Here is a 56,831-nt window from a genome sequence, read left to right as displayed (position 1 = left end):
TGGAACAAGGCACAACACTCAACGCAATATCCCCGCGTCTCATACTCCTACCGCCTACCGCATTAGAGAACGATGTGCCGAATATCGGTTTCATGGGTAAGGAAACACTGTTCGCCAAGTATTATCCAGAGACAACCACACAACCCACGGCATACCCGACCAGCCTTTTAGCCCAAGATTACAAGAAACTGATTTCGGTCGGCTATCACGCCGCCATATCCGGAGAGCCGTGGTATGACATAATCGGCACAGGCGCGCTTCTTGGTTTTGGGCGACCCGAGCTTATATACGAACGGATCATCCTCCCATTCAGGACGAAATCCGGGTATCGTCGCCTGTTCTGCTTGACGATTGAACGCGACGTTGCTCAACAACGCGCTCTGCCAGATCGCAAGCATCATGTCCTGAATTTCCCACAAAAATTAGATTTGGGTCAAGTGTCGCAGGAAGCCCTCCGGACCATCTGACACCTTCGAAATGGCATCTGGAGAAACCGCAATCACGCCAGAAGCCGTTCCGAAAATTACTCCCCTGTACCCATCCATAGAGGAAATTCGGGCTCCATTCCTCCAAAGCATCGATTTGCACCATCTGCGTAATCATGCCGCCGAGTTTCTGGCTACGCCAATCTTCATGGATCCAACACCCCCCCATGTAGACAACCCGACCTCGGATCGCCTGCCCTAGTCGCGGCTGACTATCAGCAAGTGAAACCTGCGTCCCATCAGCACGTGGATAGCAGCGATAGAAATACTTGCGCCAAAAATCAGTCAGGCACATACCACCTAAATCATCAAGCCGCGCCGCGATCCGACCAACACAGTTACCGTTCGCGTCGGACAGAGACAGCCAGAAGGCTTGCGCAGGCGTGTAGGTATTCAAGGACGGCGAGAAATGCCCCTCAAGGAGCGGCGCTCCTGCAGCAAGCGATCTTGCATCAATGAGGTCGAAATCGGAGCCACGCTCTAATGTCAGACCCAAATCTTTGAAACCATGGTGCAAAATCGACCAAGCTTCCATGAGATCCGTTTTTGCAATTTCGTAGGGCGACATCCACTGTTCCAAAACTCTCTCCATGTAATACCCATAACGGCAATAAAAGTACCAATTTAGAATTATTGTGCTGCAACAGCGATCACAGATTCGTATAATCGAAACCGTCCAAATCAAGTGTGCGTTGATAATATCCGAGTTAATTCTCTGATAAGTCAGACCTTTAGCACAATGTTACTTTACACCAGAGAGTCAAACAGTAGGAAGCCCATCAACGCCTCGATATATACTGCCGTTACGTCAGGCGGAGAACTTACAGATGCCAGGGCTCTACTTGAAATAACGCAGAACTTTTCAGAAACAGGGGATGATAGAGATTGGATCGCATGGCGTCATCAGATGGCGAGCATTTTGAAAAGAAACTCTGAAAACATCTACGCCGCCCAATCAACTCTTGTGGACGCTAAAAAAGGACGGAACAAGAACAGGGCACGCCGTGAGACTTCTTAAAAAGTCTGACGTTCCCGTTTACTCAAGGCATAGCAACAGCCCAAAAAGGCAAGTTGTTCAAGTCTGTCTAAGGAGAGAAAATGGTGGGTGAGTGGGGGCTCGAACCCCAGACCCGCTGATTAAGAGTCAGCTGCTCTACCAACTGAGCTACACACCCACTGACGCAGCCAGTGGCGCGTCGATTTCGGGTGTATATAGGCGGTTCCCCGATGGCGCAATCCCCCTCAAGTGTTTTTTATCGCAAGGCGGTTTCCAAAGCGGGACCCAAACAGCGCCCATGGCCGTAACGCGCCATCCAGGGTGAAACGGCCCCCTAAACAGCCCTGGGGAAAACCGGCCCCACAGAGCGCGCGAAATTATCAGAAAGCAGAGGAGAGGTTTGTGAAACAAATGCAATTTTGCGCTTGACCCCCTCCCCGCGGCTGACTAGGGTGCGATGCATCACGTGGAGGTCACGACCTCTCGCGATCCCAGTGGGGAAATGCTTCAGACTTGTACCGATGCATGAACCATTGAGGTTAAGAACGACAGCATTGAGACAGGACTTAAAGCTCTCCTGTGATTATGAGAGTTTTAAATTGGAAGGCAGACGATCACATGACGTCTCTAATTCTAGTAGTGGGAACGCGCGCCGCCGGAACGAGTTAGCTCGTTCGGAACAGGTTGGCGCGCATCTCAGGTCCCTCGGGGCCTTTTTTTATGCCCTCCCCGTTTCGATCCGCCAGACCAGCAGCAACGCAGGCCCTTCCATCCTGCCTCAATGCGATAAATGACACGACGACAAAGACGAGCCAAGCCCATGAACCAAAGGTCAGGGCCAATGCAAGGAAAGCGAGAATGACACGGGAGATGACCGGCGCCGAAATGGTGATCCAGGCACTGAAAGACCAGGGAGTTGAAACTGTTTTCGGCTATCCGGGCGGTGCAGTGCTTCCCATTTATGACGAGATCATTCAGCAGGAAGGCCTTGAGCACATTCTGGTGCGACACGAACAGGGCGCAGGCCATGCAGCTGAAGGCTATGCCCGCTCAACTGGCAAGCCGGGCGTTGTTCTGGTCACCTCAGGTCCGGGCGCGACCAACATGGTCACCGCGCTGACAGATGCCATGCTGGACAGCATTCCGCTTGTCTGCCTCACCGGCCAGGTGCCAACTCATCTCATCGGCAGCGATGCCTTTCAGGAATGTGACACGGTCGGCATCACCCGTCCTTGCACCAAGCACAACTGGCTTGTGCGCGATGTCAACGATCTCGCCCGCATTCTGCATGAAGCCTTTTATGTCGCGACATCTGGCCGTCCGGGACCGGTCGTTGTTGACATTCCAAAGGACGTCCAGTTTGCCACCGGCACCTATCAGGGTCCAAAGGCCAACCTGTCGACCAGCCACAAAAGCTATCGTCCGCAGATCAAGGGCGACGCGCAGGCAATCCGCATTGCAGCCGACCTGATGTCGAAGGCCAAAAAGCCTGTGCTTTATACAGGCGGCGGCGTCATCAACTCCGGCCCGAACGCCTGCCAGCTGCTGCGCGAACTGGTTCAGCTCACCGGCTTCCCGATCACATCGACGCTGATGGGCCTGGGGGCTTATCCGGCCTCCGGCGACAACTGGCTCGGCATGCTCGGCATGCACGGCACCTATGAAGCCAATATGACCATGCATGACTGCGATGTTATGGTCTGCGTTGGTGCCCGCTTTGATGACCGGATCACCGGCCGTCTTGATGCCTTTGCCCCCAATGCCACAAAGATCCACATCGACATTGACCCATCCTCGATCAACAAGACCGTCAAGGTTGACCTGCCAATCATCGGCGATGTTGGTCATGTGCTGGAAGATCTGGTCCGGATCTGGCGGACCTCGTCCTTGCAGGCCGACCCTGCCGCGATGAAATCCTGGTGGGCCGAGATCAACAAGTGGCGTGCCCGCAATTCGCTCGCCTATCGGCCAAACGAAAACGTCATCATGCCGCAATATGCGATCCAGCGCCTGTATGAGCTGACGAAGGACCGGGAGACTTACATCTCCACAGAAGTCGGCCAGCACCAGATGTGGGCTGCGCAGTTCTATGGCTTTGAAGAGCCGAACCGCTGGCTCACCTCCGGTGGCCTGGGCACCATGGGTTACGGCCTGCCAGCTGCCATCGGCGCACAGGCAGCGCACCGCGATGCCCTGTGCATCGACATTGCCGGCGATGCCTCGATCCTGATGAACATTCAGGAAATGTCCACCGCGGTTCAGCATGGCCTGCCGGTCAAGGTCTTCATCCTGAACAACCAATATATGGGCATGGTCCGCCAGTGGCAGCAGCTGCTGCATGGCAACCGCCTGTCACACACCTACACCGACAGCCTGCCGGACTTTGTCAAATTGGCAGATGCTTATGGCGGGGTCGGCTTCCGGGTGGAAAAACCGGCAGACCTGGATGGGGCCATCGAAGAGATGATTGCCATCGACAAGCCGGTGCTGTTCGATTGCCGCGTGGCCAATCTTGCCAACTGCTTCCCAATGATTCCCTCGGGCAAGGCACACAATGAAATGCTGCTTCCGGACGAGGCAACCGACGAAGCTGTGGCCAACGCCATCAGCTCCGAAGGCAAGGCTCTGGTTTAAGGACAGATCGACATGAACGCTCAAAACACCACACCGGCCCTATCGGCCTATTTCATGGCAGTCGTCAGCGACAAGAACGAGACCCACACGCTGTCCGTCATCGTTGACAATGAACCGGGCGTGCTGGCCCGGGTCATTGGCCTGTTTTCAGGTCGCGGCTACAACATCGACAGCCTGACTGTGTCGGAAACCGAACACGAGAACCACCTGTCCCGGATCACCATCGTCACCACCGGCACGCCCATGGTGATCGAGCAGATCCGCCATCAGCTGGATCGTCTCGTCCCGGTTCACCGGGTGACAGATCTGACCGTGGAAGCGCGCCTTGCCAATCAGGACAAGCCGCTGGAGCGCGAGCTGGCCATGGTCAAGGTTGCTGGTACGGGTGACAAACGCCTGGAAGCCCTTCGCCTTGGCGATGCCTTCCGCGCAACGGTGATCGATGCCACGACAGACCACTTCGTCTTCGAGATCACCGGACGGTCCTCCAAGATCGAACAATTCATCGCGATCATGAAACCGCTCGGCCTCGTCGAAGTCTCCCGCACCGGCGTCGCCGCCGTTCAACGCGGCGCTGAAGGGCTTTAACCGGCACGACCTCGCAAACAAGCTGCCGTCCCGGGCTCGCCCCGGGACCAGCTACTTGCCATATGATCCCGGATCAGGTCCGGGGCGACACAGACCAATGCTCAACGTCCCATCAGCTTGCCGCGATGACCGTGGCCAAATTCTTGATGGTCAGCCTTACCGAAAATCTGCTTGTGATTGGACAAAGCTGATTTCGGCCCCGGTGATCCGGCTTATCACGCCACCCGTGTTCACAGCACGATAGATGGATCTTGGCGGACGCGCAGCTTCGTCAACGCTGCGATGGACCCAGTGTCTAACTTCCATCGCTTTTAACGACTGTGACAAGGCGCGATCTGTGATCGTCTTTAAATTGCGCTTGATATCATTGAAGTGGCTTGGCTTTTGAAGGGACGTCAGCACCGGTAGTGTCCATGACCTGCGAAGCAAGTCCTGGTCATCATCTGCAGAAACACGCTGAACTTTGTCTGCGATTGCCGCGGCTTCCATTCCTAGCTGGGTCAGCCGAAACTCTGGTCGCAGCGGATGGCCGTAACCGGGATTTCTTTCCAACAGGTCTATCTTGATGAGATGGTCCATGCTTTGGGCGAAAGCAGTCCTGCTCGCGCCTGTCGCTGCAAGCAATGTCGCCTGCCGTCCTGGAACACCCGCGTGCAAGCTGGACAATATGGGCAAGGCCCAAGCCCTTGACGTGATGTTGACAAATGAACCAATGTACATAAAGTATATCTAGTATATTTTTAACCGAAAGGAAATACCATGGCGCTCATTTCGTTGGATGAAACGATCAACATCTCGTTTTCGGTCAAAGATCGCCACGCAAGCGCCAAGTGGTTCGAAAGCATGCTTGGGTTCGAGACCCTCTATCATGCGGACGAAGCAGGCTGGACGGAACTCCAAACGAACACCGCTGGTGTCACAATTGGCCTTGGCGAACACACCAAGCCCTCCCCTGGCAACTGTGTTCCCGTTTTCGGGATCGCTGATCTGGACACCGCTCGGCAGAAACTGGAACAGGCAAAGGTACAATTTGACGGCGAGACAGACGTGGTCGAAGGCATGGTCAAGACGGCAACGTTTTACGATCCTGATGGCAACGCCCTTATGCTCGCAGAAGACCTGACGGGAGGGGCGTGACAATGCCTGCCTCGTGCAGTGTTCCCAGCCCCAGTCAGCCCGAAGCTGCGATTGAGGCCTGCCGCGAGAGATCTTGGCGGGTTTTTTGATGGCCTCGCTCGTTATTCCGGACGCAGCAAAGCAAAAGGCCGGGACATCTGCAGTGACATCCCGACCTTCTTCATGTCGCCCCGTCTTGCTGCCCACCCTGTAAGGGCGAGCATTCGCCAGGGAGGGCGTTCAATCAGGCAGCTCGGATTTTCACCAAAAACGCATTGACTGCAGATTGAAGCGTGTCCGCGTCCTGCGCCAACGCTTGGGAGGATCCAAACACTTGGGAAGCAGCATCGTCAGAGTCTTCGGCATTGGTTTTCACGACCGCCAAGCGTTCTGTCACCAGCGCCGTGCCATTTGCGGCCTCGTGAACACTGCGAGCGATCTCCGACGTGGCTGCCTTCTGCTGCTCGACGGCACTGGCAACGGCCGTTGTGAGGCTATGCATCTCTGAAATCGAACCGCTGATTTCGCCGGTTCTGGACACGACATTGTCCGTTACGTTTCTAAGCTCGTTAATCTGGTTTGAAATCTCATTTGTCGCTTTCGATGTCTGATCGGCCAATTGCTTGACTTCTGCAGCCACGACCGCAAACCCTTTGCCAGCCTCTCCGGCCCGTGCAGCCTCGATTGTTGCATTCAAGGCCAAGAGATTTGTTTGTTCTGCAATGCCTGTGATCAGCTCAATCACATCTCCGATCCGCTGGGCAACTGTCGCCAGACCCTGAACATCCTTGTCCGTTTCCTTGACTTGATCGACGACAGTGGTCACGCGGCTTGACGCATCGGAAATGCGATCGCCGATCTCCGACGCACTGGCTGACAATTCTTCAGTGGCCCCGGCAACGGTTTGAACATTCGCTGAGGTTTGCTCGGCAGCCGAGGTAAGATCAATGGCCTGACGATTGGTTTGTTGCGCATTCTCGGCCATGGTGGAAGAGGACACCTTGAGACCGTCCACAGCTCCGGACAGTGAGCCAACCAATTGGCCAACCTGCGCCTCTAAATCATTGGCAAGGCTGGACATCATCTGTCGTTTCTCACCCTCTGCACGGGCTTCCTGCTCTTTCATTTCTGCTTGCAGGATCTCACGCTCATTCATGCCCTCTTTGAAAATCTGAACCGCGTCTGCAATCTCACCGATTTCGGTCTTCAGTCCTCTCATGGGGATATCTACAGACACATCCCCGCCTGCCAGGGAACGCATTGGCCTGACGATTTTTTCAATGCTCAGGCGAATGTCAGTGGTGAGGAAGATCATGACGCCAATGACAATAGCAAACACACCGGCGCTTGTTGCGGTAAGAGTGATTGCTGCGGACTGGGCGGCCTCGTTTGAGGCGCGGCTGTTGGCATCGGAGTCTGCGTTGACCATCTCGACAATGCTGGCCACGGCGTCATTGGCCTTGTCAATCGACGGCGTCATGATCTGACGGTCTTGCTGGAAGGCCTCCGGCTTGTTGCCGGCCCTTGAATCCGCCACAACCGCTTGAACCTTTGTTTCAAACTCGGCCCAGGATGACTCAAAATCGTTGAACTTGGCCTTGAGTTCGTCATTGTAAAGATACGGCTTCAACAACGACGCCGTTTCTTTCACTTTATCGATTTTCTTGTTGAGCCAGAATTCTTCGTGGTCGTATTCCTCAACGGTGCTGAAGAGCTGATGATACAGCGCGCTCACCCGCACATCGATCATATCCCCACGCAATGTCCCGGCAAAACGCACGGCAGGAAGACTTTCCCCGGCAACGGTTTTGTTATCGGCAGCAAGATCATTGATGGAGCGGATGGACAGGCTGCTCAACCCCGCCATGAAGGCCAGTATCAGTAAAAAACACAATACCAACTTGAATTTTATTGAATAATTGGCGAGACGCTGCATGAGAGAGCTTTCTGATTCTAGGGAAACCAGAAGTATTTCAGCGCATTAACATTAAAAAAATTTAAATAAAAACGCGTATTTCAATCCTCTTTTCTCGGTGTGAGCTGCCCTATGTGAAGGCTGCAAGCCTGTGAAAGGAGCGAACGCCATCCGGCCGAAACCACTTGCCGCAAATCCCCTCTCTCCCCTTGCCGCCACCAGCCTCGCAGCGTATACGACACCGGCGTGAAAGCGCCCGCATCGGCGCTTTCCCCCCCAGTTCGACATGACAAAAGGCAAAGTGCCATGAACCACGGTCTCTCCCGGCCGAAGAACCAGATCCGCTGGCTGCTGCTGGAAGGCATTTCGCCGACCGCACGCGCGGTTCTGGAAAAGAACGGCTACAACAACGTCGAAGTTCTCAGCACCGCACTCGACAAGGACGCCTTGATCGAGAAAATCAAGGGCGTGCACATCATCGGCATTCGCTCGCGCACCCAGGTGACCGAGGAAATCCTGGCGGCTGCCAACACGCTGGTCGCCGTTGGCTGTTTCTCTGTCGGCACCAATCAGGTGGATCTGGAAGCAGCCTCTAAGCGCGGCATTCCGGTGTTCAACGCACCGTTTTCCAACACACGTTCCGTTGCAGAACTGACCATCGCCGAAATCGTCATGTTGATGCGCGGGGTCTTCACCAAGTCCGTCGCCGCTCACGATGGCAAGTGGCTGAAGTCCGCCGCCGGTTCCCATGAAGTGCGCGGCAAGACCCTTGGCATCGTCGGCTATGGCAACATCGGCACACAGCTGGCCAACCTTGGCGAGACCATGGGCATGCGGGTCATCTTCCATGACCTGACCGACAAGCTGCAGCACGGCAATGTCCTGCCGACCGAAAGCCTGGATGAACTTCTGGGCCAGTCTGATGTGGTCTCCCTGCATGTGCCGGACACAGCAGGCACGCGCAACATGATCACCGCCAGCGAAATCGCCAAGATGAAGCCGGGCGCATTCCTGATCAACAATGCCCGCGGCAAGGTCGTCGACATTGAAGCTCTGGCGGCAGCGCTCAAATCCAAACATCTGGCCGGCGCTGCCATTGATGTTTTCCCGGTTGAGCCAAAGTCCAACAAGGATGAGTTCATCAGCCCTTTGCGCGGCCTCGACAATGTCATTTTGACGCCCCACGTGGGCGGCTCGACGGAAGAAGCGCAGGAGCGCATCGGCGAGGAAGTCTCCAAGCGGCTGGTTGAATATTCTGACGTCGGCTCGACGCTCGGCGCGGTCAACTTTGCCGAAGTGCAGCTGCCAAAGGGCACATCCGTGACCCGCTTCATCCAGGTGCACCACAATGCGCCCGGTGCCATGCGGACCCTGAACGATCTCTTCGCCCGCCACGACCTCAACATCTGCTCCCAGTATCTGCAGTCCTTCAAGGACATCGGCTATGTGGTGGTGGACGTCGACACTGTGGTCGAAAACACCCAGGAGATCCTGGAAGAAATCCGCGCCCTGCCCAACACCATCCGGGCCCGTTTGCTGAACCGCGCCTAACGCGGAAACGCGCTGACACGCCGTCCCGGCCTTGCGCCGGGACCTGCGCTGCACAAAACGTGGCCCCGGATCAGGTCCGGGCAGCGGGAGTTGGTCAGGATGACAAAGAGGTGGCACGGACGTCGCTGATGAACGTTTACGGGCGGACAGCCAGGCCTGATCAGCACGGCTACAAACCTCCGGAGCGGCTTCTCCATTGTCCCTAGAGACAATTTCCCGTTTGACTCCAAGGCTTTTCCGGCCAATTTATCTAGGATAGATGCTGATCACAGCGTCCCAGCTTCTCCATTCCGGATCGATCCCATGACTGCCTCGCGCCTCTCCGTCAACGTCAATGCCATCGCCATGCTGCGCAACCGGCGCGATCTGCCATGGCCGAGTGTGACGGGCCTGGCGGCCATGGCCATGGATGCAGGGGCAAAAGGCATCACGGTCCATCCGCGCCCGGACGAGAGACACATCCGCAAGACCGATGTCTTCGATCTGGCCGAGCTTCTGGAAGAGCGTTACGCCAACAAGGAACTTTGCCTGGAAGGCTACCCGTCGCCGGATTTTCTCAAGCTGGTGGAAGAGGCCCGCCCGGATCAGGTGCTGTTCGTGCCCGATGATCCGGAGCAGACCACCTCCGACCATGGTTGGCAGTTCGACAAGGACACCTCCCTGCTGTCAGAGGCCATTGCCGCCTCAAAGGACTGGGCCGTCACCGTCTCCCTGTTCTGCGATCCGGACCCGGCAGCCCCCGAACACGCCGCAAAACTTGGCGCAGAACGGATCGAGATCTACACCGGCCCTTATGGCGCGTGCCATGACGATCCGGCTTTGGCAGCCCAGGAACTCGACAAGGTCGTTGCCACCGCAGAAGCTGCTCGATCCCACGGATTGGGCGTCAATGCCGGTCATGATCTGACGGTCGACAACATCCCGGCCCTGCTGGCCCGCGCGCCGTTCATTCGCGAAATGTCCATCGGCCACGGCTTCACCGCCGACGCGCTGATCCATGGCTTTGCCGACACTGTGAAACGGTTCCGGCAGGCGATGGGCGAGGTTTGAAACACATGCCTCTGTCGCAACAGATTGAGTTCCTCCTGCATGCAGACAAACTCAAGACAGTGGTTCGCAACAACAAGCTGGTCAGCGGTGAGCGCTTTGAGAGTTCGGCCGAACACAGCTGGCACGTGACGCTGCAAACACTGGTGCTTGGCGGCCATGCACCAAAGGATGTTCGGCTCGATCATGTCCTGAAGCTTTTGACGGTCCATGACCTGGTGGAAATTGAGGCCGGTGATCATTGGGTGACTGAGGACAATGCCGCTCAGGTTGCCGAAAAGGAAGCCCTCGCTGCCGAAACCATCTTCGCAATGCTGCCTCCATCTCAACGCGATGAATTCAAGTCACTGTGGTGGGAATTCGAGGAAAGTGCGACGGCGGAAGCCAAATTTGCCAACGCAATGGACGCCCTGCACCCGATCCTGATTGTTTTCAGCCCGAACGCCAGTGGTTTCTGCCATACAGCACTCAGCGCAGAATTCATTCGAAAAAAGAAACGACCTAAACTCGAACCCTACCCGGACTTATGGGCTTATGCCCAAACGCTCTTGGAAGACGCCGTTAAAAAAGGTAATCTCATTCCTTGAATGCTTCGCTTCTGAAACATTATATTCCCGACCAATAACTGGCCAATTCCATGACATTCGAAACCTGGCTCCTCTTCGTTGCCGTGTCCCTTGTTCCTGCTGTCAGCCCCGGTCCCGGTGTGATGCTGGCGATCAGCAACACGCTGCGCTTTGGGCGCAATGCGACGCTGGCCTCCGCTGCGGGCAATGCCGCCGGGCTGGTGGTCATCGGTTTCGCGGTCGCCTTCGGCTTTGGCGCCTTGATGGCAACATCGGCCTTGGCGTTCACCGTGTTGAAAATCATCGGCGCGGCCTATCTGATCTATATCGGCTTCAAGATCTGGCGGGATAAATCGAGCTTCAACACTCTGGACGCCGGAGACAGCGCCCGCAAAAGCTACAGCGCGCTGTTTCTGCAGGCGTTCTTTGTGTCTGTCACCAATCCGAAAGCCATTTTGGTCATCACGGCCCTGTTCCCGCAGTTCATGGCTCGCAGCGGGGTCCACCTGGACCAGACGTTGATCCTCTCCCTCACCTACGCGGCTCTTTGCTATGCCAATCACGCCGCCATCGCCTTTGCGGGAAACTCCCTGCGCCGCTTCCTGACCTCGCCGAACCGACTGACATTTGTCCGCCGCGTGACCGGAGGTCTTTTCATGGGTTTCGGCGCAGCGCTGGCAGCCTCCAGCAGGTAGCCATCTTACAAGGAAGCCCGCTCCGATGACCTGCACCATCCTTGCCCTGTGCGGCAGCTTGCGGGCGTCTTCGTCCAACCGGGCACTGCTGGAAACAGCGATGTCCCTGCAACCTGCTGGCCTTAAGATCGAGCTGTATGATGGACAGGCAGCCCTGCCACACTTCAATCCGGATCTGGAAACCGCCGGCGTCTTGCCCAACCCGGTTTTGCCATCTGAGGTCATCGATCTGAGACAACGTGTGCGACAGGCTGACGGCCTTCTGATTGCCTGCCCCGAATATGTTCATTGCCTGCCGGGCAGCTTCAAGAACCTGCTGGATTGGCTGGTTGGATGTCCGGACTTTCCCGGAAAACCCGTCGCGCTGTTTCAGGCAACAGAGCGCCACGAATATGTCCCGGCCATGCTGCGGGACGTGCTGACGACAATGTCCGCAGAGATCCTTGACGTGGCCTGCTTCATGCTGCCAGCGACAACCAATCAGATAGACCAGACATGGATTGAAAAGCAGCCTGCCCTTTGCGACGAGATGGGCCGCAAACTTGAAGCCTTCGCCCACAGAATTGCCCCGAAAGCACCATGAGGCAATGCTTCAGGGTTGGCAGTCTTTGCAGGGCCAGGGCTGAGGCGATGGCTCGCACTTAACACCCCTTTGCTTCACGCCTTCCGCACCAACTTCGGATAAGCTTCCTGGGGGATCAGCGGCAAGACTGTGTTGCCAATCAAATAGGGTGCAAGCTCACTGACAGGCATCGGCCTGCCGTAGAAGAAGCCCTGAATATGATCGCACTCCAACGCGTTGAACGCATCAGCCTGTTCTGCCGTTTCAATGCCTTCTGCAGTCACCTTCATATTCAGCTTGTGGCCCAGCATGACGATCGTATCGAGGACTTCACGGGATTTGCAGCCCTTTTCACAAAGGGCACTCACAAATGACCGGTCAATTTTCAACTTGTCGAAATTGTACTTCCACAAATAGCCAAGACTGGAATATCCGGTGCCAAAGTCATCCATGGCCAGAGAGATGCCAAGCACACGCAAGGCGGCGAGCTGATCTGTGACAGGATCCTCATAATCGATCAGAAGGCTTTCTGTGATTTCCAGCTCAAGGCGTTTTGCATCAAAGTCATGGGTCTCAAGCAAGTCGATGATCCGGCCGACAAGCGTTCCGCTTTCAAACTGGCGCGCAGACAGGTTCACCGAAACAAAAATATGCTCTGGCCAGTCAGCGGCAATCCGGATCGCTTCCTTCAAAACCCAGTCCCCAATCACATTGATTTCACCGCATTCTTCTGCCACCGGAATGAACTCGGTAGGCGATATTGAGACCCCATTGGCATCGGTCAGCCGCAAGAGCGCCTCGAATCCCTCGACCCGCCGGCTCTTCGGCTCAATCAAGGGCTGGAAATGAAGCTCGAACCGGTTCTGAGCAAGTCCCAGAAGAACGCTTTCCTCCACATGCCTGCGGCGCAAGATCTTTGTCTCAAGAACAGGTGTGTAAAAAATCGCCGTGTTACGGCCCACCAGCTTCGCCTGATACAGGGCAACATCGGCCTTCTGCATACGTTCGCTCAAGCTCATGCGCTTGATATCATCGGCATGGACCCCAAGGCTGATATGTCCGGTAATCGCAATTCCATCCAGCTGAACTGGCTCGCTGACGCTGGCCCGCAGGGACTGGATCAGGTCTACCAGCTCATCCTGAGTGCGATTGAACAGCAAAAGAACAAATTCATCACCGCCAATTCGCGCTGCCAGATCTCTTTCGGACAAAACACCGGAAATTGAATTACCGACATGGCGAAGGAACTCGTCGCCAATCTTATGGCCAAAAGTGTCGTTCACAGTCTTGAATTTATCAACATCGATAAAGACGACAGTCGTTTTGGAAAGATTGAGGGTTCCCTTTTTTCGCCGCTCGTCAACGTGATGAAAGAACGTTGCCCGATTGTTGAGCCCGGTCAATTGATCAAACGTCGACAGAACCCTGACATGTTCACGGCTCTGCATTTGCTGTCTCATCTTGATGATATAGCCAACAAAGGGCACGCTGAAGGTCAAGAGCAGGATTGCACCAAGGCCTGAAGACGCCTGCAACACATTATTCCAAATAAGAGCGGCAGTAGGCGTCTCATCCAGATAAACCTCAACGACGCCGATCGTGGCGCCAACTTCGTTTAACACCGGAACATAGGCTTCGACATAGAGCTCCGGGCGATTGCTATTCTGGCTGCCATCCCGGACATCAATCATGGATTTGCCAAAAGCCAAAACCGCATGGGCGTGACCATTGTGATCCGTCGTGGCGCCACTTTCAAAAGGGATGCCAAGTTCGTCGGAAATCAGAACAAGTTTTGCATTGGCATCAAACAGCTTGAACCGGAACACGTCACCGACATGAGCAGCTGTCTCAATCATCATTTTTTGAGAATTTGTCGGCTTGCCACGCATGATCAATTCGGACAGCCCAGGCATTGTCTCCGTAAAATAATTCGCCCAGTTCTGCGCCTTTCGTTCAGCGTCACTGACAATCAGCGAATTAACGGTCGTGCTCATTCCCCACTGCGCCATGAAAGACATCGCGCCGACAAACAAGAGCATCCAAACGAATGCAAGAAAATTCCTAAACATGCGCGCCCCCAATAAGCAGTAGCAACATGTTATGATGTTAAAAAAATAATATTCCGATAAAATAAACTATAGAAGTCCCCCGAATAAGAACAAATACATTAATCAAGTTACCATATGATATATTTTACAATAGTATATTTTAAAATAGCAGAACATGAATATAAGCAGCTGAGATATATATCAAAATCACCCGGGTTCATTCGCTTTCACAGCACCATTGTAAAAACGAGCCCAAACGGCATTGATTTAAAAAGTTACACCCCGATTTCCTCAAAAGAAAAACAAGCAGGAAAAGCTAATTCAAGCCGGTTTCAGACCGGTTTTGGGTCAATGACCCTGCCTCCTTTGCCAATGCGGGATCGTTATCGCAACGGGCCAACGGGATCTGGGTAAAGGAGTGAATCGCCGTTATGTAACGCTCACCATCAAAGGTTGTTGTGTCGACTTTCGCACAGGCGCAAGCATAACCGTAGTTGCCGTTGGTTCGCCGATAGTCGCCTTCCGAGATGTCGCCAATCCGATCCATGCCAAGTGGCTCCCAGTCTCTACCCTGCAAGCGAATGGTCCAGGTCCCCTCCCCATCCGTCAGCCACCAGTTCGCCGGCGTCGGGTTCTCGATCAAGCCACACCGATTTTCTGCCGCTTGCGCGACCTGTGTGACCAGACCTCCCAGGAAAACACTGACGAATGTCAGGTTCAAGAACGTCCGAGAGATCATCTTTAACATGGGTCTTGCCTCAAGCCAGCCGGATGGGGAGCCGGTCATACTGGACGGCTCCCTTGAATTCAGCTTACCGGAATTCCCGGCACCGGTCTGACATTAGATGATTGCCAGCACGACGACCAGAATGCGGATAGGGCAAAATAAGCTCTATCATCTTACCCAGCTACCCTGCCAGCCCGTCCCGTTTGGCCGCCTGGTGTTCATCTTCGATCAAACCCAGCTTCCAGTAGCCTGAAATATAAGCCGATTGTTTGTCTATGCCCTTGTCCTTGTGCACCAGCATCCGCAAATCACGGATAACGCCGCTTTCACCGGCTATACAGGTCTGAATTTTGCCTTCAGGCCAAGCCAGGGACTTAATCAGGTCGAGCTGATCGTTGGTCCGCTTGTGCGGATCGTCCTGAACCAGCCAATGGGCTACAACACCGGCAGGCATGTCGATTTCCTGGCGGTCTTCGCTCGAATGCACTTCAAAGACGGCAACACCACGTGCATCCTTTGGCATGGCTTCCAGCGTTGCAGCTGCGACCGGCAGAGCCGACATGTCAGCCGCCACCAGGTACCAATCTGCATAGAATTCGGTCAGCTTGACCGGACCTGGACCCATGAAGGCGAGAAAATCGCCCGGCTTGGCCGCTTGCGCCCAAAGCGTCGCTGGACCTGTGTCGCCATGTGCAACGAAATCAATGTCCATCTCCAGGCCCTCAGGCCGAAACGCGCGAACAGTATAAGTCCGGATCGAATGCAGCTTTTCCTTGGGCCGCCCTTCCGCAAAATGAGCGGTAAAGCTGTCTCGATCTTCGCCATCACGAGGGAACACCAATTTGCAATGCGCCCCTTCCATGCCAGTCGGAAAATCAGCAAGATTATCGCCGGTCAGAGTCACACGGATCATATGAGGGGTCAGGTACTTGGCAAATTTTACGGTCAGAATGCGCGTCTTGCGCTGAGGAGGCAGAGCCATTGGATTTCCTAAAGATGATTATTAAATTCATATTTAGGAAATCAAACCTGATATTGAAAGTATCTTCGCCAATATTTTTTCACACGATCAAACATCACCCTTGACCCGAACACTCAAAACCAGCATAAATAAAGAACCGTACGGTACGGTACAAACACCAAGCCATCCGAACAATCGGTTGGTGATGCTTATCAGAAACCCTCTTGCTACATTCAGACCACATCATGTCCCTAGCCCCTACATCCGATACAGAGTTCGAAGACATAGCGTTCACACCGCGCCAGGAAGCTGTTCTGGAATGCGCGCTTGGACTTCTCGTCGAAGGCGGCGAAAAAGCCCTGACCACAGCAGGCCTTGCCCGCAACGCCAATTGTTCCAAGGAAAGCCTCTACAAGTGGTTTGGTGACCGGGATGGCTTGTTGGCAGCGGTTGTCGCCTATCAGGCGCACAAGGTTCATTTCCCGCCGGAAAGCGGCGCGACAACTGACGCAGACGCCTTCCGGGCCCATCTGACAGCCTTCGCAGCTGAACTTCTAGCCGTCTTGTTCGGCGAAACCTCAGTTGCCCTCAACCGCCTCTCGATTGGTCAGTCTAATCGGGATGACAACCGACTGGGTCGCCTGCTGCTGGTGCGCGGCAAGCATATGATCAGCGCCAAGGCACGCGCGCTTCTGGAAGCCGGCCGCCATCGCAACTACCTGCGTTTTGATGATGCGGAAGAGGCTTATCAGGTCCTCTACGGCTTGGCTGTACGCGACGTCCATGTGCGGCTGATGCTTGGTGAAACCGCCAGCGCTGAGGAACAAGACCTTGAAGGTCAGGCCAAAGTTGCCGTCGACAGGTTCTACAAATTGTTCGGCGTTTAGAAACGCTCGAACCATACCGAAGTTTTGGAAATATCCGGGCACCAGCCGCAAACAGGCCGGGCCCGACACAACGGGAGAAAGGAAAACCCATGCGTGTTTATTATGATCGCGATGCAGATCTGAATCTTATCAAGTCCAAGAAAGTGGCCATCATCGGCTACGGTTCACAGGGCCGTGCCCATGCCATGAACCTGAAAGACAGCGGCCAGAAAGAAATCGCCGTTGCTCTGCGTGCAGGCTCCACAACAGCACTGAAAGCTGAAGCAGATGGCTTCAAGGTCATGACTGTTGCAGAAGCTGCTGCCTGGGCAGACCTGATGATGATGGCAACACCTGATGAGCTTCAGGCTGACATCTACAAGGATCATATCGAAGCCAACATCCGCGACGGCGCAGCCATTGCGTTCGCACATGGCCTCAATGTTCACTTCGGCCTGATCGAAGCCAAGTCCACTGTTGACGTTCTGATGATCGCACCAAAGGGCCCAGGCCACACGGTGCGCGGCGAATACGAGAAAGGTGGCGGCGTGCCGTGCCTGATCGCTGTTGACCAGGATGCGTCCGGCAACGCCCATGATCTCGGCCTGTCCTACGCATGTGGCGTTGGCGGCGGTCGTTCCGGCATCATCGAAACAACCTTCAAGGAAGAGTGCGAAACAGATCTCTTCGGCGAACAGGCCGTTCTGTGCGGTGGTATCGTTGAACTGATCCGCGCTGGCTTCGAAACCCTGGTCGAGGGCGGTTACGCTCCAGAAATGGCCTATTTCGAGTGCTTGCACGAAGTGAAGCTGATCGTCGACCTGATCTATGAAGGCGGCATCGCCAACATGAACTACTCGATCTCCAACACAGCTGAGTGGGGCGAATACGTCACGGGTCCCCGCATTGTGAACTCAGAAACCAAGGCTGAGATGAAGCGCGTTCTGACCGACATACAGACCGGCAAATTCACCTCCGACTGGATGCAGGAATACCGTGCAGGCGCTGCCAAGTTCAAGGCAACCCGTCGCCTGAACGACGCACACCAGATCGAAGAAGTCGGTGAAAAGCTCCGTGCCATGATGCCCTGGATCAAGTCCGGCGCACTTGTCGACAAAGCCAAGAACTAAGCTGCATGGGCCGGACTTGCCCAAGAATATAGACCTGCACCTGTCTCAGATAAAATCTGAGACAGGATGCGGGGATCAAGTCCGGCGCACTTGTCCATAAAGCCAAGAACTAATTTTCCCGACAATTGGGATGACAACCAAGGCGGCGCTTCCCAGCGCCGCTTTTTTTTATTTCAGCCGGTCAAAACGCCTCACAGCAGGCAGTTTCCAACCGCGCTTTTCAGGCAACTCCACGCCGCCATAAGACGTGCGCTTCCGGTCTCATCCACTTTCCAGCAGACGGCGAAAACAGAACCGGAGCAGACGCGAGAGAAAAATGAAAAAGCATCTCATCGCTCCCCTCCCTTGCAAACTGCTGGAGAACCTAAGCGGGCAGTGAAAGACCAAGATCCAGACTTGCCAATCTCGTTGCCAAGGACAGCTTTGATGCCCCCCAGCTTTAGCTGACCTCCAAATGAACCTTCTTTCTTTCTGAAGGCACTTAAGAGGGACGGAACAACGCTACTCTTGCTTCTCAACCGGAAGGAAAAGTCCAATGAACACTGCTGCCCTGACCGCAATCTTGAAAGACAATGAGCTCAAAAAGGCCTTTGAAAAATATATAAACAGGCAAAAGATTTGGAAGTCCTATGAATTGGCGACGATTCACAGGGACGAGATCACGGCGATCGACATATATTACTCCAAACTCAGCCCAGCGGACCAAAGTTTCGCACCAAACGTCTGGAACAAAGCCCAGGAGATTTTTAATCGTATTGTGCATGAAGAACATATGAAGGCCCTCAAAATAATCGAAAAAAAGGAAGGCCAGAAACGCGAACTGACTGTTGATGAGATTAAAGCCTACCATCTGTCTGCCCGCAGAAGCGAAAAGTGGAAGAAGTTCTTCAAGCTGTCGAAAGTCATTTTGAACCAGACACTCAGCGCCCACGCCGAAAAGGAATTCCCTCACACTCCAGAATATGCCGAATACGTGCGCAAGAAGGCAAAAAAGGAAGCGGAAAAGCTGGCCAAGGAACACGAAATGGACCGGGAAATCGATGAATGGCTCGGCCTGAGCGTCGCGGTCGCGACTGGTGATAACAAAACCGCGACGACGATTTCCCAGCGATTGTCAAAGAAACATCAGCCGAAGAAGGGCAAGGCCATGAAGGCCGCCGACGTGGCCAAGGCAGCCAAGACCCGGATGAAGAAATTGCTGCATCTCTCCTGATCGCCGTGTAGTAAAGAGACCGAAGCCATCAAGGCCGGATGCCGGAACCGTCTGCCCGGCACCGCTTTGAGACATCCCCCGCCGGATCGTGACAAATACGGCGTTAGCAAAGCGGCTGCGCACCAGACTGATCACAGGCCGGGCAAAGTATACAAGACCCCCAATAGCCAATTGCCTCCCCGCCTTCCCTTTCATCCAAATCGTCACGGGAAAGCGGGGATAAGATGCTCAACAAGCACGAGCGTATAAAACTCAAAAGCCCGTTCAGGTTCGCCAAGAGTGTTGGCGCATCAGAGGCTTAAGTTAATGCATCAAATTATAACGAACATAACCACCGCAAATTACTGCCCCAATTGCTAAAATTTTAATGAATACGATAAGAGCCAGGAAAGAAAGCCCCCCCTATTTTGCCAATCGACAGAGGATATTTCTACAATTCTTATTCGCCTTTCAGGACCGCTCACAATGGAAAATTTTTCTTTACTGACGGCGACACCCCTGATGTTAACTGTATTTACTCTCGCGTTTGTGACAGCTTTGCATCATACAAAAAGCGCCAATTTCTGGCCGTTATGGGCTCTTGGAAACCTATTTTTAACAACAGCTCTGTTTTGCGAGAGCGCAGATTTATCACTGCCTGAGTTTTGGGCCTCGGTATTGCCCAAAATATTATTGATTGCATCGTTCTTCACATACAACTTATCGGCACGAAAGTTTAACAATCTTAAAATCACCAAACTCCAGTTTCTGGTTCCATTGGGCCTTATTGGATCAATCATGGCCTCCGTGTTTTACTTCCAAAATACGGAATTCCCATTCGTCATAGCCAATCTGATACTGGCCTGCCTGTCCCTTGCCACAGCAATCGATTACTGGCCGCAAAACTCGGAAAATTTATCCTCAAAATACGGCCTCAGCTTCTGTTATGCATTCATTGGCATCTCCTTTCTGCTGCACAGCGCTCAAGGCGTGGAGCTGACCGGCATAGCGACCCAAAACCAGCTTATGCTCTCAATTCATCAGACAGCAGCCCTGATATTCGTGACCAGCAGCGGTGCATTCTCGCTAGCTCTGGCTTTCGAGCAGACGGTTGCCGAGCATAAGGAAGCCGCTCACCGCGATCCGCTGACTGGGACATTCAACAGGCGCGAGTTCAGCCTCAGGATCAAGGAATTGCTGGGGGACGCGAACCATGCCAGCTTCGCAGTTGTTCAATTCGACCTAGATCATTTCAAGGCCGTGAATGACAGCTATGGACATGGCGCAGGAGATGAAGCGCTTCAGATGTGCAGCGACGTGATGCAATGGCACTTGAGAGAACAAGATTGCCTCGCACGCACAGGAGGGGAAGAATTTGCAGCCCTTCTGCCAAGCATTGGAAAGGCTGAGGCCTTCGCCATCACTGAGCGGATCCGCAAAACCATTGCCAATATGCCCCTGCACTTTGCACCGGACGAAGTTCGCCTGACCCTGTCTGCTGGTATTTATCACGGGCGTGGAGACGGTCTCGACGACAGGACGCTCCTGAAACTCGCCGATAACGGATTGTACGAATCCAAACGCGCTGGCCGGAACAAAGTCTCTCTCGTCACCTCAATGCGAGGCGAAGAGCCGACACACAGTGGCCCACTTTTGGAAGCTAGAACCTAGAAGTTCTGCTCCAGAAGTTCAGTCACACGCTTGTCTCGCGCAGCCTCGCTCTTGCCTCCCATAACAACCACGAGCCGCTTCTTGCCGCCCCTGTTTGCCGTTGCAACGAGATTGTAGCCAGCAGCGTTGATGTGTCCGGTTTTCAAGCCATCCACACCCGGAACCTTGCCCAGAAGATTGTTGGTCGTCTTGTAGGTTCGCCCGCCAAAGCTGAAAGTCTTTGCCCGAAAATACGCACCATACTGAGGAAAGCGCGTTTTCAGCGCCCGTCCCAGCGTTGCCATATCCCGCGCAGTTGTCACCTGCGCCGGATTGGGCAAACCACTGGCATTGACGAAGCGTGTTCGGCTGAGGCCCAGCGCCCGAGCTTTCGCTGTCATTTTTGCAGCAAAAGCGCTTTCGCTGCCTGAGACGTTCTCGGCAATGACCACCGCAACATCATTGGCCGACTTCACGGCCAGTGCCCGCGCGGCCTGTTCGACAGTGATCGTCGATCCGACTTTAAGCCCGAGCTTTGCCGGTGGTTGGCGAGCCGCCTTGTCAGAGACTGCCAGTTCAGACGACAGGCTGTATCGCCCGGAAGACACCTCCTCGAACAGGAGGTAGAGCGTCATCATCTTGGTCAGGGAAGCTGGAAACCGCGGCCCCTCGGCGTTCAGCTGCGAAAGCTCCGTCCCATTTGCCAGATCCATCACATATTCAGAATAGCCGCGCGTCACAGCCGTTGCTGCGGGGGCATAGGCAACAACAGCAGGAGCCGGAGCAGTCACCTGCACCTGTTGCTGCCCATTTTGCCCTAGCTGACCTTGCTGGCCGGCCGTCTGACAAGCGGCAAGGCTCACCGCAACGCCAAGCACGGCAAGACGTCTCAGGAAATAGGTTGCGGACATGCCTGTTTACCTCACGCCTTGAGCTTGTAGCCGGTCTTGAACATCCAGCGAATAATCGCAAGGCAGATAAAGAGAAACACAAAGGTCATCGCCAGCGACAGCCACAGACTGACATCGGCCTGGCCATAGAAGCTCCAGCGGAAGCCGGAAATCAGATAAACAACCGGGTTCAGCAGCGTGACCTTCTGCCAAATCGGCGGCAGCATGGAGATCGAATAGAAGCTGCCGCCGAGAAACGCCAGAGGCGTCACGATCAAAAGCGGTACAAATTGCAGCTTCTCGAAATTGTCGGCCCAAATTCCGATGATGAAACCAAGCAGCGCAAAAATGATGCTGGTCAACAGGAAGAACGTCACCATCCAGACAGGATGCAAGATCTGCAACGGCACGAAGAATGACGCCGTGATCAAGATAATCAGCCCGACAAAGGCTGATTTGGTCGCAGCTGCCCCAACATAGGCGATGGTGATTTCCAGAAACGACACAGGCGCTGACAGGATTTCGAAAATAGTGCCGGTGAATTGCGGAAAGTAGATGCCAAAGGACGCATTCGACAGGCTCTGCGTCATCAGCGACAGCATGATCAGCCCGGGAACAATGAACGCCCCATAGGAAATACCGTCAACTTCAGATATCCGCGATCCGATGGCAGCGCCAAAGACCACGAAATAAAGCGTCGTTGAAATCACAGGTGAGACGATGGACTGCATGATCGTGCGCATCGTGCGCGCCATCTCATAGGTGTAAATAGTCTTGACCGCTTGAAAGTTCATTGTTTTTCTACCTGCATCAGGGCATCGCCCGTCAATATCATATGCGGGATGACTCTGCCTGGAATGGAGCCCGATGGACTTTCCCCAACCGTCTGAAATCCAAGATTTTGATAGAACGGCACCGCAGACGGATCCGCGTCAAGATAAAGCTTCTCCAGTTTCATCGACAGGGCCTGCGCTACGACCTCGGCCCAAAGCAAGCTGCCAACGCCTTGCCGCTTCCACTCAGGATCAACGAAAAAAGTTTTGACCTCGCCGCCCTCTCTACCCGCCTTAACCGCAAGACTGGCACAGCCTGCAAGAGCGCTGCTGTCATGTTCAGCAACGATGAAAAACTCTTTTGAAACCCGCTCTGATGTCACGCTCAATTCGTCGACACACAGGGCCATGAAGTCATCGTCATAACCGTTTGACTGCTTGGAACGCAGACACAGATCTGTCATCGCCTCAGCCTCTCCGGCAACCGCACGGCGAACCTGAATGCTCATGATTTCACCTTTACCAGATCGACAAAGATATCTTCCAGCGAACTCTGGGATGTATTCAGATCGTTGAAACGAATGCCTGCAGCAGACAAGGAGCTGAGCAGCGACGTGATACCGGTCCGCTCACTGCGGGTATCATAGACGTAGACAAGCTGACTCCCCTCCCCTTCAATCGACAGACCCTTGGTCTGAACAGCGTCCGGGATCGCGGAGAGCGGCTCGGCAAGTTCAAGGGTCAATTGCTTGCGCCCGAGCTTGCGCATCAGGACGTCCTTGTTCTCCACCAGAATAATTTCCCCCTTGTTGATGACACCGACACGGTCGGCCATCTCCTCGGCTTCCTCAATATAATGGGTCGTCAGGATGATCGTGACGCCACGTTCTTTCAGCGTATCAACGATCCGCCACATGTCCCGGCGCAGCTCAACATCGACACCAGCCGTCGGTTCATCCAGAAACAGCACCTTGGGCTCATGGGCCAGCGCCTTGGCAACCAGCACCCGGCGCTTCATGCCGCCGGACAACATCATAATCTGGTTGTCCCGCTTGTCCCAAAGAGACAGGTCCTTGAGGATATCCTCGATGAACGCTTTATTGCGCGGCAATCCGAACAGGCCACGGCTCAGAGCCACCGTATCGATCACCTTGTCAAAAGGAGCCGTTGGCATTTCCTGCGGCACAAGGCCAACAAGTTTGCGGGCAGAACGATAGTCCTTTTCTGTATCAAAACCACCGATGGAAATGGAACCGGAAGTCGGCATCACAAGCCCGCAAATCGTGCTGATCAGCGTCGTCTTTCCTGCCCCATTTGGGCCAAGCAAGGCGAAGACCTCGCCTTCTTCGATATCCAGAGAAATCGACTTCAGTGCTTCAAAGCCCCCGGAATAGGTCTTTTGAAGGTCGCGAACGGAAATGATGGGAGCCATGGAATCCTGCATCAGAAGTGAAAAGCGGCAAAACCGTGCTTCATACGCGCCCACTTAAGAGTGAACCCGGCACATGCCTAGTTAGTGCGCGCACATTGCCAGACAGACCCGGCAATGAAAAGAGGTAACCCGCACTGTCCTGCCAAACCTTATCCGCAAACGCCCATCTCCCCAAGCGCCCTTATTCTTAAACGTCTGTCTTCAAAGACTGAACAGTGCGTTCCGCCCAGCTCACTGGGAAAGCACCCCGAAGATGCTATCTTGAACGCTAGAACACACCCTTTCTTCAGGAGATCGCCATGTCCATTCGTCCGGTCGCACATATTGGCTCCACGCAATCCACCATGGAAGGCGCGGGCGTTAAACTGGAACGTGTTTTCGGATTTCAGGATCCGGAAATGCTCGATCCGTTCCTCTTGTTGGATGATTTCCGCAATGAGCGCCCTGAAGATTATCAGGCGGGCTTTCCGTGGCATCCGCATAGGGGCATTGAAACCATCACTTATGTTCTGGCCGGAACGGTCGAGCATGGTGACAGCCTTGGCAACACCGGCAATCTGGGGGCTGGCGATGTCCAGTGGATGACCGCCGGCCGGGGTATCATGCATCAGGAAATGCCCAAGGGCGACGCCAACGGCCGCATGCACGGTTTCCAGCTTTGGGCCAATCTGCCCTCATCCATGAAGATGACGGAACCCCGTTATCAGGACGTCACCGCCCCCAATATCCCGGTCGAAATCGACGATGATGGAACCGTCGCCCGGGTCATCTGTGGTAATTTTTGGGGTAAATCCGGTCCTGTCGATGGCATTGCCGCCGAGCCACAATATATCGACATTTCCGTTCCTCCCGGCACTCGCAAGCGCTTCAAGGTCGACACCTACAAACAGACTTTCGCCTACATCTTTGAAGGATCAGGCTCATTTGAGGCCGCTTCCGACCCATTTGGCGTTCTCACCGAAAAGGAATTCGGCGGCGAGGAGCTTCAGTTTCGCGACCAGACCGGCGATCGCACCCTCGTCATTTTCGGAACAGGCGACGAGATCGTCGTTCAGGCAGGAGATCACGGCATACGTTTCCTTCTTGTCTCCGGCGCTCCGATCAAGGAACCCGTCGCCTGGCACGGACCAATTGTCATGAACACCCAGGAAGAACTGAGGCAGGCCATCAAGGAATTGCGCTCAGGAAGTTTCATCCGATAACGGAACATGCCGTGATGTCTCACAATTGAAAAATTGCGTCTTGTTCCTGCCACGAGAACCCTCTAACCATTCAGGATGGTCAGAGGACACCATAAGGCACCATGACGCTCAAGATCAGAAATGCCGATGCTGACGACACTCTCTCCTTGAGCGACATCCTGCAGCGTGCCCTGGCTTCCTCGGACAGTTGCGGCACCTCACAGCAAGAGCCTTTCCCCGATGATCTGCTGGTTGCCGAACGAGATGGAAAGCCGATTGGATTTGCTGGCGGAACGGTCGAAGAAGATCAGTTCCGCATAGAGCAACTTTTCATTGTACCTGAAGCTGTCGGCCAAGGCATCGGGCTCCTGCTCCTGACCCGTTTAACTGACCTTGCCCGCCACAAAGGTATCAACCGCTTAAGTGTCGCGGGCAATGATCTCGCAATTGGGTTCTTTGAGAAACATGGGTTCTCCGCCGCTGACAAGGCCCCACACCAAATGGCTTCAAGTGCTCCTCCCCACCTGATGGAAAAGCACCTGCCACCGGTCATTTTGCCCGTAAATAGCATCCATCTGCATGTGGACACAGCCAATCCATGGGCCTTTGAGACAGACAATCGCAACGCCATCGATGATCACTGGCGGGCGGCGCTCAGCAAAAACCCGCATCTGTGGAATGGCCGCGTTCTGAAACTCTCGGGCCATACCTTTGAAAACGGCAGTTTCAGAGGAACATGCAAGGAGACCTCCTTCGCAGCATTTCTGGCCTGGCGCGACTGGGGTGCCCCTGACGCCAGTGCTCATAATGTCTTCGGATCGGCAATCCTGCGGTCCAATGACGGTGCTTTGCTCTTTGGCGTCATGTCCGACACCACTGCCAACGCGGGCAAGATCTATCCACCCGGCGGCAATCTTGATCCGGCAGACGTCATAGACGGCGGCCAGGTTGATGTAGCAGGTGCAATCTTTCGCGAACTCGTAGAAGAAACCGGCATCGAGAAGCACATGGTCCGTCCCGGTGAACGCTTTGCCGTTTTCGATGGGCCACGCATTTCCATTGCCCAGCTGATGGATGTCGACAAGCCGGCAGATCAAATACGCCGTGAAGCTGTTGAGTTTTCCTTGGCGAGCGAAGAGCAGGAGCTGGCTGATCTGCACATTCTGCGCAGAGCAGAAGATGCTGCAAATCCCGACATCGTTTCTTATGCCCGCGCCATCGCACATCACTTGCTCATGCCGAAGCCCTGATCCTCAGCCTGACCCAACACCTGCCGCCAACAGCAACTTTTCCTTAACCATGCACACCCAATACAGGCTGGCGGTCCACACTCGTTCCGTGCAACAGTCCGCGAAATATTCCAATCCCGGAACCAATCCGTCAGGAGACCTGCATATGGGACGCCGCTACGCCATTCTCGATGTCTTCACAAATACAGCACTGTCCGGTAATCCACTTGCCGTCGTGCTGGACAGCGAAGGTCTCAGTGACGCGCAGATGCAGTCGATCGCAGGCGAGTTCAACCTGTCGGAAACCGTCTTCGTCCTGCCAGCGGACAATCCAGGACATTCGGCCAATCTTCGAATTTTCACGCCGAAAACAGAGCTACCCTTCGCAGGTCACCCGACCGTTGGAACAGCCATACTCATGGCCACAGAACGGTTTGGCGAGATCAAGGGCGAACAGGATGCGGTTGTCGTCCTGAAAGAAAAAATCGGCGCTGTGCGCTGTGCTGTCATCCTTCGGGAGAATGCTGCGGGCTTCGCAGAGTTTGATGTGCCCAAGCTGCCGGAACACGCTGGCCCGACAAATGACAGTGAACTGATCGCAGAAGCGCTCGGTCTGGATCCGACAGACATCGGCTTTGAAAACCACCGCCCGTCCCGTTTCAAGGTCGGTCCGGCCTTCAACTTCGTGCCCGTGCGCGATCTGGATGCCCTTGCCCGGGCAAAACCAAACATGCTCCGCTGGGCCGCTGCCTTCGATCAAGACGAGCATAATGACGCCTATGTTTACTGCCGTGAGACACGGGTCCACGACAGCGCGTTTCAAGCCCGTTTGTTCGCCCCTGAAATGGGTATTCCGGAAGATCCGGCGACAGGATCGGCAGCCGCAGCCTTTGCGGGTGTGGTCAACCATTTCGACCGCCTGCCCGGCGGCAGCCATTTCGTCCGGATCGAGCAAGGCTTCATCATGGGCCGTCCATCCCTGATCGACCTTGAGATCGATATCGAAGACAAGAAGCTCCATGCGGTCCGTGTCGGCGGTCAGGCCACCATCGTGGCCCGCGGCGAACTGTTCATCTAGATACGCGACATGAAGGCGGGCCAGCCTCTGCTGGTCCCCCTAGATCTCGATCAGATCAAATGTCGACATCGACCCAAATGGCATGATGATCGGAGGCTGCATGATGCTTTTTTGTCAGCTCCGGATAGACCTCCCAACGCGGCGGACGTGACCCTGGCCAGATCCCACGGCGTTCAATTCCTCCAGAAGTGATCTTGGCAAACAAGGCTGGTGACAGGAGGAGATAGTCAATCTTGTCATCATCATTGCCAAGTCCATGGGTACCAATGCCCCGCTCGCCATTGCCCGCATTGAATTCAAATTCTGTAAAAGCTGGATGGTCTGACGCATCCTTGAGGTCCGTATCGACCAGCAGCGGCGCCAATTCGGCGCTGTCCGGCGTGTCGTTCAAATCCCCCAGAACCACGACATTCTCATATCCCTCGTCGATCAACCGCCAGTAATAATCGGCAACAGCTGTGGCCTGTGCCAGCCGCTTGGCCCGACTGACCGGATCATTGCCGCCATATTTGCTTTTGAAATGATTGGGCAAGACCATCAAGGTATTGCCCGCGGGCGTGGTCACTTCATACTCCGGGCAATCCCGACTGAAAATAGGGTGCCCATCCGGTTTGAGATCATCAACGTGACTGCGCATCAGACCAATGGGAAAGCCATTTCGGGTCGCCAGCCCGACATCGATGCCACGGGCATCATTGCCGTCGATCAGCATGATATGACGATAGACTTCTTCAAGGTCCAGCTTATCGACCATCAGGTCCTGAAAGGATCGCAGCACCGGGCGGCTTTCTGCCTCCACAATGGCGAGCACATCGGCTTGCAGGTCCCGGATCATCCGCGCCGTGTTGACAATGGCGATCTCGTCAACCGCTTCCATACGCAGCTCGCACCAGCCGACCCAATCCGCGCGTCCCTTTGCCTTGATGTAAGGTACTTTGGGCGCACGCGGTCTGGAGATCAGCTGGCCGCGGATCTTGCGAATGCGGGTATAGCGCCCCTCGTCACGCTTCAACATGCCAAGTTGGGTCATCAACTCCAGCATACGCACCTTGTCAGTCTCAGAATAAACCTCTTTCTGAAAAAGCTTGTTCAGCGCGCCATGCGCGTCCAGAACATCTTTGTGAGCATCTTTCTCAGGACCATTGAATACCTTGGCCCGGTCAAAAAGATTCTCGACGTTGAATGCTGCAATCCGCATGGCCTGTCCTCCCCGATCAGCCGCCCCGTTTTGGGCCGACACATCACGACAACCATAACATGCGCAAGGCAAAACGCACACCATAGATGGCAGACATCCTGCCTGAGAACGTGCTTTCGCAGTCCTTCAAAGCACGTTAGGCTGAGGCAAATCCCAAGCTCCGGAGGAGGAGACCCCGCCATGATCAGATCACAAACCAGACCAACCACCCATCGCGCACGACGCTCAACAACAGGCTTTGTCGGGGTTCTTCTGACCTGCCTGATCGCAAATCCGGGCTTCGCGCAGCAGGCCGCAGATGCTGTCTCTCCTGAAAGCGCCAGCAAGCTGCCAGCCGCTTTTGAGAACCTGTCTCCGGCAGCAACAGCGTCACTGGCAGCCAAGGAAGCCGGAAAGCCGGTCACCGCCAAAAACTGGATGATCTCCGCGGCCAATCCACTGGCTGTGGAAGCGGGCGCGAAAATCCTGAAAGCCGGCGGCAGTGCAGCCGATGCAATGATTGCCGTACAGACAGTTCTGGGTCTGGTCGAGCCTCAGTCCTCCGGCCTCGGCGGCGGCGCATTTTTGGTCTGGTATGATGCCAAGTCGAACCAGTTGACCACTCTGGATGGCCGCGAAACAGCGCCTCAGGAAGCCGATCCAACCTACTTCCAGAACGCAGAAGGCGAACCGCTGAAATTCTGGGACGCTGTTGTCGGCGGGCGTTCTGTCGGCACACCCGGAACGCCAAAACTGATGGAAGCCGCCCATCAGCGTTGGGGCAAACTGGAATGGGCATCCCTGTTCAAGGACGCAATTGACCTGGCCGACAAGGGCTTCACCGTCTCGCCGCGCCTGGCCGGACTGGTCGCCAGCGATGCGGACCGCCTTGGACGGTTTGCAGCCACAAAAGCCTATTTCTTTCCAGGTGGCAAAGCCATTCAGGCTGGCGACACCTTGAGAAATCAGGACTATGCCGCCACCTTGAATTCAATCGCAGACAAGGGCGTGAGCTCTTTTTACGACGGCCTGATCGCAACCGATATCGTCAACACGGTGCGGGGCGCAAAAGGCAATCCGGGCCTGCTGTCCAAAACCGATCTGAAAATCTATGACGTCATTGAGCGCAAGGCCGTTTGCGCGGCCTATCGCGGCGCGGATGTCTGTGGCATGGGACCGCCCTCCTCCGGCGCCCTCACCGTTGGCCAGATTCTCGGCAGTCTGGAGCCTTATGATCTGGCCAAACTCGGCCCGAAAAGCACAGATGCTTGGCGGCTGATTGGCGATGCGTCCCGCCTCGCCTTCGCTGACCGTGGCCGGTACATGGCCGACAGCGATTTCGTTCCCATGCCAACAAAAGGCCTGGTTGACCCGGCCTATCTGAAGACCCGCTCGGATCTGCTCAAAGGTCCGGATGCCTTGAAAGAAGTCGCTCCCGGCTCCCCGCCATGGGACCATGCGATGCATCTGGCTGACGATGAAAGTATCGAGCTGCCCTCCACCTCGCATATTTCCATTGTCGATGCGGACGGCAACGCCCTGTCCATGACCACCACCATCGAGAACGGCTTCGGCTCTCGACTGTTTGTGCGCGGTTTTCTGCTCAACAACGAACTGACAGACTTCTCGTTCCGCACCCAGAAAGACGGCGTGCCCATCGCAAACCGTCTGGAGCCCGGCAAGCGCCCACGCTCTTCCATGGCACCAACCATCGTCATGCGCGATGGCAAGCCGGAACTGGTGGTCGGCAGCCCCGGTGGCAGCCGCATCATTGGCTATGTGGCCGGTGCAATCATCGCCCATCTGGACTGGGGCATGAACATTCAGGAAGCCGTCGCCCTGCCTCATCTGATCAACCGCTTCGGCACCTATGATCTGGAGGAGGACACGACGGCAACGGACATGGCAAAGCCGCTGGAAGACATTGGCTACAAGATCAATTCCCGCGCCCTGACCTCTGGCCTTCATGTCATTGCAATCAGCAATGGCACTCTGGAAGGCGCAGCTGATCCCAGACGCGAAGGCATTGCGCTGGGGGAGTAAGACACCTCCTGACACGCTCATCGGGTGACGCGAAACGTGCTGCCCGATGAACGTCTTTTCCCGCCAGACGGAAGACGGGGAGCATCCGCTTGCCTGTTGTATTTTCCTCGCCGCCAGCTCTGCCATGCTCTACAACCTCACTCAGCCAAAAGCCAAAGAGAGCCCCCAATGATCGAACTTTTGAAAATCCTGCATGTCATCGCCTTTACCGCAGGAGTTGGGGGCAGCCTGGCCAATCTGTTGGTCATCAAGGTAGCACGCTCTGCTGATGCGGAGGCAGCCGCAGCGCTGCGCGGCGTGATCCCGCGCATTGGCGTCTTGAGCGTTCATTCCATTGTTCTTCTTTGGATCACCGGACCGCTGCTTCTTTGGCTCGCCTATGATGGCGGTCGCGGCCTGAGCCCGTTTTTCCATGCGAAAATGCTTGGCGTAATCCTACTCACCCTGATCATCATTGCCAGCCGCATGACGATCCGCCAAATCAAGGCCGGAAAACCTGCCCGCCTCGCGCCTCAAATGCCAAAGCTCGCCCTTGCTGGCTCCCTCACCGGCCTTATCACCATCATCCTGGCCGTCCTGACCTTTTCCTGAAAAAACGCGCTGCATTCGCCTCTCCCCCCATTTAAGGGGGAGAACATGTTTTCTGCTGCGACGAGCCGCTCACACCTCGTTGATGAAACCCGAACGGCATGGCTCCCATGGTCGAGCCATGGGATGACGATCTGTGGGTTTGGCAATGCGGTCGCTCTTGTCGCAGCACTTGAATTGGCAGCTTAAATGTCGGGTCACAACACATCCCCTTCGTCATGCCATGGCGCGACCATGGCATCCATACCGCACCCTTTCACCACAAAAACCCCGTGCCGTGAGAAAACCAAACGGAGTGGATTGCAGGATCAAGTCCTGCAATGGCGCTGAGTGGTTTGGACCAACGACGGCATTTTCATCGCCTATTTCCGTCGGGCAGCACTTCTCACTCGGTCGCCCCCGGCGGTCATCCCCGACTTGATCGGGGATCCAATCCACGTGTCAGCGAATTCAGGGCTATCGGTTCAAGTCGCCATAAAGATCCCGCCAGTCGGGGTTGAGTGTCTCAATGGCCTGGATTTTCCAGCTGCGGGGCCAGCGCTTCAGGCGCTTTTCACGGGCGATGGCCGAATGCGGAGTATCAAAGACTTCGTAGTAAACAAGCCGGGTCACATTGTAGCGTTCGGTAAAACCCTTGTTGGTTTTGCCGCGATGCTCATGGACCCGTCGCGCCAGATCCTTGGTGACGCCTGTGTAAAGCGTTCCGTGCTGGCGGCTGGCCAGAATGTAGACGTAGAACGCCATGGCATATCGTGACGGGGAGTGGATCCCCGATCAAGTCGGGGATGACGACGGAGTTCGTGGGAAGGCTTTGCCTCCTTCACCGATACAGGCTCGACCCGAGGAGCCATGCCGTTCATGCTCCGAGGCTTATCCTTGAATGTTGTGAGACTTCGCCGGCGCAAACCACTGAAAACCAAAAGAATACCCGACCCCAAAATAACTTATCCACCCCTCTCAAAAACCGCCCTATCCTAGAACTGTTCCCATCACGCGGGGCCGAGTACGGACCGTCCGTTCGCGGTGGTGGGAACCGGGTTTCGAGGTGTCGGCTGGCGGTGTAACGGACCGCAGCTGGCATCGGTGACAGGCAAACCCTGAGGGGGACGGCGGGATCTGGCGTCGCACCCATCAGGGACGCGTCTCATATCTGGCAGAGCGAAGGCCACACCCCACTTTCGCCGCGCAGAAAAGAGAAAGGCGCAAGAGCCTGTCATTGTGGGAAACGAAAACCGGGCAGGCGCGACGCCTTGTCATCCCACCTTCCCACTTTTTTCGCCCGGCAAGTCCGGCGCGTCTGCCATCCCGTTCCTTATAGGAGCGTTGAAATTGCCAATCTGCCCCAAAACGCCGAAGGGAAACCTTGCGGCGGGATTCGTGTTGCCAACCGAACACGCGCCTCCCCCCTTGCATCCCGCTCACCCGTCCTCTAAAAGATTCTCATTAACGCTCAGGTCATACATGTGCGGCAGGCTTGTCGCTGAAAGTCATTGTGACCGATAGAATTGAGACCGAAAGACAAGGCCCGAGACCCCGATGATCGCACCATGCGACATGACCGGCATCTCCAGCGACGCGCAGAGCCTGCGCGGCGGCCTTCTCCTCATTGGCGACCTCCTCCTACTTAGATGCCCCTGAGCGTCGGCTGATCCGCATTTGACGGAACGGACACTTGGGGGATGAAGCGCTTTTACCAGATCACATTGTCATGATCGCGCGTCGTAGCTGAGGACCGAGCAGAAATTCCCTCACCGACAGCGGATCTTCTACGAAGGATAAAACCAATGACCGCCACAGATCCAAAGACGGCTCCTGAACAAGACCCGGTCTTCATCTTCGACACCACCTTGCGCGACGGCGAACAGTCCCCCGGCGCGTCCATGACCCTGGAAGAGAAATTGGCAATCGCCGAGATTCTCGACACCATGGGCGTGGACATCATCGAGGCAGGCTTTCCGATTGCCTCCAACGGTGATTTTGAAGCCGTCAGCGAGATTGCCAAACAGTCGAAAAACTCCATCATTGCAGGCCTCGCCCGGGCCATTCACGCCGACATCGACCGCTGCGGCGAAGCTGTGAAACATGCTGGCAAGGGCCGCATCCACACCTTCGTCTCCACCTCGCCAATCCATCTGCAGTTTCAGATGAACAAGACCGAGGATCAGGTTCTCGATATCATCACCGACACGGTGGCCCGCGCACGCAACCTGATTGATGACGTTGAATGGTCCGCCATGGATGCCACCCGCACGCCGATCGACTATCTGTGCCGCTGCGTGGAAGCTGCTATCAAATGCGGTGCGACCACGATCAACCTGCCCGACACGGTCGGCTATTCGACGCCCGATGAATACCGCAAGATGTTCGAAGACATCCGCAACCGGGTGCCGAACGCCGATCAGGCAATCTTCTCCGTCCATTGCCACGATGATCTGGGCTTGGCTGTTGCCAACTCTCTGGCCGGTGTGGCTGGCGGCGCACGCCAAATCGAATGTACCATCAACGGGTTGGGTGAACGGGCGGGCAACGCAGCGCTGGAAGCCATCGTCATGGCGATCCGCACCCGCTCTGACGTTTTGCCCTACGGCTGCAATGTTGATCCGAAGTTCCTGACCCGCGCTTCCAAGCTGGTCGCTGGGGCCTCCGGCTTCGCAGTCCAGTACAACAAGGCCATTGTCGGCAAGAACGCCTTTGCTCATGAGAGCGGCATTCACCAGGATGGCATGCTGAAGAACGCAGAGACCTATGAAATCATGCGCCCGGAAGACGTCGGGGTCAAAGCCACCTCGCTGGTCATGGGCAAGCACTCCGGACGCCATGCCTTCAAGGACAAGTTGAAGGATCTGGGCTTCGAATTGGGCGACAACGCACTTCAGGATGCTTTCCGCAGGTTCAAGGATCTGGCCGACCGCAAGAAGCATGTCTATGACGAAGACATCGAGGCGTTGGTGGAAGATGAAATCTCCATCGCCGGAGAAAACATCAAGGTCATCGCCCTGACAGTGATCGCCGGAACCGGCGGACCGCAGAAAGCCATCCTGACCATGGATGTCAACGGTCGCCACGAAACGCGCGAGGCCACAGGCGACGGCCCGGTCGATGCAACCTTCAATGCCATCAAGGACATCGTGCCTCATGAGGCAACCTTGCAGCTCTATCAGGTCCATGCGGTCACCGAAGGCACGGATGCCCAGGCTGAAGTCTCCGTCCGCCTGGAAGCAGGTGGCCGGATCGCAACCGGCAAGGGCGCAGACACGGACACACTTGTCGCCTCGGCCCGTGCCTATGTCTCGGCCATGAACAAGCTCGCAACCCGCCAAAAGGCAGGGAACCCTGGCGCTCTGAAGGCAAGCTAATGTCAAGTCGGCGGTGGTTTATGCGGCCACCGCCACACTACAAGATCTCAAAGATCGTACTCTGCCAGGCAGGTCAGGCCGCGCATTTCTGCGTTGCTTAGGAACTTTGCTCTTTGAGCTTATCACGTGAACTGCTCGAGAACCTGGGCAGATCGTCCTTGATGCAAAGCCAATCCGGCCGCGCCTCATCATGGGCATGCATCTGCGGAGACAATGCATCGATCTGATCCAGCAAACCAAGTGAGATGTAGGTTTGGCCCGGCAGGTAATCATAGCTTCCTGCTATGGGAGATCCGCAGCTCCCGCAAAATGTCCTCGTCACGCCAGGGTTCGCCGTGACCTCTTGCAGGACAGCGGATGAAATGGTCACAGCATCGGCGTCAAAAGCTACAAATGCCGACACAGGAGCTCCCGTCACACGACGGCAATCCGCGCAATGACAATAGGCAATCGCACTGGGTCGCGCGTTCGCTGAGATGGTTGAGGCGCCGCAATAACAACGGCCGGTAATCAGGGGGGAAGAATTGGTGTCGCTCATGGCCGCCAGTTGCTAGGGTTCCGAACCTGTAACAAGGTTCACCTTCGTCGCTCCAACCCTATACGAATTTTGTGCCGTAAACAGATTTTCGTGCCTGAAAGCTGACTTTGCCCCTCAGGCGCTGAGCACATAAGAGCGCATGGACGGGCTTAACAGCTGGAACACATCGCAGGGCATATCGTCGATCCGGCGGCTCTCCCGATAGACAAAACCAAGGTCCTGCGCCGTCATCCGGCCATCGCGATCATCCGTGCGCAAAGCCATCACGATGTGGGAAAAATAAGTATTCTCAAAGAACCATTCGATCAGTTCCTGGCTCACCCTGATGGCCAGCTTTGGATCGTCTGCCAGCGCATCCTTGGAAAAGCACGACCGCATGGCGATCTCTGATGTTTCCGCCAATGGCGAAAAACCGGCCCAACCAAGAAACATCTTGGCAGAATTCGTTACCTTGAACGCACTGAAGCCATGAAGCTCCTGATCGGTCAGGATGCCATCAAGAAAAGACGAGACCTTATCTGTCGACCACGCACCGAGTGTGGAGGAAAGATAACGATGAACGGATGGGTCAGCATGAAGATCTGCCAGCAATGGCAAATCACCAACAGAAAAAGGCGAAAGCCTAACCCCCATCGTATCAATAACAATATCCTGCACAAAAACCCCCAACAGGCAAAGTCCCGCTACGGAACAATACGCGCAAGATGTAACCCATGATTGTGAAAGGACCAAGGCGATCGGTGGATTTTTTTCGGATATTTTATTATAAAATAAGTTATTTTACGTATGCTTAGCCTGAAAAACCCACAGCGCACCGCACAATCTGAGATTGCCACACCTGCAATCGGCATGTTGCTGTCAATTCTTCAGCTGGTCAGCCAAACCATGCGGTTCTCCGCTAGAAGGATCCAGACGCTGCCAATCTGCCATTTGATTTCGGAACCAGGTCTCCTGACGTTTGGCATATTGGCGCGTGGCTACGGTTAGCCGGCGTTCAGTCTCGGCAAGGTCAATGCTGCCCGCCAGATACTCGGCAATCTCCTTCACCCCGATGGCCCGCATCACCGGTAGACTGGTCGGCAGATCAAGCGCCAAAAGACTGCGAACTTCCGCAATTCCCGCCTCTGACAGCATCAGTTTTGCCCTGAGGGCAATGCGCTCATGAAGCCATGGGCGCGGGGGCCCAAGCACAACGCATCTGGCATCCGCCAATGGGATCAACGGAGCGCCATGGGCCTGACGCTGCCATGTGCCAATCGTTTGACCAGTCGAGCGCACCACCTCCAAAGCCCGCGTCAGACGCTGCAAATCCGCAAGGCTTTCCGCCGCTTCCGGGTCCAGAGGCAACAAGGCTTCGCGCACGGCCTCCACCCCGCCATCATCAGCAATCTGGCGACACCTCAATCGGATGTCAGGCTCAATCTCCGGAATTTCAGCAAAGCCCAGGGTCAACGCCTTGAAGTAAAGCCCGGTGCCGCCGACCAGAACCGGCACTTTCCCCTCGGCGCGGACCTGATCCAGTTCGCCTGAAATCAGCCGCAACCATCCACCGGTCGAAAACTGGACTTTGGCCGCCATAGTGCCGTAGAGGCGATGAGGCACACGATCCATGTCTGCGCCCGATGGCCGGGCGGTGACAATGGAGAGCTCACGATAAAGCTGCATGGAATCGGCGTTGATCACCACACCATTCCACCGTTCAGCCAATTCAATGGCCAAAGCTGACTTGCCGCTGGCCGTCGGTCCGGCTATCAAAATCGCGCGGTGCCCGTTTGCGGGTGACAGATCCTTCTCAACCAAGGTTGCCTTCATGTCCTTCGTCGCCACATTCGTTTCCAACCCGCTTCGACCAGCCGTCGATGACGCCCTGCTGCAAAATGCAGCCAAGGCTCTTGGCAGCACCGTTACTCCGGTCATTCTCAATCCCGGCATTGCCGCGGATCTGGAATTTGCATCCGATCCGGCAGCAGCCAAAGCCACCTTAAACAAAGTGGTCGGCGATGCCCAAGTGGATGTCTTTGTGCAACCCATTCAAGGTCGGCGCAAGCGTCTCCTGATCGCAGATATGGATTCCACCATGATCCGACAGGAGTGCATTGACGAATTGGCCGCAGAATTGGGCTTCAAGGACCAAATCTCCAGCATCACCGAAAGCGCCATGCGCGGCGAAATCGCTTTTGAGCCTGCTTTGCGAGAACGGGTGGGCTTGCTCAAGGGCCTGCCGGTTGATGCAATTGGAACTGTTTTGCGCGAGCGCATTCAACTGATGCCCGGCGGCCGGACACTGGTCCAGACCATGAAGGCCAATGGGGCCTATTGTGCCCTTGTCTCTGGCGGCTTCACCCACTTCACAGCCGTCATCGCGGCTCTCATCGGCTTTGACGAAAATCGGGCAAACCTTCTGCTCGAGGTAGATGGTCGGCTGACAGGCATGGTCCAGGAACCGATACTCGGCCGTGACGCCAAGCGTCAGCGCCTAGAAGAACTGGTTGCCGAGCACAAGCTTTCGTTTGCAGACACTCTGGCGGTGGGCGACGGCGCAAACGATCTGGCGATGATCGAGCGCGCGGGCCTTGGCATCGCTTACCGGGCCAAACCAGCTGTGGCCGAGGCTGCAGATGCCCGCGTCGATCATGGCGACCTGACCGCCCTGCTCTATCTGCAAGGCTATGCAAAATCAGACTTTGTCCTGAGCTGACGAAAACGGCTTGCAAAAAATATTATCCAACAAAAAAGGGCGGCCCAATCGGACCGCCCTTTCTGATTTCACAGATCGCTTAAAGACTTATTCGCCGATACGCACTGGCACGAAGCGCAATTCGCCGGTCTGGTTGGACAGCAGCAAGAGAGCGGAGCGACGTCCGGCTTCCTTGAGCTTTTCAACCTGCTCGATGACGTCTTCAGGTGTTGACACAGCCTCCTGCGCAACTTCCTTGATCACATCACCAGCCTGAACCCGCTTTTCCTCGGCAGAGCTGCCAGGAGCGACCTGTTTGACCACAACACCAGTGACATCGTCCTCGATCTTGAACTCCTTGCGAATCGCATCATCGATTTCCGAAAGGATCATGCCCAGAACTTCCTTCTGCGCAGGCGCTGCCGGCTCATCTGTTGTGGCTTCATCTTCAGAGCTCTCGTCCGTTGCAACTTCCTCAAGACGACCAAGCGTCACCTGAAGCGGAACTTTTTCACCCTTGCGCAAGACGATGACATCGACGGCCTTGCCGATGGCCGTTTCAGCAACCATCCGCGGCAGTTCGCGCATCGTTTCGACAGGTTTCCCATCAAACTCCAATATGATATCACCCGGCTCGATTTCCGCCGCAGCAGCAGGCCCGTCTTCGGAAACACCGGCCACAAGTGCACCGGACGCTTCGTCCATGCCGAGACTTTCTGCGATCTCATCGGTGACTTCCTGAATGCGAACACCAAGCCAGCCGCGGCGAGTCTCGCCAAATTCACGAAGCTGAGTGATCACGCGGGTTGCCGTCTTCGCAGGAATCGCAAAACCGATGCCGATAGAACCACCCGACGGGGAAATGATCGCCGTGTTGATGCCGATCACTTTACCATCCATGTCAAACAAAGGACCGCCGGAGTTGCCCCGGTTGATTGAAGCATCCGTCTGAATGAAATTGTCATAAGGGCCAGAGTGAATGTCACGGTTTTGGGCAGACACGATACCGACAGTCACAGTGCCGCCAAGGCCAAACGGGTTGCCGATGGCCATCACCCAATCACCAACGCGAATGGCTTCGCTATCGCCGAAACTGACATCAACCAAAGGCGTCTCGGGGGTCACCTTCAACACGGCAATGTCAGTTTTCTCATCTGTGCCGATCAACTCGGCTTCCAGCTGACTTCCATCATTGAAATTGACGGTGATTTCATCAGCGCCTTCAATCACGTGGTTGTTCGTGATGATGATGCCTGCAGTTCCATCGATGACAAACCCGGACCCGAGTGACTGTACGCGGCGGGGGCGATCTTCACCCTTGTTCTGCTTGTTGAAAAATTCCTCGAAAAATTCCTGGAACGGAGATCCGTCCGGGACCTGCGGCATGGGAACAGAACGCTCTGCCTGCACAGTCTGCGATGTGGAAATATTCACCACCGCATCGCCCAGTTTCTCGGCCAGGTCGGCAACCGAAACCGGTCCCTGAGCATGCGCAACCTGAAAAGGCTGCAAGGCAACAAGGCCACCAAGCATGGCCGCAGCGGCCATTGACTTCAAGGTGACAAGGTTACGGCGAAAGAAGTGAGTAGCCATGGGGCCCTATCCTCCATCCCTGACGGATCGTTGCGAGCAGCTGATGCCGCTCTTTTTTGAATTATAATCGAACTCACACAAGCTTATATAGTTTTGTGGCGCAAACGAGCTTTTCAAAGCTCATCCGCGCCACAATTACGTTATCGGTGCAGTTTATCCACGTACGAACCAGACCAACAGCACTCCCAGAGCCAAAGCAAACAGCCCGGCCATGCGAAGTGTCTGTTCAGGAGCCTCAAGCGCAGAGCGCATCATGGACTTCATGCCGCCTGGAGCCAGCGCATAGAGGGTTCCCTCCAACGCCAACACCAGACCAAGGGCCACAACCAGATCGCTCATTGAGCGTTGGGAGCCTGCAATCGTGAACCTGAATTGCCTTCAGAAGACTGCGACGCCCCCATTGGGTCGTTGAAGTAGCGGAAGAAGCTGGAATCTGGAGACAGGACAAGGCTGGTGTCGCCCTGGCGCAATCCAGTTTCATAGGCCTGCATCGACCGGTAGAAAGCAAAGAAGTCAGGATCAACGCCATAGGCTTCCGCAAAGATCTTGTTTCGCTCGGCATCACCAACACCGCGCATGATGTCTGCATCACGCTTGGCTTCAGCGACCAGAACCGTTGCATTACGATCAGCACGTGAGCGAATGCGGCGAGCCTGTTCTTCACCCTGCGCACGCAGCTCTGTTGCTTCCCTCTGACGTTCGGTCTGCATCCGGGCGTAAATCGCCTGCGAGTTAGCATCCGGAAGATCCGCGCGGCGAATTTTCACGTCCACAACCTCAATGCCCAGCTCCGAAGCGCTGTTGCTGACATCACGACGAATATTTTCCATCAGACCAGAACGGTTATCCCGCACAACTGCCGTAAACGATGCCTTGGCCAGTTCCGAACGCAGCGAAGACTGCAGGAACGTAGACAAGCGCTGGTTGGCTTCGCGAATGTTGTTCACACGCTGGAAGAAAAGCACCGGATCAGAAATCCGGTAGCGCGCAAACGCATCCACAACAAGACGCTTTTTGTCAGACGCAATGGCTTCAACAGGCGGCATATTCAAGTCAAGGATTCGCTTGTCGAGATAAACCACATTCTGGAAAGGAGCTGGCAGCTTGAAATTCAAGCCTGGCTCGGTGATCACCTTGTCGATCTTACCAAAAGTCAGGACGATTGCCTGTTGGGTCGGATTGACGATGAAGACGCTGGCATAAACAACAGCGGCAACAACGGCGAGGAGAATGGCAAGGATACCACCACGCATTACTGTGTTCCTCCTGTACGGCCGGACTGCGCGGATCCGCGCGATGTCAGCTCATTCAGCGGCAGGTAAGGCAAGACACCCTGGCCTGACTTGTTGTCGATGATGATCTTGGTGTTCGCACCAAGGACCTTCTCAAGTGTTTCCAGATAAAGCCGTTCACGGGTCACATTCGGAGCATTTTTGTACTGATCATAGACCTGAGTGAAACGCTGCGACTGACCTGTTGCCTCGGCGACCGTCTGATCACGATAGGCATTGGCCGATTCCGTAACACGGGCTGCTTCACCACGAGCTTCAGGAACAACGCGGTTTGCATAAGCCTGAGCCTCGTTCTGGATACGCTCCTGATCGGCACGGGCCGCCTGAACATCGCGGAAGGAGTCGATGACCTGCTGTGGCGGATCAACCTTCTGCATCTGAACTTCGGTGATTTCGATACCGGCTTTATAAATGTCCAGCGTCTGCTGCATCAAGGTATCCACTTCATTCTGGATCGAGACTCGGTTCTCGGTCAGAATGGAGTCAATGTTCGACGTGCCAACAATCTCACGCATCGCACTTTCGGCAACAGCTTTCACTGTGCCTTCAGGATTCTGAATGTTAAACAGGTAGTTGGCAATGCCTTCGCGTGTGTTCTTGATACGCCACTGCACCTTGAAGCCAACATCGACGATGTTTTCATCGCCAGTCAGCATCAGGCTTTCCTGAGGCACGTCACGTGTCGAAATGGAACTTCCACGGACGATTTCTTCAACACCAACTGTCAGCTCGCGCTGACGCTCGACTTGTGGCTTGTAAACTTCACCAACCGGATAAGGCCAGTTGTAGTTCAGACCAGGTGAGGTCTGATCCGTCACTTGTCCCAGAACCAGCTCAACACCAACTTCGCCCTGGTTGACACGGTAGAAACCGGTGAACATCCACACAGCAACGACACCGAAAATCACCAGAGCCACACCAAGGGCACCCAGTCCGGAGCCACCACCGCCTGGCAGAACGCTTTTCATGCGGTCCTGCGTGCGCTTCAAAAGCTCTTCAAGATCCGGCGGCTGATTTCCACCACCGCGATTAGGACCACCGCCCCAAGGGCCGCCATTGTTGCCGCCGCCGCCGCCGCCGCCCCAAGGGCCGCCATTATTGCCGCCGCCGCCGCCTTTCCAGGGGCCACCGCCGCCTGACTGATCGTTCCAAGGCATCAAAAGTTCCTTTTCCCAACGTCCCGGCGCTCCCATCCGGACAGCAGCGCGCTACCCATATATCACCGAGGTTACATATCATTGTTCTCACTCACCGCAGGTTATAGGGAGGTTACCAAGAGCTTTCAACGTGCGCCCTCTGATGCTCCTCCCGAAAACAGCAGCTTTCACTCAGATTGCAGGTGGGACAGTTACCACAAGCTTTCAAGGGCAAACATCACCCACCGCCTACCTAACCACTGGATAAGCCGATAAAACCATGTCCAGATGCGGAATATCATCTTCAAGGTAAACGTCAGACACCGTCTGAAACCCAAGCCGCTTATAAAACGGCTCAAGATGTGCTTGAGCAGACAGATCTATCTGAGCCTCTGGCGCGGCCTCATTTGACCTTGCAATACCGGCCTCCATCAACTGCTGCCCAAGTCCCCGCCCCCGATAAGCCTGCGCAATGACCACGCGGCCAATACGGCATCGCTCGTTCGCCCGATCCTCAGGCAAAAACAATCTCAATGCCCCCGCCAAGGCCCCTGTTTCACTGTCCTTGAGCAAATAGTGCAAGCCATCCGGGTCCTTGCCGTCAATCTCCGGAAAGGCGCATTCCTGCTCAACCACAAAAACATCCTGCCTCAGCTTCAGCAGGTCATGCAGTTCTCGGGCACCGAACGCCTCGAAAGACATCCAGACGCCTTCGAAAGAATTTCGAGTGCAGTCCATAAAACACAAGGCCTCTTCAAGGTCTCAGAAATTTTAGATCAGACAAATCAACAACCAGCCAAAGCCTATGCAGCGCGTCGGCGGTAGGTCACAAATTCAAACCCGGCGCTGTCCCGCTCCGAACGCTCACCTGAAACACGGGAAACCTCTTGCCAGATCGACGGATCAATCTCGGGGAAATGAGCATCTCCCTCCGGATCGGCCTGCACCTCTGTGATTTCAAGACGATCCGCAAGGCTCAGTCCCATTGTGTAGATCTGCCCACCGCCGATGATGGCCACACCGTCTGAGCCAAGGTCTCCCGCCAGGCGTTCCGCAAGCTCAAGGCCCACCTCAAGAGAGCCAACCACAGTCGCCCCCTCGGCCTGAAACTCCGGGTCTCTGGTGATCACAATATGTGGCCGGCCCGGCAGAATACCCGGCAAGGATTGAAAGGTTCTCCGTCCCATGATCATAGGCGTGCCAGCAGTCAGCGCCTTGAAATGCTTGAGATCAGAAGAAATATGCCACGGCATATCGTTGTCGGCTCCGATGATCCCGTTCCGGGCCACCGCTGCGACGAGAAAGATTTCACTCATGGACTTTTCTCCTGGCACTCTTACAGAGTTCAGACCTTCAAATGCCACAGTCAATGTGACTGCGCAAATAGCGACAAGAGCCCGCCATTCGAGACGGGCTTCAGGCTGATGCGGGTGCTGTCTTGGCTCCGCGCCAAAGGATGAACAGCCCGGATGCGACAATCAGGGCGCAGCCCCCGATCATGAACGGATCAAGGCTTTCACCGAATACAAAAACGCCAAGCCCAACGCCGAACAACAGCCGCGTATAGCGAAACGGCGTCACTGTTGACACTTCGCCGGTCCGCATTGCCTTCATCAAGGCGCTATAGGCGAAAACCCCGGCAACAACGGCCAAAACCAACGACATCCAGGCCGCGGCACACGGCACAATCAGATCGTTCCCGTCCCAAACAGCAAAAACGGCCCCAGCCGCGATGATTGTGACAAAGCCGTAGAAGCCAAGCACGTTGGTGCTCAATGAGGCGGGCGCTGCCCGGCTCGCAAGATCCCGCCCGGCGAACCCCAACATGCCAAGAACGGCCAGAACCGACAGCAGCGAAAACGTTTCTCCCCCGGGGCGAAGCACAATCATGACCCCGATCAGGCCAATGAAAATCGCAGTCCATCGGCGCCAGCCTACTTTTTCGCCAAAGAACAGCGCGGCTCCCAGAACAACAATGATTGGTGTTGCCTGGAGAATGGCTGTTGCCGAAGACAACGGGGTCAAGGCCAGCGCCAGCACATAGAAAAGCCGCCCGACAAACTCGAAGACAAACCGGAACAACATGGGCTTTGATCCGACATCCGGATTCAGCAACCGCTCCCCCTTCAACCGAGCCAGAAGCGCAAAGGCCAAAGCGCCCAGAAAACCGAACAGAAGCAGGATTTCCGCAACAGGCAGCTGTTTGGCCGCCCCTTTCACGAAGGTATCCTCCAATGCAAAGGCCCCCATGGCGGTAACCATCCACAAACTGCCAAGCAGATTGGAGCGCTGATCCATTCGGATCCCTGTTAAAACTGTCATGAAAGCCCAGACCAAACGGAGGAAAACGTATCCGTCACGCCCAAATGGGCGGCGGTTCACACTACGAAACGGCAAGAAATCTTAAACAGACATCTGCCTTATCAAACTGCAATAGGTGCCTTGATATGCGGATGAGGGTCGTAGCCGGACAGCTCGAAATCCTCATATTTAAAGGCAAACAGATCTGTGACATCCGGATTGAGCGTCATCACCGGCAGTGCTCTTGGAACCCGCGTCAATTGCTCCCGCGCCTGATCAAAATGATTGGCGTAAAGATGAGCATCGCCCAAGGTGTGCACGAAATCGCCCGGCTTGAGGTCGGTGACCTGAGCCACCATCATCGTCAGCAGCGCGTAGGACGCGATGTTGAACGGCACGCCGAGAAAAACATCAGCAGAGCGCTGATAAAGCTGACAGGACAGCTTTCCATCCGCGACATAAAACTGAAACAGCGCATGACAAGGCGGCAAGGCCATCTCGTCAACCAGCGCAGGATTCCAGGCAGACACAATAAGACGGCGCGACTCGGGATTCTGCCTGATCATGCTCAACAGATTTGCAATCTGGTCAATTGACCGGCCGTCGGGCGCAGGCCACGAGCGCCACTGATATCCATAGACGGGGCCGAGTTCACCAGCCTCATCGGCCCAATCATCCCAGATCTTGACGCCATTTTCCTGCAGATAGCGAATATTGGTGTCGCCCGCCAGAAACCAGAGCAGTTCGTGGATAATCGACCGCAAATGCAGCTTTTTCGTCGTAACGAGAGGAAAACCTTCCGAAAGATCAAACCGCAACTGATGGCCAAAGACGGATCGCGTTCCGGTACCAGTTCGGTCTCCCCGGTCGATGCCCTTGTCCAAAATGGTCTGCATGAGGGTGAGATATTGATCCACGTCACCTGTCCCTAAACTTGATGTATGCGGTCAATCCGTCTCGTTGCAAACGGCGGAGCTCCCCCAAAGCACATCCGTTTATCTCGCAGGGAACAGCGGGATTCGCAAGGCGTCCAGCCGAATTCAAAAGGCCATCAACCAGCGACTTATGCGCGCAATGGTCCAAAATTGTTTATCCGGCTCTTTCCCGTAATGCCCAGTTTTTGCCGCCTCCCCCTTCCATTTGCCCAACAGCGAGACTATGTTAGCAGTGCTGGTTTTCCAGATATGGCGATAAATGGTCAGTGCAATAAGCTTATCGGACCCGGGGGCGGTACCCGGCGCCTCCACCCAAGCGCATTCAGAATTTACGGTTGTCGACTGTTAATTACGAGTGCGTTTCGGCGGGGGCGAAATAGGATCGACGAGGGTGTAAAGACTGCGCTTTTGCTCGGCATGGTACCACCGATATCGGACCATAACAGTAGTTGCAAATGACAACACTGCTTCGGACATGGCTGTTGCTGCGTAACGCAGTACCGGTAGTCCACTTAAGCCCTTGCGGTTAGCACCGTAAGGCGGGGTTCGGAGGCACCTGGCAACAGAAGCCTCCACTTCATTTTCGAGACCACAGCGTGAACACCAGCATCTATGATGCGCAGGCAGCAACTTTCCGCGTTTATCCCACAAGAACTGGGCAAACACCGGATTAAGTTGGTACCCAAAACAATTGAGGTCTTTCCTTTTGCCGCCTCACACGGCAATGTGGGTCGCGAGAATCCGATCAATCAGACATGTTTTGACAAAGAGAAGATGGCAGAAGACCTCCTCCGATACGATATCCTGATCCAGGATGCATTGCGCGGTGCCGTTAAGAAGATCCTCGCGGAGGTCGGACGGACGGGACTTCCTGGCGAGCATCATTTCTACATCGCTTTCGACACGAACGCCCCTGGCGTACGCATTTCACAACGGTTGAAAGAGCGTTACCCTGAAGAAATGACCGTAGTCATGCAGCACCAGTTCTGGGATCTTGCAATAGGCGAACATGCGTTCGAAGTTGGCCTGTCCTTTGGCGGCGTGCCTGAAAAGCTTCTCGTTCCTTACAGCTCGATCAAAGGCTTCTTTGATCCCTCGGTTCAGTTCGCGCTCGAATTTGACCCTGGCAAGACCGCTGAGGAACTTCCAGAAGATCTTCTCGAAGCTGTTGAAGAACTGACCAAGGCTGAAAAACTGGCCGAGGACATTGTCGCAAAGGTGCCTGAAGACAGCGATGCTGAAGTGGCAACATCCGACAAAAAAGACGACAAGGCCCCAGCCGGTGACAGCACAGGCGCAGTTGTTTCTCTGGATGCGTTCCGCAAGAAAACCTGATTTTTAAACAAGGCCTGCCGCGATGAGCGCTGACATCATCAATCTGCGTCAGGCACGCAAAAAGAAATCAAAGGCTGAACAAGGCGCGAAAGCAGATCAAAATCGCGCCCTGTTCGGACGAACAAAAGCCGAAAAACAACTTTCCCAAAAATCTGAAAACCTCGAAGCGAAGCGTCTTGACGCGCATCGATTGGAAGCATCTGACGGCCCTTCTCCTGAAAAGGGTGACTAAGGATGGCTCTCGCCAAACGCTCCCTCGCCTTGCATGGCCACAGGACAAGCCTTGCGCTTGAGCCTGAGTTTTGGTCCGTCATTGATCAGGTGGTGAAACAGCGTGAGATATCATTGGCGACATTGATCGCCGAGATCGACGACAACAGGGCACCCGAAAACGCGCTGTCCTCCTCGGTCAGGGTCTTTGCCCTCACCTGGCTTCAAAAAACCTGATCCAGACGTCGGACACAAATCTTGCTCTTTGCTAATTCGGCTTGATTTCGATGACGAGCCCGTTCGGCAGCGTCCGATAACGAGGTTTTGCCTGCTCGCTTGTTTGCAGGCCTGTTTCCCTCGGTGTCGTCGTCCGCGGTTCAACCAGGATAGGCTGGCGACCCAGGGCATCCGCAGGCTGTCCAATTTCCCGCGCCAAGATATCCTCTACCGATCGTGGCGCATCCAGGGGCGGCAAAGCAGCAGGTTCAGCCTCCCGGGCAATGGCGCCAGTGGCATCAGGCAGGTTCACCTCAGCCGGCGACTCGATCACCGACCTGATGCCACTTGCAAAGTCTGCCGGTGTTTCAAAGGACCCAGTCGCCGAACTTTTCGTTTGCTGCTCCACTTGATTGTCGTTGGCGGGCACATCAGGCGGTGAACCAGCATCTTTCGCCTTGTTAAGTGTCTCTTCGAGACGCTGCGTCGCTTTCTCCCGCGCTGCAGCTTTTTCGGCAGCTTCGCGCTCACGCCGGACACGTTGTTCCTTCTGGCGCTTCATTTCCCTAAAGAGACGGTCCCGCTCAAGAATTTCTGCCTGCAGTTTCTCAACCCGCTCGACTTCCTGTTCAAAAGCCCTCAGCGTGAGATAGGCCGTGAAAGGCGTTATATCGAGGCGGCGCTCAGGCGCATCCAGCGGACCAGAGAACAGAACACCCACCCGCGGCTCTGCGCCCGTCACAGCATCCTCACCCGGGTCAACAGTCAGGGAAAAATCGCTGTCCATTTCCCAGGTGTTGAAATCAGCCTCAGCAGATCCAAAAACCTCAGCGCGCTTGGTATCGACCGCCACATTGCGTGCACTGGCGCGCCCTCCCACAATGGAAACAGACCCTTCCAGGCGATCAAATGCAAGGTTTCCAGCTTCCATATAGCTGGTGAAGACGTCCTGGATTTTCTCATCCCGAAGGTCCAACCCGGCATCAGCTGCCCGTATCACAAGATCAAAGGCTTGCGGGTTGATACCGCGCAATTCACCATTGGTGACAGCAAAAGTGCCTCCGCCAGTCAGGCCCGAAGCCATCACCGCAATGGAGCGTCCTGCGCCTTCAAAATCAAGTACAACGTTCAAATCGCCCGTCGCAACAGCCCGGTCATTATGTGTCCAGACCAGCGACTGCAAAGCAGCATCTTCAAGCTTCAAATGCCCTGACACTGACCCTTCTGCGCCAGAGCGGCGGAAAGCCAGCACGCCAGACACTTTGCCACCGCCATAGTTGCCCGACAGCCCATCAAGGCGGAGCATGGTCGGCGTCAACCGCAACTCTGACTGCATGCCTTCCAGCAGATGCCCATCGCCAACGTCCAGAATATCCGCACTCAGATCAAGTGTCAGATCGGTATCAGAGAAAAGCGGCGCACCGAATGCCCCTGTGGGCCAGATACTGGAGCCGTCACCGGCCGAGAACCACTGGTCAGGCCCAAGAATGGCTTCAGACAAGCTGCGCATATCAAGACTACCGAGGTGCAGTTTGCCCTTGAACCTGCGGTTTTCCTCTCCGACAACAGCCTTCAAGTCTCCCGCCAAAGATCCATCAACCGTCACACCGGCAACCGTTCCCGCCAAATCAGATGCTGTTATCTTGCTTCCAGTTCCAGCCAGATTCAACTGCAAATCCATATCGATATCACCAGCCATGACTGGCATGACCCGACCACTCAGCAGCGCAAAAGGCGCAAGATCCGGCGCACTGGCCGTCACCGCCAAGCTGTAGCGAGGCTCCCCGCTGTCCGTAAGGCGAACTTGCCCCAAAGCTCCGACCGAAGCGGATCCGGTGTTCGCGGACACAGATATATCAAGACCGTCTTCAGGCCGTCCCCTTGCGGTGATTGCAACGGTCCCCTGCCCCAAATCATCAACCGGCAGGATATCAAACCCGAGTTGGCGCAGGATCTGGCCGCCATCTGGCCCCGTCAGATCCAGATCAAATTCGACAGCAGCTTTTTCCCAGGCATCCACACGGCCCTTGAAATGATTGCTGATCTTTGCGCCGACGCCACCAACGATCCCATCCAGAACAAAGGTCAGATCGCTTGCATCACCGACAGCAGCAGCTTTCAAATCAGCCTGGAACCGTGCCGGAACAAGATAATCTGAAGCTTGCTCTAGCCGTTCCAGAACAGAGCTTTCAGGTAACACCCCGCGCAGCAGGGCAACAACACCGCCAAGGTCACGCGCATCCAGCGTTCCCGACAAGGCTCCAACCGGAGCCGTCAGCAAATCGTCAATACGGCCAGAAATATCGATCTGCGCGCCGGCAAGATCTTCAGCATAAAGCCGGTCGATACGCAGACCCGTGCCAGAATATTCGGCCTCCAGCGACAAGCCCTTGCCAGCAACATCGCGGATACTGACCTGCTTGGCCTGCACCCGCAGCGACACATCAAGGCCGTCCGAGGTTTCCAACGACCTGCCAAAGAGTTTGGCCAAGCGCTCCAGCTCATCAAGATCCAGAGACTCAGCATTCAGACTCAGCGAGAACTCATCATTTCCATTGCGCGGCTTGCGATACGCCAGAGACCCCTTTGCCTGTGCATCAGCAAGGGTCAGGCGGAAATTATCGAGCGCAGCGCCACTTGGAACAATGTTCAAATGACCTTCCAGCGAGACCGGCTGAATGTTGCTGCTGCCCTTCCCGCTTTGGCGCAGCCAGGCAGAAAATGCACCAGGCTGTTCGGAACTGATCGACAGATTACCGCGATAGGACGGAGATCCTGAAATCGCAAGATCACCTTGTGTGGCGATCACGGTCCGACCTGGCGCACGACCGGCGAACCGTGCGATCCGCCAGCCACCAACCATTGTTTCAAGGTCCAGGCGAATGTCCTGCGCCAAGCTTCCGCCAAGAACGACAGCTGGAACATCCAATGCAATCACGCCATCCATTTCCGGAACCGGCAAGGCCTGCAGCGTCGACAGGATTTCCTGGCCAGCGACGGCCAAATCGACCGGAGCCTGCGGTCCACCGCCGTAAAGCCTGTCCAGATCGATCTGCTTTGCCGTGGCCCGAACCTCAAATCGTCGTTCGCCGTCCAAAACCACCTTTGCGTTGCCATCCAGCCCCAAGAGGCGATCTTCCGGCCCAAGCCGGTATTCAAACTTTGGAATCTCGATGCTGGAAACTGTCGCATTGAAATCACCAGATGCTCGCCATGCCTTATCAGGCTGAGCTTCTGGCATGATCGACACCAGCTTGAAGCCACCTTCCAAAATGGGGGCCTTATCAGTGTGCGACAGCAGTCCATCCACAGAAAGCTCGACCGGCAACATCGTTGGTGTAACAGACCCTTTCAGGCGAATCCCGCCAGTGTCCTGCTGCTTGCCCGTCGCAAGCCGCACCGAATAGGGTTCATCGCCATAGGTCAGACTGCCGTCAATCTTGAAAGGCCCGACAAGCGTTCTGGCGCTGACCTGAAAATTTCCATCGTCGATCTGATGAGTCTCGCCGGTTCTGGCATGCACCAGCGAGATCGCCCCATCGACAACAGTAATGTTTTCAAAGGCGACGTCTTCAGATGCAAAATCGGAGGTTATGCGCCCGCCCTTCATGCCCGTCAGCCAGTCAAGCCGACCGGCTTCATCCAGGGAAACGCTTAGGTGGGGCCGCTCCAGCTGCATGTCTAGAACGTGGATCTCGCCCTTCAGCAAAGGCGGCAATTCAACGCGCATCTGAAACTTAGACACCACAAGCAGCGGGTCTTCCGCCTCGCCCACACGTACATCAAAAAATGTCACGGTAGGCGATGGCAACAAACGGATATCAGCGTCACCAAGCACCCGAACCTTGTGCCCCAACGCCTGCTCGGCATAACGCTCAAACGTGGAGCGATAGACGGTCCAGTCGACAAAGAAAGGCCCGACCAGTGCCGTAATCAGCACCAGAATAACCGCGACACCAAAGGTGATGTAGACCGAATTCAGATCCGTTCTCCATAGTTTCCACGCCATCACGCAACAGCCGCGTGTTGCAAGAGGATCCCTTGCGATTCGCTACAATATCATGACTGGCGATTTTTCGGCTGCATACCGTCAAACCGCCAGATCATTTGTCGTTTACAATCAGGTCACGACACCTTGACGATTTTACCCGGGTTCATGATGTTGTCCGGATCCAGGGCCATCTTGAGCGAACGCATCACGTCCAGCCCGCCACCGTGTTCACGCTGAAGATATTTCATCTTGCCTTGGCCAACACCATGTTCGCCCGTACAGGTGCCTTCCAGTTCGATGGCACGCCAGTTCAAACGCTCGACAAAACCTTCAGCCTTGGCCACTTCCGCCTCATCAGCCTCATCCACGAGGATCAAGACATGGAAATTTCCATCGCCGACATGGCCGACAATGGTTGCCAGAAGCCCAGCTTCCTCCAAATCCGTCATGGAGTCTGTCACGCATTCGGCAAGCCGTGAGATCGGCACACACACATCCGTGGCAACTCCCTTTGAACCGGGTTTAAGCGTGAAAGAAGCCCAATAGGCGTCATGACGGGCCGTCCAGAGTTTGGTCCGTTCTTCTGCCTGGGTCGCCCATTTAAATTCGCCGCCACCGAAATCCTCGGCAATCGATCCAAACATTTCAGCTTGTTCGCGCACGCCTGCATCCGAGCCATGAAATTCAAGAAACAGCGTCGGCTTTTCCTCAAGATCGAGCTTTGAATAAATGTTGCAGGCCTTCACCTGCATCGTATCGAGCAATTCGATCCGGGCAACAGGAACGCCGCACTGGATTGTCGCAATCACAGCATTGCAAGCAGATTCGATATCCGGGAACGGGCAGACACCGCCGGAAATCGCCTCTGGCTGACCATAGAGCCGAATGGTCAGCTCCGTGATCACGCCAAGCGTGCCCTCAGATCCAACATACATCCGTGTCAGGTCGTAGCCCGCAGCGGATTTGCGGGCACGTCCGCCCGTATGAATGATTTCGCCCGTGGGAGTGACAATTGTCAGGCCCAGAACGGCATCTTTCATGGTGCCATAGCGCACCGCATTTGTGCCAGATGCTCGGGTCGCAGCCATTCCGCCAATGCTGGCATCCGCGCCCGGATCGATCGGAAAGAAAAGCCCCGTATCGCGCAGATAGCTGTTCAGCTGTTTGCGGGTCACGCCTGCCTCAACACGGCAATCCAGATCTTCAGCATTCACCTGAAGGATCTTGTTCATGTTGGACAGGTCCAGTGAAATACCGCCGCCAGGTGCATTCACATGGCCTTCAAGCGACGAGCCTGTGCCGAACGGAATGACCGGAACCTTGTGTTCCGCGCAAACCCGAACCACATCGGCAGCTTCCTCGGTGCTTTCCACAAAGACCACCGCATCGGGAGCCTGATTGGGCAGCCATGTGGTGGTGTGACCGTGCTGTTCGCACATCGCTTTTGAACGGGAACAACGTTCACCAAATTTCTGGGTCAAGATATCGACAACAAGCGAGGTTTTCACCTCATCACGAGCGACATGGGCCTGCATGGCAGACAGAGACATGATCAGAATCCTGTAATTTGTGGTCTAGGGCCGTCGGCCAGATGCCGCGAATATGTTAGTCACTTTTACAAAGGTCAAAGGCAATCGACCAGAAAATTCCAAATGAAAGGAACAAAAATGACAATCATGTGGCCCAAGGCGCCAGTGGAAAGTCACAAAATGGACGTGAAAGAAGAATGGCGCGACTACAATGACCACTTGAACATGGCCTATTATAACGTCCTCTTCGATGAGGCCTGCGATAGAATTTTGGCGAAACTCGGCCTCGGGGCAGAGTATCTAAAGACCCGCAACGGATCCTATTTCACTGCGGAAGCCCATGTTTGTTATGTCCGCGAGCTGGAAATCGGCATGCCGGTGATCACCCGCCTGCACTTGCTGGATCTGGATGCCAAACGTATCCGCGTCTATCAGGAACTGTTTCACGCTGAAGAGGGGTGGCTGTCGGCAACCTCGGAACAACTTTGCCTGCATGTGGACATGAGCACCCGCAAGGTCGTGCCCTGGCCTGAAGACATCCTCAGCGAATTGACTGCACTTCAAGAGGCCCAAAGAGACCTGGCAGTTCCAGAAAGGGCTGGACGCGGCATCGCAATCAAGCGCCGGCCAACGTGAAACCAAACCTGTCGAAAATATCCAACCAATCTGCAAGCAAATGAAATTTCTGCCATAGTTGGACAAATCATCTGATTGGCAAAGAATCGAACGACCTGAGCCAATTCCCATCAGGGGCGCGTCTGGCGCTCATTTGTCCAGACCGATTTTCAGCGGACCCGACCGATGCGCGTCATAGCCGACACACTCCGCCAACTCCCCGAGGTTCTCGGCAGTTGGATCGCGCCGAACCTGCGCCTGTTCCGCACCAACCGCTTGCCTTTCGTCTGGCTTCTGGCCCTTGCCATTGGCGCATTGGTTGCCACTGCCGCCATTGGCTTTCGCTCGGCCATCGGCTTGCTGCAATGGCCCTGGCTCGGAGACACCTCGGAGCGGATCATCACAGCCGCCGCCAACCAGCCCTGGTGGGTCATTGTGCTGGCCCCGGCATTTGGCGGCCTGATCGTTGGATGGTTGCTGCAGACCTATCAGCCCAAACAGCGCGCAGGTGGCGTGGCAGACGTCATAGAAGCACGCGCCCTCGGCGGACGTGGCCTGCCTCTCCGCGCGGGCTTGAGATCCGCACTGATTACCATCATTTCCCTGGGATTTGGCGCAAGTGCGGGCCGAGAAGGCCCGGTCGTCCATCTGGGGGCAACCCTTGGAACCGCCATCTGCCAAGCCTTTTCCCTTCCCGACTCAGCCCGTAGAATGCTGCTGGCCTGCGGCGTTGCCAGCGCTGTATCGGCATCATTCAATGCCCCAATCGCCGGTGTTCTTTTCGCTCATGAAGTTATTCTGGGGCACTATGCCATGTCAGCCTTCGTGCCGATTGTGCTAGCCTCGGCAGTCGGCGCAATCATTTCACGGCTTTGGTTTGGCGAATCCGCCGCCTTCATCATCCCGCAATACGACATCAGCTCCTATTGGGAACTTCCGGCCTTTGCGCTGCTCGGCCTGACCTGCGCTGCCGTCGCGATTCTGTTCCAGTTCGCGCTGATCGGCACAGATTGGGCGGCTCGAAACATCACCATGCCGCTTTGGCTACGCCCGGTTATCGGCGGACTGGGCGTCGGAGCCATCGCAATCTTTTTCCCTCAGGTGCTGGGCGTCGGCTATGAGGCAACAGATATGGCGCTGAAGCATCAGTTGCCGATCATGACCCTGCTGGCCCTCCTGGTTGCCAAGACAGCCGCAACGGCGATCACCCTGGCTTCCCGTTTCGGAGGCGGGATTTTCTCTCCGTCGCTTTACCTGGGGGCCATGGCCGGGGGCGCATTCGGCCTGATCGCCGCCTCCGCATTTCCGCAGATGGCCTCGAGCCACGGTCTCTACGCCATCCTGGGCATGGGGGGCGTGGCAGCGGCCGTCCTTGGTGCGCCTGTCTCAACAACCATGATCGTCTTCGAGCTGACCGGCGGTTATGGCCTGTCCATTGCGCTGTTGATTGTGGTTTCCATTGCCTCAGGCCTGACACAGGCCATTCACGGCAAGTCGTATTTCCACTGGCAACTCGGGATGCGCGGCGTCAGCCTTCATGAAGGCAGCCATACCTATCTGCGCGACCATGTGAAGGTTCGTGATTTTATGGACCCGCCGCCAGACCAAGAGGACGAACGAACATTCGATCCCTCAAACGATGGCCCTTACCTGTATGCAGGCAGCTCATTAAAAAATGCTTTGAAAAGCTTCGATGAAAGCGGCGAGATCAGCTTGCCCGTTGTCGAATCCGGCAATGCCACACAGATTATCGGCATTGCCAGGCACGTCCGCGCCTTAAGCCATTTCAACACGGTGCTGATTCAGGACAGCGAAGAATCTCATAGATAAGTCTTGGATCACGAACCAAAATCAGCCGGTGCCGTGATTGATATCTTTCCGACATAACGGTGGGAACTCTTCTTGCCCTTAAGCTTGGCTCTGAATTCCAGCTGCTTCATGTGCAGTTGCGCCTGCCGCCCTTTCAGGCCTGGCAGAGACAGTACATCCAGACCGGTGAAGGGAAGAAACGGGTTTCGGCGCAGAGACCCATAGATACCAACCCGTGTCGAAGGGCGATCACTTTTTCCTCGGGCATGAAACCCATGGGTATCTGCAACAATCAACGTATTTCCAGGCACAGCGAAAGCAACAGGATCGTCAAATCCCATCTCCCTCGCCTCTTTAGCGTTCAACCGAAAAGAACCTCGCGCATGAAGACGGTTTTTGGCATCTGCGGCATGAATGCTCTGCATCTGCTCCCATGCAGCGCGTTTTTCAGTCAGCCGATGAGAGCCAGGAATATAGTTGAAAGGGCCTTCCTCAACAGCAATGTCATAGAGAAAGAACCAAGACTTCGCTGTGGGCTGGAATGTATCAGAATGAAAGTGCGTTTGCGGGTCAACTTTACCATTATTCGGCTTCGTCAACACAACATGCAGATAGAAGATCGGATCAGAGTTAGACGAGGCAACATAACGCAAGGAGCCTTGGAAAAGCGGCCCATTCACGAATCGCTTCAAATAGGGCAATGCCTCCAGCACGTGCGGCGGGAGAGGTATAAACCGAGTCACTGCATTACCCTGCCGCATGTCGTAGGCATGGAATGTATTTTCCTCCACCTCACGGCGCAATCCTGCAAGCTCGTCATCTGCCAAGGCATTCTTCCGGCAGATATACCCTTGCTCAGCATATTGTTGGCGATCCTCGGCAGATACGAGGCCTTCCAGTCGCCGACGCCGCCAGTCACTCATTTTCTGGGCGAGACGCAAACGCCCAACATGCAGTCCCTTCTCATTCAGCCTTCGGCTACCAATGATTGGGTTATCACAAAAAGACTTGGCACCGCTGGCCAGCTCTGCGACCCACAACGGGGTCTTTAAAACATCAATTGCGCGCATGATTTTACTCAAAATCCAAATTGTATAGCCAGCGAAATCAGATCGGCATTGTCGCCTCATTCAGCCAGGTCAAAGTCCTGGCTTCTAGATGAGGGCTCAGCTCTTCCCGCACACGGCGATGATAGTCATTGAGCCAGCTGAGCTCGGCATCGGTCAACAGGGTACGATCAACCAGCCGCAAATCGAAGGGGGCCAACGTCAGGGTTTCAAACCCCAACATGGACCGCTCTCCACCATCAATCGGCATGGCGTCTGTCACCAGCTCAAGGTTCTCAAGCCGGATACCATACTCACCAGCCGGGTAATACCCAGGCTCATTCGACAAGATCATGCCCGGCTGCAAAGCAACTGTGCCGGTCTTGGCAATCCGCTGGGGCCCCTCATGCACAGAAAGATACGACCCAACGCCGTGACCGGTGCCATGATCAAAATCGAGACCAGCCTTCCACAGATCAATCCGCGCAAGGGTATCAAGCTGCGCGCCAGACGTTCCTTTGGGAAAACGGGCCGTCGAAATCCCGATATGCCCTTTCAGGACCAACGTGAAGTGCCGTTTCATCTCCGCGCTTTGTGAGCCAACGGCAATTGTGCGCGTAATATCGGTGGTGCCATCTTCATATTGTGCGCCGCTGTCGATCAAGAATGGCCGTCCGACAGGGATCGTCAAATTGCTTTTTCGGCTGACCCGGTAATGGCAAATAGCCCCATTGGGACCGGCTCCGGAAATCGTGTCGAAGGACAAATCCTTGAGCACACCTGTTGCCAGGCGGAATTCCTCCAACTTCTCTGCAGCACCGATTTCATCAAGGTCACCTTTCGGCGCTGCATCATCGAACCAGCAGAGAAATCGTGCAAAAGCAACGGCGTCGCGCAGGTGTGCTGCTTTCGCGCCTTTGATCTCGGCTGCATTCTTGATGGCTTTGGGCAACAGAACCGGATCGGCCGCCTCGACAAGAGTGCCACCGCGAGCCTCAATCGCATCTGCAATGGCCTGACCAGCAGAGGCTGGGTCAATCATCACCCGCGCTTTGGCTTTTCCAAGCCCGTCAAGCTTCACCTTGAACGCATCAGGCTCTTCAAGATCAGCCAGGGAATGCAGCACATCGC

Annotated in this window: 52 protein-coding genes, 1 tRNA gene and 1 other RNA gene (1 of these 54 cut by a window edge); 26 read left to right on the top strand and 28 right to left on the bottom strand. The window is 55.3% G+C overall.

Annotated features, from left to right (window positions below):
- Positions 1-309: 309 nt before the first annotated feature.
- The gene (locus tag V6575_RS11740; RefSeq protein WP_340274526.1) at positions 310-1,053 is read right to left on the bottom strand and encodes a hypothetical protein; all 744 of its coding nucleotides are present in this window, start codon (positions 1,051-1,053) and stop codon (positions 310-312) included.
- A gap of 531 nt (positions 1,054-1,584) precedes the next feature.
- Positions 1,585-1,660, bottom strand: a tRNA-Lys gene (locus V6575_RS11735).
- A 680-nt stretch (positions 1,661-2,340) separates the two neighbouring features.
- Between V6575_RS11735 and V6575_RS11730 the strand changes: the two genes are divergently transcribed.
- Both V6575_RS11730 and ilvN read left to right on the top strand, forming a co-directional pair.
- The gene (locus tag V6575_RS11730; protein WP_340274525.1) at positions 2,341-4,116 is read left to right on the top strand and encodes an acetolactate synthase 3 large subunit; all 1,776 of its coding nucleotides are present in this window, start codon (positions 2,341-2,343) and stop codon (positions 4,114-4,116) included.
- Between the two features lie 12 nt (positions 4,117-4,128).
- Complete coding sequence (gene ilvN / locus V6575_RS11725) at positions 4,129-4,704, top strand: acetolactate synthase small subunit (protein ID WP_340274524.1); 576 nt, start codon at positions 4,129-4,131, stop codon at positions 4,702-4,704.
- Positions 4,705-4,860: 156 nt separating this feature from the next.
- Here ilvN and V6575_RS11720 read toward each other — a convergent pair whose 3' ends face one another.
- Positions 4,861-5,424, bottom strand: coding sequence for a winged helix-turn-helix transcriptional regulator (locus V6575_RS11720; RefSeq protein ID WP_340274523.1), 564 nt, complete (start codon positions 5,422-5,424; stop codon positions 4,861-4,863).
- Between the two features lie 39 nt (positions 5,425-5,463).
- Here V6575_RS11720 and V6575_RS11715 point away from each other — a divergent pair, with 39 nt between their 5' ends.
- Positions 5,464-5,841 carry a VOC family protein gene (locus V6575_RS11715; RefSeq protein WP_340274522.1) on the top strand — a complete coding sequence of 126 codons (378 nt, stop codon included), beginning with the start codon at positions 5,464-5,466 and terminating at the stop codon, positions 5,839-5,841.
- Between the two features lie 223 nt (positions 5,842-6,064).
- On the opposite strand, the gene V6575_RS11710 is transcribed toward V6575_RS11715, so the two are convergent.
- On the bottom strand, positions 6,065-7,756 hold the full coding sequence (locus V6575_RS11710; protein WP_340274520.1) for a methyl-accepting chemotaxis protein: 1,692 nt from the start codon (positions 7,754-7,756) through the stop codon (positions 6,065-6,067).
- Between the two features lie 285 nt (positions 7,757-8,041).
- On the opposite strand from V6575_RS11710, the gene serA reads away from it, so the two are divergent.
- The 5 genes from serA (at position 8,042) to V6575_RS11685 (ending at position 12,177) form a co-directional block, all read left to right on the top strand.
- The gene (gene serA / locus V6575_RS11705; RefSeq protein ID WP_340274519.1) at positions 8,042-9,286 is read left to right on the top strand and encodes a phosphoglycerate dehydrogenase; all 1,245 of its coding nucleotides are present in this window, start codon (positions 8,042-8,044) and stop codon (positions 9,284-9,286) included.
- Between the two features lie 303 nt (positions 9,287-9,589).
- Positions 9,590-10,336, top strand: a complete 747-nt coding sequence (locus V6575_RS11700; protein WP_340274517.1) for a pyridoxine 5'-phosphate synthase — start codon at positions 9,590-9,592, stop codon at positions 10,334-10,336.
- A 5-nt stretch (positions 10,337-10,341) separates the two neighbouring features.
- Positions 10,342-10,920 carry an HD domain-containing protein gene (locus tag V6575_RS11695; RefSeq protein WP_340274516.1) on the top strand — a complete coding sequence of 193 codons (579 nt, stop codon included), beginning with the start codon at positions 10,342-10,344 and terminating at the stop codon, positions 10,918-10,920.
- A gap of 50 nt (positions 10,921-10,970) precedes the next feature.
- The gene (locus tag V6575_RS11690; protein ID WP_340274515.1) at positions 10,971-11,594 is read left to right on the top strand and encodes a LysE family translocator; all 624 of its coding nucleotides are present in this window, start codon (positions 10,971-10,973) and stop codon (positions 11,592-11,594) included.
- A gap of 25 nt (positions 11,595-11,619) precedes the next feature.
- Complete coding sequence (locus tag V6575_RS11685; RefSeq protein ID WP_340274514.1) at positions 11,620-12,177, top strand: NADPH-dependent FMN reductase; 558 nt, start codon at positions 11,620-11,622, stop codon at positions 12,175-12,177.
- Between the two features lie 74 nt (positions 12,178-12,251).
- Here the strand turns inward: V6575_RS11685 and V6575_RS11680 are convergent, their stop codons facing one another.
- The 3 genes from V6575_RS11680 to V6575_RS11670 form a co-directional block, all read right to left on the bottom strand.
- The gene (locus V6575_RS11680; RefSeq protein ID WP_340274513.1) at positions 12,252-14,150 is read right to left on the bottom strand and encodes a putative bifunctional diguanylate cyclase/phosphodiesterase; all 1,899 of its coding nucleotides are present in this window, start codon (positions 14,148-14,150) and stop codon (positions 12,252-12,254) included.
- A 370-nt stretch (positions 14,151-14,520) separates the two neighbouring features.
- On the bottom strand, positions 14,521-14,943 hold the full coding sequence (locus V6575_RS11675; protein WP_422785566.1) for a DUF4087 domain-containing protein: 423 nt from the start codon (positions 14,941-14,943) through the stop codon (positions 14,521-14,523).
- Positions 14,944-15,112: 169 nt separating this feature from the next.
- Entirely contained in the window at positions 15,113-15,913 is an 801-nt protein-coding gene (locus tag V6575_RS11670) for a siderophore-interacting protein (RefSeq protein ID WP_340274511.1), read from the bottom strand.
- Positions 15,914-16,137: 224 nt separating this feature from the next.
- Between V6575_RS11670 and V6575_RS11665 the strand changes: the two genes are divergently transcribed.
- The 4 genes from V6575_RS11665 (at position 16,138) to V6575_RS11650 (ending at position 20,751) form a co-directional block, all read left to right on the top strand.
- Positions 16,138-16,779, top strand: a complete 642-nt coding sequence (locus V6575_RS11665; RefSeq protein WP_340274510.1) for a TetR/AcrR family transcriptional regulator — start codon at positions 16,138-16,140, stop codon at positions 16,777-16,779.
- Between the two features lie 89 nt (positions 16,780-16,868).
- Positions 16,869-17,888, top strand: coding sequence for a ketol-acid reductoisomerase (ilvC, locus tag V6575_RS11660; protein ID WP_340274509.1), 1,020 nt, complete (start codon positions 16,869-16,871; stop codon positions 17,886-17,888).
- Between the two features lie 535 nt (positions 17,889-18,423).
- Complete coding sequence (locus tag V6575_RS11655) at positions 18,424-19,101, top strand: hypothetical protein (RefSeq protein WP_340274508.1); 678 nt, start codon at positions 18,424-18,426, stop codon at positions 19,099-19,101.
- 777 nt (positions 19,102-19,878) lie between these two features.
- Positions 19,879-20,751 carry a GGDEF domain-containing protein gene (locus V6575_RS11650; protein WP_340274507.1) on the top strand — a complete coding sequence of 291 codons (873 nt, stop codon included), beginning with the start codon at positions 19,879-19,881 and terminating at the stop codon, positions 20,749-20,751.
- On the opposite strand, the gene V6575_RS11645 is transcribed toward V6575_RS11650, so the two are convergent.
- From V6575_RS11645 to V6575_RS11630, 4 genes are read right to left on the bottom strand one after another with little or no spacing between them, the layout of a single operon-like run.
- Positions 20,748-21,641: a D-alanyl-D-alanine carboxypeptidase family protein gene (locus V6575_RS11645; RefSeq protein WP_340274506.1), complete on the bottom strand. Its 894-nt coding sequence runs from the start codon at positions 21,639-21,641 to the stop codon at positions 20,748-20,750. The genes V6575_RS11650 and V6575_RS11645 overlap by 4 nt on opposite strands.
- An 11-nt stretch (positions 21,642-21,652) precedes the next feature.
- A complete protein-coding gene (locus V6575_RS11640) occupies positions 21,653-22,414 on the bottom strand; it encodes an ABC transporter permease (protein WP_340274505.1) in 762 nt (253 codons plus the stop codon).
- Entirely contained in the window at positions 22,411-22,902 is a 492-nt protein-coding gene (locus V6575_RS11635) for a GNAT family N-acetyltransferase (protein ID WP_340274504.1), read from the bottom strand. The genes V6575_RS11640 and V6575_RS11635 overlap by 4 nt, the downstream gene beginning before the upstream one ends.
- Complete coding sequence (locus V6575_RS11630; protein WP_340274503.1) at positions 22,899-23,825, bottom strand: ABC transporter ATP-binding protein; 927 nt, start codon at positions 23,823-23,825, stop codon at positions 22,899-22,901. Before V6575_RS11630 ends, V6575_RS11635 begins: the two co-directional genes overlap by 4 nt.
- A gap of 299 nt (positions 23,826-24,124) precedes the next feature.
- Here V6575_RS11630 and V6575_RS11625 point away from each other — a divergent pair, with 299 nt between their 5' ends.
- The 3 genes from V6575_RS11625 (at position 24,125) to V6575_RS11615 (ending at position 27,313) form a co-directional block, all read left to right on the top strand.
- Positions 24,125-25,027: a pirin family protein gene (locus V6575_RS11625; protein ID WP_340274502.1), complete on the top strand. Its 903-nt coding sequence runs from the start codon at positions 24,125-24,127 to the stop codon at positions 25,025-25,027.
- A 101-nt stretch (positions 25,028-25,128) separates the two neighbouring features.
- On the top strand, positions 25,129-26,256 hold the full coding sequence (locus V6575_RS11620; RefSeq protein WP_340274501.1) for a GNAT family N-acetyltransferase: 1,128 nt from the start codon (positions 25,129-25,131) through the stop codon (positions 26,254-26,256).
- Positions 26,257-26,401: 145 nt separating this feature from the next.
- Positions 26,402-27,313, top strand: coding sequence for a PhzF family phenazine biosynthesis protein (locus V6575_RS11615; RefSeq protein WP_340274500.1), 912 nt, complete (start codon positions 26,402-26,404; stop codon positions 27,311-27,313).
- Between the two features lie 55 nt (positions 27,314-27,368).
- Here the strand turns inward: V6575_RS11615 and V6575_RS11610 are convergent, their stop codons facing one another.
- Positions 27,369-28,511, bottom strand: coding sequence for an endonuclease/exonuclease/phosphatase family protein (locus V6575_RS11610; protein ID WP_340274499.1), 1,143 nt, complete (start codon positions 28,509-28,511; stop codon positions 27,369-27,371).
- Positions 28,512-28,691: 180 nt separating this feature from the next.
- Between V6575_RS11610 and ggt the strand changes: the two genes are divergently transcribed.
- From ggt to V6575_RS11595, 3 genes are all read left to right on the top strand, one after another.
- Entirely contained in the window at positions 28,692-30,533 is a 1,842-nt protein-coding gene (ggt, locus tag V6575_RS11605) for a gamma-glutamyltransferase (RefSeq protein ID WP_340274498.1), read from the top strand.
- A gap of 168 nt (positions 30,534-30,701) precedes the next feature.
- On the top strand, positions 30,702-31,124 hold the full coding sequence (locus V6575_RS11600; RefSeq protein WP_340274497.1) for a hypothetical protein: 423 nt from the start codon (positions 30,702-30,704) through the stop codon (positions 31,122-31,124).
- Between the two features lie 45 nt (positions 31,125-31,169).
- Entirely contained in the window at positions 31,170-31,310 is a 141-nt protein-coding gene (locus V6575_RS11595) for a hypothetical protein (RefSeq protein WP_340274496.1), read from the top strand.
- 267 nt (positions 31,311-31,577) lie between these two features.
- Here the strand turns inward: V6575_RS11595 and V6575_RS11590 are convergent, their stop codons facing one another.
- A complete protein-coding gene (locus V6575_RS11590; RefSeq protein WP_340274495.1) occupies positions 31,578-31,865 on the bottom strand; it encodes a GIY-YIG nuclease family protein in 288 nt (95 codons plus the stop codon).
- 1,040 nt (positions 31,866-32,905) lie between these two features.
- Between V6575_RS11590 and V6575_RS11585 the strand changes: the two genes are divergently transcribed.
- Complete coding sequence (locus V6575_RS11585; protein ID WP_340274494.1) at positions 32,906-34,477, top strand: 2-isopropylmalate synthase; 1,572 nt, start codon at positions 32,906-32,908, stop codon at positions 34,475-34,477.
- Between the two features lie 97 nt (positions 34,478-34,574).
- Here V6575_RS11585 and V6575_RS11580 read toward each other — a convergent pair whose 3' ends face one another.
- From V6575_RS11580 to miaA, 3 genes are all read right to left on the bottom strand, one after another.
- Entirely contained in the window at positions 34,575-35,015 is a 441-nt protein-coding gene (locus V6575_RS11580) for a GFA family protein (RefSeq protein WP_340274493.1), read from the bottom strand.
- Positions 35,016-35,129: 114 nt separating this feature from the next.
- Complete coding sequence (locus V6575_RS11575) at positions 35,130-35,672, bottom strand: GNAT family N-acetyltransferase (protein ID WP_340274492.1); 543 nt, start codon at positions 35,670-35,672, stop codon at positions 35,130-35,132.
- 201 nt (positions 35,673-35,873) lie between these two features.
- Positions 35,874-36,842, bottom strand: coding sequence for a tRNA (adenosine(37)-N6)-dimethylallyltransferase MiaA (miaA, locus tag V6575_RS11570; protein ID WP_340274491.1), 969 nt, complete (start codon positions 36,840-36,842; stop codon positions 35,874-35,876).
- Here miaA and serB point away from each other — a divergent pair.
- On the top strand, positions 36,826-37,713 hold the full coding sequence (gene serB, locus V6575_RS11565) for a phosphoserine phosphatase SerB (RefSeq protein ID WP_340274489.1): 888 nt from the start codon (positions 36,826-36,828) through the stop codon (positions 37,711-37,713). The genes miaA and serB overlap by 17 nt on opposite strands.
- 87 nt (positions 37,714-37,800) lie before the next feature.
- Here serB and V6575_RS11560 read toward each other — a convergent pair whose 3' ends face one another.
- From V6575_RS11560 to V6575_RS11525, 8 genes are all read right to left on the bottom strand, one after another.
- Positions 37,801-39,285, bottom strand: a complete 1,485-nt coding sequence (locus tag V6575_RS11560) for a Do family serine endopeptidase (RefSeq protein WP_340274488.1) — start codon at positions 39,283-39,285, stop codon at positions 37,801-37,803.
- A 153-nt stretch (positions 39,286-39,438) separates the two neighbouring features.
- Positions 39,439-39,624, bottom strand: coding sequence for a DUF2065 domain-containing protein (locus V6575_RS11555; protein ID WP_340274487.1), 186 nt, complete (start codon positions 39,622-39,624; stop codon positions 39,439-39,441).
- Positions 39,621-40,538 (bottom strand): protease modulator HflC, encoded by a 918-nt coding sequence (gene hflC, locus V6575_RS11550; protein ID WP_340274486.1) that lies wholly within the window; start codon positions 40,536-40,538, stop codon positions 39,621-39,623. Before hflC ends, V6575_RS11555 begins: the two co-directional genes overlap by 4 nt.
- On the bottom strand, positions 40,538-41,734 hold the full coding sequence (gene hflK, locus V6575_RS11545; protein ID WP_340274485.1) for an FtsH protease activity modulator HflK: 1,197 nt from the start codon (positions 41,732-41,734) through the stop codon (positions 40,538-40,540). Before hflK ends, hflC begins: the two co-directional genes overlap by 1 nt.
- 228 nt (positions 41,735-41,962) lie before the next feature.
- Positions 41,963-42,415, bottom strand: a complete 453-nt coding sequence (locus tag V6575_RS11540; protein ID WP_340274483.1) for a GNAT family N-acetyltransferase — start codon at positions 42,413-42,415, stop codon at positions 41,963-41,965.
- 101 nt (positions 42,416-42,516) lie between these two features.
- Positions 42,517-43,029 (bottom strand): dihydrofolate reductase, encoded by a 513-nt coding sequence (locus V6575_RS11535; RefSeq protein ID WP_340274482.1) that lies wholly within the window; start codon positions 43,027-43,029, stop codon positions 42,517-42,519.
- A 100-nt stretch (positions 43,030-43,129) separates the two neighbouring features.
- Entirely contained in the window at positions 43,130-44,035 is a 906-nt protein-coding gene (locus tag V6575_RS11530) for a DMT family transporter (RefSeq protein WP_340274481.1), read from the bottom strand.
- A gap of 101 nt (positions 44,036-44,136) precedes the next feature.
- Positions 44,137-44,931: a thymidylate synthase gene (locus V6575_RS11525; RefSeq protein WP_340274480.1), complete on the bottom strand. Its 795-nt coding sequence runs from the start codon at positions 44,929-44,931 to the stop codon at positions 44,137-44,139.
- 213 nt (positions 44,932-45,144) lie between these two features.
- On the opposite strand from V6575_RS11525, the gene ssrA reads away from it, so the two are divergent.
- The 4 genes from ssrA to V6575_RS11505 all read left to right on the top strand — a co-directional run bounded on the left by ssrA (position 45,145) and on the right by V6575_RS11505 (position 46,731).
- Positions 45,145-45,526, top strand: a transfer-messenger RNA (tmRNA) gene (ssrA, locus tag V6575_RS11520).
- Between the two features lie 197 nt (positions 45,527-45,723).
- Entirely contained in the window at positions 45,724-46,284 is a 561-nt protein-coding gene (locus V6575_RS11515) for an SspB family protein (RefSeq protein WP_340274479.1), read from the top strand.
- A gap of 22 nt (positions 46,285-46,306) precedes the next feature.
- Complete coding sequence (locus V6575_RS11510) at positions 46,307-46,516, top strand: DUF4169 family protein (protein ID WP_340274478.1); 210 nt, start codon at positions 46,307-46,309, stop codon at positions 46,514-46,516.
- 2 nt (positions 46,517-46,518) lie between these two features.
- Positions 46,519-46,731, top strand: a complete 213-nt coding sequence (locus tag V6575_RS11505) for a ribbon-helix-helix domain-containing protein (protein ID WP_340274477.1) — start codon at positions 46,519-46,521, stop codon at positions 46,729-46,731.
- Positions 46,732-46,762: 31 nt separating this feature from the next.
- Here V6575_RS11505 and V6575_RS11500 read toward each other — a convergent pair whose 3' ends face one another.
- Positions 46,763-50,719, bottom strand: a complete 3,957-nt coding sequence (locus V6575_RS11500; RefSeq protein ID WP_340274475.1) for an AsmA family protein — start codon at positions 50,717-50,719, stop codon at positions 46,763-46,765.
- A 116-nt stretch (positions 50,720-50,835) separates the two neighbouring features.
- Positions 50,836-52,251: an FAD-binding oxidoreductase gene (locus V6575_RS11495; RefSeq protein ID WP_340274474.1), complete on the bottom strand. Its 1,416-nt coding sequence runs from the start codon at positions 52,249-52,251 to the stop codon at positions 50,836-50,838.
- A 117-nt stretch (positions 52,252-52,368) separates the two neighbouring features.
- Here V6575_RS11495 and V6575_RS11490 point away from each other — a divergent pair, with 117 nt between their 5' ends.
- Together V6575_RS11490 and V6575_RS11485 are read left to right on the top strand one after the other, a co-directional pair.
- A complete protein-coding gene (locus V6575_RS11490) occupies positions 52,369-52,866 on the top strand; it encodes a thioesterase family protein (protein ID WP_340274473.1) in 498 nt (165 codons plus the stop codon).
- A gap of 165 nt (positions 52,867-53,031) precedes the next feature.
- Positions 53,032-54,675 (top strand): chloride channel protein, encoded by a 1,644-nt coding sequence (locus V6575_RS11485; protein WP_340274472.1) that lies wholly within the window; start codon positions 53,032-53,034, stop codon positions 54,673-54,675.
- Positions 54,676-54,683: 8 nt separating this feature from the next.
- Here the strand turns inward: V6575_RS11485 and V6575_RS11480 are convergent, their stop codons facing one another.
- Both V6575_RS11480 and V6575_RS11475 read right to left on the bottom strand, forming a co-directional pair.
- On the bottom strand, positions 54,684-55,724 hold the full coding sequence (locus tag V6575_RS11480; RefSeq protein WP_340274471.1) for a phytanoyl-CoA dioxygenase family protein: 1,041 nt from the start codon (positions 55,722-55,724) through the stop codon (positions 54,684-54,686).
- 37 nt (positions 55,725-55,761) lie between these two features.
- Positions 55,762-56,831 carry the 3' portion of an aminopeptidase P family protein gene (locus tag V6575_RS11475; RefSeq protein WP_340274470.1) on the bottom strand. The gene runs 745 nt beyond the window's last position, so only the last 1,070 of its 1,815 coding nucleotides appear in the window; its start codon lies beyond the right edge, outside the window; its stop codon occupies positions 55,762-55,764.

Source organism: Roseibium algae (assembly GCF_037783265.1).
Taxonomy (GTDB): domain Bacteria; phylum Pseudomonadota; class Alphaproteobacteria; order Rhizobiales; family Stappiaceae; genus Roseibium; species Roseibium algae.
This window is presented reverse-complemented; position numbering and strand designations above follow the sequence as displayed.

What these genes read in the sequence shown, in the direction of transcription:
- V6575_RS11530 (WP_340274481.1), bottom strand. Translation starts at nt 44,035, where the DNA reads ATGACAGTTTTAACAGGGATCCGAATGGATCAGCGCTCCAATCTGCTT.
- V6575_RS11655 (WP_340274508.1), top strand. Translation starts at nt 18,424, where the DNA reads ATGAACACTGCTGCCCTGACCGCAATCTTGAAAGACAATGAGCTCAAA.
- V6575_RS11650 (WP_340274507.1), top strand. Translation starts at nt 19,879, where the DNA reads ATGGCCTCCGTGTTTTACTTCCAAAATACGGAATTCCCATTCGTCATA.
- V6575_RS11645 (WP_340274506.1), bottom strand. Translation starts at nt 21,641, where the DNA reads ATGTCCGCAACCTATTTCCTGAGACGTCTTGCCGTGCTTGGCGTTGCG.
- V6575_RS11515 (WP_340274479.1), top strand. Translation starts at nt 45,724, where the DNA reads ATGGCAGAAGACCTCCTCCGATACGATATCCTGATCCAGGATGCATTG.
- V6575_RS11670 (WP_340274511.1), bottom strand. Translation starts at nt 15,913, where the DNA reads ATGGCTCTGCCTCCTCAGCGCAAGACGCGCATTCTGACCGTAAAATTT.
- V6575_RS11555 (WP_340274487.1), bottom strand. Translation starts at nt 39,624, where the DNA reads ATGAGCGATCTGGTTGTGGCCCTTGGTCTGGTGTTGGCGTTGGAGGGA.
- V6575_RS11710 (WP_340274520.1), bottom strand. Translation starts at nt 7,756, where the DNA reads ATGCAGCGTCTCGCCAATTATTCAATAAAATTCAAGTTGGTATTGTGT.
- V6575_RS11675 (WP_422785566.1), bottom strand. Translation starts at nt 14,943, where the DNA reads ATGATCTCTCGGACGTTCTTGAACCTGACATTCGTCAGTGTTTTCCTG.
- V6575_RS11480 (WP_340274471.1), bottom strand. Translation starts at nt 55,724, where the DNA reads ATGCGCGCAATTGATGTTTTAAAGACCCCGTTGTGGGTCGCAGAGCTG.
- V6575_RS11610 (WP_340274499.1), bottom strand. Translation starts at nt 28,511, where the DNA reads ATGCGGATTGCAGCATTCAACGTCGAGAATCTTTTTGACCGGGCCAAG.
- V6575_RS11685 (WP_340274514.1), top strand. Translation starts at nt 11,620, where the DNA reads ATGACCTGCACCATCCTTGCCCTGTGCGGCAGCTTGCGGGCGTCTTCG.
- V6575_RS11510 (WP_340274478.1), top strand. Translation starts at nt 46,307, where the DNA reads ATGAGCGCTGACATCATCAATCTGCGTCAGGCACGCAAAAAGAAATCA.
- ilvC (WP_340274509.1), top strand. Translation starts at nt 16,869, where the DNA reads ATGCGTGTTTATTATGATCGCGATGCAGATCTGAATCTTATCAAGTCC.
- hflK (WP_340274485.1), bottom strand. Translation starts at nt 41,734, where the DNA reads ATGCCTTGGAACGATCAGTCAGGCGGCGGTGGCCCCTGGAAAGGCGGC.
- V6575_RS11715 (WP_340274522.1), top strand. Translation starts at nt 5,464, where the DNA reads ATGGCGCTCATTTCGTTGGATGAAACGATCAACATCTCGTTTTCGGTC.
- ggt (WP_340274498.1), top strand. Translation starts at nt 28,692, where the DNA reads ATGATCAGATCACAAACCAGACCAACCACCCATCGCGCACGACGCTCA.
- V6575_RS11540 (WP_340274483.1), bottom strand. Translation starts at nt 42,415, where the DNA reads ATGTCTTTCGAGGCGTTCGGTGCCCGAGAACTGCATGACCTGCTGAAG.
- V6575_RS11595 (WP_340274496.1), top strand. Translation starts at nt 31,170, where the DNA reads ATGTTTTCTGCTGCGACGAGCCGCTCACACCTCGTTGATGAAACCCGA.
- V6575_RS11490 (WP_340274473.1), top strand. Translation starts at nt 52,369, where the DNA reads ATGACAATCATGTGGCCCAAGGCGCCAGTGGAAAGTCACAAAATGGAC.
- V6575_RS11495 (WP_340274474.1), bottom strand. Translation starts at nt 52,251, where the DNA reads ATGTCTCTGTCTGCCATGCAGGCCCATGTCGCTCGTGATGAGGTGAAA.
- V6575_RS11535 (WP_340274482.1), bottom strand. Translation starts at nt 43,029, where the DNA reads ATGAGTGAAATCTTTCTCGTCGCAGCGGTGGCCCGGAACGGGATCATC.
- V6575_RS11585 (WP_340274494.1), top strand. Translation starts at nt 32,906, where the DNA reads ATGACCGCCACAGATCCAAAGACGGCTCCTGAACAAGACCCGGTCTTC.
- V6575_RS11600 (WP_340274497.1), top strand. Translation starts at nt 30,702, where the DNA reads ATGATCGAACTTTTGAAAATCCTGCATGTCATCGCCTTTACCGCAGGA.
- V6575_RS11560 (WP_340274488.1), bottom strand. Translation starts at nt 39,285, where the DNA reads ATGGCTACTCACTTCTTTCGCCGTAACCTTGTCACCTTGAAGTCAATG.
- V6575_RS11680 (WP_340274513.1), bottom strand. Translation starts at nt 14,150, where the DNA reads ATGAGCACGACCGTTAATTCGCTGATTGTCAGTGACGCTGAACGAAAG.
- V6575_RS11640 (WP_340274505.1), bottom strand. Translation starts at nt 22,414, where the DNA reads ATGAACTTTCAAGCGGTCAAGACTATTTACACCTATGAGATGGCGCGC.
- V6575_RS11620 (WP_340274501.1), top strand. Translation starts at nt 25,129, where the DNA reads ATGACGCTCAAGATCAGAAATGCCGATGCTGACGACACTCTCTCCTTG.
- V6575_RS11720 (WP_340274523.1), bottom strand. Translation starts at nt 5,424, where the DNA reads ATGTACATTGGTTCATTTGTCAACATCACGTCAAGGGCTTGGGCCTTG.
- V6575_RS11500 (WP_340274475.1), bottom strand. Translation starts at nt 50,719, where the DNA reads ATGGCGTGGAAACTATGGAGAACGGATCTGAATTCGGTCTACATCACC.
- V6575_RS11590 (WP_340274495.1), bottom strand. Translation starts at nt 31,865, where the DNA reads ATGGCGTTCTACGTCTACATTCTGGCCAGCCGCCAGCACGGAACGCTT.
- V6575_RS11615 (WP_340274500.1), top strand. Translation starts at nt 26,402, where the DNA reads ATGGGACGCCGCTACGCCATTCTCGATGTCTTCACAAATACAGCACTG.
- V6575_RS11740 (WP_340274526.1), bottom strand. Translation starts at nt 1,053, where the DNA reads ATGTCGCCCTACGAAATTGCAAAAACGGATCTCATGGAAGCTTGGTCG.
- serA (WP_340274519.1), top strand. Translation starts at nt 8,042, where the DNA reads ATGAACCACGGTCTCTCCCGGCCGAAGAACCAGATCCGCTGGCTGCTG.
- hflC (WP_340274486.1), bottom strand. Translation starts at nt 40,538, where the DNA reads ATGCGTGGTGGTATCCTTGCCATTCTCCTCGCCGTTGTTGCCGCTGTT.
- V6575_RS11580 (WP_340274493.1), bottom strand. Translation starts at nt 35,015, where the DNA reads ATGAGCGACACCAATTCTTCCCCCCTGATTACCGGCCGTTGTTATTGC.
- V6575_RS11730 (WP_340274525.1), top strand. Translation starts at nt 2,341, where the DNA reads ATGACACGGGAGATGACCGGCGCCGAAATGGTGATCCAGGCACTGAAA.
- V6575_RS11665 (WP_340274510.1), top strand. Translation starts at nt 16,138, where the DNA reads ATGTCCCTAGCCCCTACATCCGATACAGAGTTCGAAGACATAGCGTTC.
- V6575_RS11700 (WP_340274517.1), top strand. Translation starts at nt 9,590, where the DNA reads ATGACTGCCTCGCGCCTCTCCGTCAACGTCAATGCCATCGCCATGCTG.
- serB (WP_340274489.1), top strand. Translation starts at nt 36,826, where the DNA reads ATGTCCTTCGTCGCCACATTCGTTTCCAACCCGCTTCGACCAGCCGTC.
- V6575_RS11635 (WP_340274504.1), bottom strand. Translation starts at nt 22,902, where the DNA reads ATGAGCATTCAGGTTCGCCGTGCGGTTGCCGGAGAGGCTGAGGCGATG.
- ilvN (WP_340274524.1), top strand. Translation starts at nt 4,129, where the DNA reads ATGAACGCTCAAAACACCACACCGGCCCTATCGGCCTATTTCATGGCA.
- V6575_RS11695 (WP_340274516.1), top strand. Translation starts at nt 10,342, where the DNA reads ATGCCTCTGTCGCAACAGATTGAGTTCCTCCTGCATGCAGACAAACTC.
- V6575_RS11625 (WP_340274502.1), top strand. Translation starts at nt 24,125, where the DNA reads ATGTCCATTCGTCCGGTCGCACATATTGGCTCCACGCAATCCACCATG.
- V6575_RS11505 (WP_340274477.1), top strand. Translation starts at nt 46,519, where the DNA reads ATGGCTCTCGCCAAACGCTCCCTCGCCTTGCATGGCCACAGGACAAGC.
- V6575_RS11485 (WP_340274472.1), top strand. Translation starts at nt 53,032, where the DNA reads ATGCGCGTCATAGCCGACACACTCCGCCAACTCCCCGAGGTTCTCGGC.
- V6575_RS11630 (WP_340274503.1), bottom strand. Translation starts at nt 23,825, where the DNA reads ATGGCTCCCATCATTTCCGTTCGCGACCTTCAAAAGACCTATTCCGGG.
- V6575_RS11690 (WP_340274515.1), top strand. Translation starts at nt 10,971, where the DNA reads ATGACATTCGAAACCTGGCTCCTCTTCGTTGCCGTGTCCCTTGTTCCT.